The sequence below is a fragment of the Candidatus Paceibacterota bacterium genome (genome assembly GCA_035452965.1).
Taxonomy (GTDB): Bacteria; Verrucomicrobiota; Verrucomicrobiia; order Limisphaerales; family UBA8199; genus UBA8199.
Genome location: DAOTCE010000002.1, coordinates 57,672 through 115,342 on the forward strand (window position 1 = coordinate 57,672; position 57,671 = coordinate 115,342).

The 57,671-nt window shown below is 62.9% G+C and carries 47 protein-coding genes (1 of these 47 only partly in view); 24 read left to right on the forward strand and 23 right to left on the reverse strand.

Features of this window, described 5'->3' with window-relative positions:
* The 4 genes from nadB to P5205_02310 form a co-directional block, all read left to right on the forward strand.
* A protein-coding gene (gene nadB / locus P5205_02295) for an L-aspartate oxidase (GenBank protein HSA09176.1) crosses the window boundary here: on the forward strand, positions 1–821 show its 3' portion. It extends 781 nt beyond the left edge of the window; only the last 821 of its 1,602 coding nucleotides appear in the window; the start codon falls outside the window, past its left edge; it ends in the stop codon at positions 819–821.
* Between the two features lie 3 nt (positions 822–824).
* Complete coding sequence (locus tag P5205_02300) at positions 825–1,493, forward strand: response regulator transcription factor (protein ID HSA09177.1); 669 nt, start codon at positions 825–827, stop codon at positions 1,491–1,493.
* The gene (locus tag P5205_02305) at positions 1,474–2,862 is read left to right on the forward strand and encodes a HAMP domain-containing sensor histidine kinase (GenBank protein HSA09178.1); all 1,389 of its coding nucleotides are present in this window, start codon (positions 1,474–1,476) and stop codon (positions 2,860–2,862) included. The genes P5205_02300 and P5205_02305 overlap by 20 nt, the downstream gene beginning before the upstream one ends.
* 614 nt (positions 2,863–3,476) lie before the next feature.
* Positions 3,477–5,375 carry a hypothetical protein gene (locus P5205_02310; GenBank protein ID HSA09179.1) on the forward strand — a complete coding sequence of 633 codons (1,899 nt, stop codon included), beginning with the start codon at positions 3,477–3,479 and terminating at the stop codon, positions 5,373–5,375.
* Positions 5,376–5,516: 141 nt separating this feature from the next.
* Here P5205_02310 and P5205_02315 read toward each other — a convergent pair whose 3' ends face one another.
* Both P5205_02315 and P5205_02320 read right to left on the reverse strand, forming a co-directional pair.
* Positions 5,517–6,317 (reverse strand): pseudouridine synthase, encoded by an 801-nt coding sequence (locus tag P5205_02315; GenBank protein ID HSA09180.1) that lies wholly within the window; start codon positions 6,315–6,317, stop codon positions 5,517–5,519.
* A gap of 83 nt (positions 6,318–6,400) precedes the next feature.
* Entirely contained in the window at positions 6,401–8,092 is a 1,692-nt protein-coding gene (locus tag P5205_02320; protein ID HSA09181.1) for a peptidylprolyl isomerase, read from the reverse strand.
* A gap of 119 nt (positions 8,093–8,211) precedes the next feature.
* On the opposite strand from P5205_02320, the gene P5205_02325 reads away from it, so the two are divergent.
* Positions 8,212–8,586: a hypothetical protein gene (locus tag P5205_02325; protein HSA09182.1), complete on the forward strand. Its 375-nt coding sequence runs from the start codon at positions 8,212–8,214 to the stop codon at positions 8,584–8,586.
* A gap of 550 nt (positions 8,587–9,136) precedes the next feature.
* On the opposite strand, the gene P5205_02330 is transcribed toward P5205_02325, so the two are convergent.
* Entirely contained in the window at positions 9,137–10,906 is a 1,770-nt protein-coding gene (locus P5205_02330) for a hypothetical protein (protein HSA09183.1), read from the reverse strand.
* Between the two features lie 249 nt (positions 10,907–11,155).
* Between P5205_02330 and P5205_02335 the strand changes: the two genes are divergently transcribed.
* The 5 genes from P5205_02335 to P5205_02355 all read left to right on the forward strand — a co-directional run bounded on the left by P5205_02335 (position 11,156) and on the right by P5205_02355 (position 17,332).
* Complete coding sequence (locus P5205_02335) at positions 11,156–11,323, forward strand: DUF6132 family protein (GenBank protein HSA09184.1); 168 nt, start codon at positions 11,156–11,158, stop codon at positions 11,321–11,323.
* 26 nt (positions 11,324–11,349) lie between these two features.
* A complete protein-coding gene (locus tag P5205_02340) occupies positions 11,350–11,586 on the forward strand; it encodes a DUF2892 domain-containing protein (GenBank protein ID HSA09185.1) in 237 nt (78 codons plus the stop codon).
* The gene (locus P5205_02345) at positions 11,583–12,902 is read left to right on the forward strand and encodes a TolC family protein (protein ID HSA09186.1); all 1,320 of its coding nucleotides are present in this window, start codon (positions 11,583–11,585) and stop codon (positions 12,900–12,902) included. The genes P5205_02340 and P5205_02345 overlap by 4 nt, the downstream gene beginning before the upstream one ends.
* A 107-nt stretch (positions 12,903–13,009) precedes the next feature.
* Positions 13,010–14,014 carry an efflux RND transporter periplasmic adaptor subunit gene (locus P5205_02350; GenBank protein HSA09187.1) on the forward strand — a complete coding sequence of 335 codons (1,005 nt, stop codon included), beginning with the start codon at positions 13,010–13,012 and terminating at the stop codon, positions 14,012–14,014.
* A gap of 9 nt (positions 14,015–14,023) precedes the next feature.
* Entirely contained in the window at positions 14,024–17,332 is a 3,309-nt protein-coding gene (locus P5205_02355; protein ID HSA09188.1) for an efflux RND transporter permease subunit, read from the forward strand.
* A 105-nt stretch (positions 17,333–17,437) separates the two neighbouring features.
* Here P5205_02355 and gatA read toward each other — a convergent pair whose 3' ends face one another.
* From gatA to P5205_02375, 4 genes are all read right to left on the reverse strand, one after another.
* Positions 17,438–18,910, reverse strand: coding sequence for an Asp-tRNA(Asn)/Glu-tRNA(Gln) amidotransferase subunit GatA (gene gatA / locus P5205_02360; protein ID HSA09189.1), 1,473 nt, complete (start codon positions 18,908–18,910; stop codon positions 17,438–17,440).
* Positions 18,911–19,011: 101 nt separating this feature from the next.
* A complete protein-coding gene (locus P5205_02365) occupies positions 19,012–19,569 on the reverse strand; it encodes a hypothetical protein (protein HSA09190.1) in 558 nt (185 codons plus the stop codon).
* On the reverse strand, positions 19,566–20,066 hold the full coding sequence (locus P5205_02370; protein HSA09191.1) for a hypothetical protein: 501 nt from the start codon (positions 20,064–20,066) through the stop codon (positions 19,566–19,568). Before P5205_02370 ends, P5205_02365 begins: the two co-directional genes overlap by 4 nt.
* On the reverse strand, positions 20,063–21,223 hold the full coding sequence (locus tag P5205_02375) for a galactose oxidase (GenBank protein HSA09192.1): 1,161 nt from the start codon (positions 21,221–21,223) through the stop codon (positions 20,063–20,065). Before P5205_02375 ends, P5205_02370 begins: the two co-directional genes overlap by 4 nt.
* A 52-nt stretch (positions 21,224–21,275) precedes the next feature.
* Between P5205_02375 and P5205_02380 the strand changes: the two genes are divergently transcribed.
* Together P5205_02380 and P5205_02385 are read left to right on the forward strand one after the other, a co-directional pair.
* Positions 21,276–22,037: a prepilin-type N-terminal cleavage/methylation domain-containing protein gene (locus P5205_02380; GenBank protein HSA09193.1), complete on the forward strand. Its 762-nt coding sequence runs from the start codon at positions 21,276–21,278 to the stop codon at positions 22,035–22,037.
* Positions 22,038–22,135: 98 nt separating this feature from the next.
* Complete coding sequence (locus P5205_02385) at positions 22,136–23,650, forward strand: transglutaminase domain-containing protein (protein ID HSA09194.1); 1,515 nt, start codon at positions 22,136–22,138, stop codon at positions 23,648–23,650.
* Positions 23,651–24,207: 557 nt separating this feature from the next.
* Here P5205_02385 and P5205_02390 read toward each other — a convergent pair.
* Positions 24,208–25,746: a hypothetical protein gene (locus P5205_02390; protein ID HSA09195.1), complete on the reverse strand. Its 1,539-nt coding sequence runs from the start codon at positions 25,744–25,746 to the stop codon at positions 24,208–24,210.
* A 312-nt stretch (positions 25,747–26,058) separates the two neighbouring features.
* Here P5205_02390 and P5205_02395 point away from each other — a divergent pair, with 312 nt between their 5' ends.
* Positions 26,059–26,238 carry a hypothetical protein gene (locus P5205_02395; protein ID HSA09196.1) on the forward strand — a complete coding sequence of 60 codons (180 nt, stop codon included), beginning with the start codon at positions 26,059–26,061 and terminating at the stop codon, positions 26,236–26,238.
* Between the two features lie 203 nt (positions 26,239–26,441).
* On the opposite strand, the gene P5205_02400 is transcribed toward P5205_02395, so the two are convergent.
* A complete protein-coding gene (locus P5205_02400) occupies positions 26,442–27,419 on the reverse strand; it encodes a formylglycine-generating enzyme family protein (GenBank protein HSA09197.1) in 978 nt (325 codons plus the stop codon).
* Positions 27,420–27,719: 300 nt separating this feature from the next.
* Between P5205_02400 and P5205_02405 the strand changes: the two genes are divergently transcribed.
* Positions 27,720–28,382, forward strand: coding sequence for an urease accessory UreF family protein (locus P5205_02405; protein ID HSA09198.1), 663 nt, complete (start codon positions 27,720–27,722; stop codon positions 28,380–28,382).
* 114 nt (positions 28,383–28,496) lie between these two features.
* Positions 28,497–30,083, forward strand: a complete 1,587-nt coding sequence (locus P5205_02410; protein ID HSA09199.1) for a hypothetical protein — start codon at positions 28,497–28,499, stop codon at positions 30,081–30,083.
* Positions 30,084–30,116: 33 nt separating this feature from the next.
* Here P5205_02410 and P5205_02415 read toward each other — a convergent pair whose 3' ends face one another.
* The 3 genes from P5205_02415 to P5205_02425 are packed head-to-tail and all read right to left on the reverse strand — an operon-like array spanning position 30,117 to position 33,270.
* The gene (locus P5205_02415; protein HSA09200.1) at positions 30,117–31,517 is read right to left on the reverse strand and encodes an amidophosphoribosyltransferase; all 1,401 of its coding nucleotides are present in this window, start codon (positions 31,515–31,517) and stop codon (positions 30,117–30,119) included.
* Between the two features lie 12 nt (positions 31,518–31,529).
* Positions 31,530–32,303 (reverse strand): imidazole glycerol phosphate synthase cyclase subunit, encoded by a 774-nt coding sequence (locus tag P5205_02420; GenBank protein ID HSA09201.1) that lies wholly within the window; start codon positions 32,301–32,303, stop codon positions 31,530–31,532.
* Positions 32,304–32,337: 34 nt separating this feature from the next.
* Positions 32,338–33,270 (reverse strand): ATP-binding protein, encoded by a 933-nt coding sequence (locus P5205_02425; protein ID HSA09202.1) that lies wholly within the window; start codon positions 33,268–33,270, stop codon positions 32,338–32,340.
* A gap of 151 nt (positions 33,271–33,421) precedes the next feature.
* On the opposite strand from P5205_02425, the gene P5205_02430 reads away from it, so the two are divergent.
* A complete protein-coding gene (locus P5205_02430) occupies positions 33,422–34,753 on the forward strand; it encodes a hemolysin family protein (protein ID HSA09203.1) in 1,332 nt (443 codons plus the stop codon).
* A 19-nt stretch (positions 34,754–34,772) separates the two neighbouring features.
* Here the strand turns inward: P5205_02430 and P5205_02435 are convergent, their stop codons facing one another.
* Complete coding sequence (locus P5205_02435; protein HSA09204.1) at positions 34,773–35,228, reverse strand: DUF2721 domain-containing protein; 456 nt, start codon at positions 35,226–35,228, stop codon at positions 34,773–34,775.
* Between the two features lie 109 nt (positions 35,229–35,337).
* On the opposite strand from P5205_02435, the gene P5205_02440 reads away from it, so the two are divergent.
* A complete protein-coding gene (locus tag P5205_02440) occupies positions 35,338–36,558 on the forward strand; it encodes a sialidase family protein (protein ID HSA09205.1) in 1,221 nt (406 codons plus the stop codon).
* Here P5205_02440 and P5205_02445 read toward each other — a convergent pair.
* Positions 36,524–38,671: a YfhO family protein gene (locus tag P5205_02445; GenBank protein ID HSA09206.1), complete on the reverse strand. Its 2,148-nt coding sequence runs from the start codon at positions 38,669–38,671 to the stop codon at positions 36,524–36,526. The genes P5205_02440 and P5205_02445 overlap by 35 nt on opposite strands.
* Positions 38,672–38,851: 180 nt before the next feature.
* On the opposite strand from P5205_02445, the gene P5205_02450 reads away from it, so the two are divergent.
* Positions 38,852–39,616 carry a UvrB/UvrC motif-containing protein gene (locus P5205_02450; GenBank protein HSA09207.1) on the forward strand — a complete coding sequence of 255 codons (765 nt, stop codon included), beginning with the start codon at positions 38,852–38,854 and terminating at the stop codon, positions 39,614–39,616.
* Positions 39,617–39,644: 28 nt separating this feature from the next.
* Here the strand turns inward: P5205_02450 and P5205_02455 are convergent, their stop codons facing one another.
* The 4 genes from P5205_02455 to P5205_02470 all read right to left on the reverse strand — a co-directional run bounded on the left by P5205_02455 (position 39,645) and on the right by P5205_02470 (position 47,239).
* Entirely contained in the window at positions 39,645–41,981 is a 2,337-nt protein-coding gene (locus P5205_02455; protein HSA09208.1) for a PPC domain-containing protein, read from the reverse strand.
* Positions 41,981–43,411, reverse strand: coding sequence for a DUF1501 domain-containing protein (locus tag P5205_02460; GenBank protein ID HSA09209.1), 1,431 nt, complete (start codon positions 43,409–43,411; stop codon positions 41,981–41,983). Before P5205_02460 ends, P5205_02455 begins: the two co-directional genes overlap by 1 nt.
* A gap of 21 nt (positions 43,412–43,432) precedes the next feature.
* Positions 43,433–45,007 (reverse strand): DUF1553 domain-containing protein, encoded by a 1,575-nt coding sequence (locus tag P5205_02465; protein HSA09210.1) that lies wholly within the window; start codon positions 45,005–45,007, stop codon positions 43,433–43,435.
* A gap of 345 nt (positions 45,008–45,352) precedes the next feature.
* Positions 45,353–47,239: a family 14 glycosylhydrolase gene (locus P5205_02470; protein HSA09211.1), complete on the reverse strand. Its 1,887-nt coding sequence runs from the start codon at positions 47,237–47,239 to the stop codon at positions 45,353–45,355.
* Positions 47,240–47,481: 242 nt separating this feature from the next.
* Between P5205_02470 and P5205_02475 the strand changes: the two genes are divergently transcribed.
* From P5205_02475 to P5205_02490, 4 genes are read left to right on the forward strand one after another with little or no spacing between them, the layout of a single operon-like run.
* The gene (locus P5205_02475; GenBank protein HSA09212.1) at positions 47,482–48,528 is read left to right on the forward strand and encodes a Gfo/Idh/MocA family oxidoreductase; all 1,047 of its coding nucleotides are present in this window, start codon (positions 47,482–47,484) and stop codon (positions 48,526–48,528) included.
* Entirely contained in the window at positions 48,518–49,321 is an 804-nt protein-coding gene (locus tag P5205_02480; protein ID HSA09213.1) for a PIG-L family deacetylase, read from the forward strand. The genes P5205_02475 and P5205_02480 overlap by 11 nt, the downstream gene beginning before the upstream one ends.
* Before the next feature lie 39 nt (positions 49,322–49,360).
* Positions 49,361–50,293 carry a glucosamine-6-phosphate isomerase gene (locus P5205_02485; GenBank protein HSA09214.1) on the forward strand — a complete coding sequence of 311 codons (933 nt, stop codon included), beginning with the start codon at positions 49,361–49,363 and terminating at the stop codon, positions 50,291–50,293.
* Entirely contained in the window at positions 50,290–50,955 is a 666-nt protein-coding gene (locus P5205_02490) for a ribonuclease HII (GenBank protein ID HSA09215.1), read from the forward strand. Before P5205_02485 ends, P5205_02490 begins: the two co-directional genes overlap by 4 nt.
* A 2-nt stretch (positions 50,956–50,957) precedes the next feature.
* Here P5205_02490 and P5205_02495 read toward each other — a convergent pair whose 3' ends face one another.
* Positions 50,958–51,872, reverse strand: coding sequence for a class I SAM-dependent methyltransferase (locus tag P5205_02495; GenBank protein HSA09216.1), 915 nt, complete (start codon positions 51,870–51,872; stop codon positions 50,958–50,960).
* Positions 51,873–52,033: 161 nt separating this feature from the next.
* Between P5205_02495 and P5205_02500 the strand changes: the two genes are divergently transcribed.
* Both P5205_02500 and P5205_02505 read left to right on the forward strand, forming a co-directional pair.
* Positions 52,034–52,945 carry a prepilin-type N-terminal cleavage/methylation domain-containing protein gene (locus P5205_02500; GenBank protein ID HSA09217.1) on the forward strand — a complete coding sequence of 304 codons (912 nt, stop codon included), beginning with the start codon at positions 52,034–52,036 and terminating at the stop codon, positions 52,943–52,945.
* Between the two features lie 170 nt (positions 52,946–53,115).
* Positions 53,116–53,544: a YraN family protein gene (locus tag P5205_02505; GenBank protein ID HSA09218.1), complete on the forward strand. Its 429-nt coding sequence runs from the start codon at positions 53,116–53,118 to the stop codon at positions 53,542–53,544.
* Positions 53,545–53,558: 14 nt separating this feature from the next.
* On the opposite strand, the gene P5205_02510 is transcribed toward P5205_02505, so the two are convergent.
* The 4 genes from P5205_02510 to P5205_02525 all read right to left on the reverse strand — a co-directional run bounded on the left by P5205_02510 (position 53,559) and on the right by P5205_02525 (position 57,668).
* Complete coding sequence (locus P5205_02510) at positions 53,559–54,608, reverse strand: tRNA-dihydrouridine synthase family protein (GenBank protein ID HSA09219.1); 1,050 nt, start codon at positions 54,606–54,608, stop codon at positions 53,559–53,561.
* A gap of 3 nt (positions 54,609–54,611) precedes the next feature.
* Positions 54,612–55,439 carry a hypothetical protein gene (locus tag P5205_02515; GenBank protein HSA09220.1) on the reverse strand — a complete coding sequence of 276 codons (828 nt, stop codon included), beginning with the start codon at positions 55,437–55,439 and terminating at the stop codon, positions 54,612–54,614.
* A complete protein-coding gene (locus P5205_02520) occupies positions 55,436–56,650 on the reverse strand; it encodes a DUF1015 family protein (protein HSA09221.1) in 1,215 nt (404 codons plus the stop codon). The genes P5205_02515 and P5205_02520 overlap by 4 nt, the downstream gene beginning before the upstream one ends.
* A gap of 628 nt (positions 56,651–57,278) precedes the next feature.
* Complete coding sequence (locus tag P5205_02525) at positions 57,279–57,668, reverse strand: RbsD/FucU domain-containing protein (GenBank protein HSA09222.1); 390 nt, start codon at positions 57,666–57,668, stop codon at positions 57,279–57,281.
* Positions 57,669–57,671: the final 3 nt, after the last annotated feature.

The window sequence follows — 57,671 nt, forward strand, 5'->3', positions numbered from 1 at the left end:
GCGAAGGCGGTGTGCTCAAGAGCATTGAGGGCGTGGAATTCATGGACAAGGCGCACCCGCTCAAGTCGCTCGCGCCGCGCGACATCGTCGCCCGCGCCATTGACAGCGAGATGAAGAAGAGCGGCGCGGATTACGTCTTGCTCGACATCACCCACAAGCCGGCCCGGTTCCTCATTGACCGATTCCCGAACATCTACCAGACCTGCGTGCGCTACGGCATAGACATTACCAAGGAGCCGATCCCGGTCGTGCCAGCCGCGCATTACCAGTGCGGCGGCGTGCTCACGAACGTGGACGGGGAGACGGAAATCAAGGGGCTTTACGCCGTTGGCGAGGTCGCGTGCACCGGACTGCATGGCGCCAACCGCCTGGCGAGCAATTCGTTGCTCGAAGCGCTGGTGTGCGCGCACCGCGCCGCCCGACGGGCTGTGGCGGACTGCCCCCAGCCCGCCGAGTCGAAGGTACCCCCCTGGCATTCCGGCAACGCTCACAACCCCGATGAGATGGTGGTGGTGTCGCACAATTGGGAGGAAATCCGGCGGCTGATGTGGGATTACGTGGGCATCGTCCGCACGAACAAGCGCTTGCAGCGCGCGCAGAAGCGCATCGCCAACCTGCAGGCTGAAATTCAGGAATACTACTGGGACTTCATCGTCACCAGCGACTTGCTTGAGCTGCGCAACATTGCCACCGTGGCGGAACTGATCGTCGCCAGCGCCCTGCGCCGGCCCGAGAGCCGGGGGCTCAACTACAACCTGGATTTTCCGAATCCCAATCTGGAGTGGGCCCAGCGCGACACGGTTTTGCGGAAAAGCCTTTAGCCTATGCGTGTTCTGGTAGTGGAAGACGACCGGAAGATCGCCTCATTTGTCGTTAAGGGGCTGAAGGAAAGCGGCTACGCGGTGGACCACTCTGCGGACGGCGAAAACGGTTTGATCATGGCGCAAACCATCGCCTACGACGCCGTCGTGGTGGACCTCATGCTGCCCAGGCTCGATGGACTGAGCCTGATCCAACAGCTTCGCGCGCGCGGCAAGCACATGCCCATCCTGATTCTCAGCGCCAAGGCATCCGTGGACGATCGCGTCAAGGGCCTCCAGTCCGGCGGCGATGACTACCTGACCAAGCCGTTCGCGTTCTCGGAGTTGCTGGCCCGCGTCCAGGCCCTTATCCGGCGGGCCACCCAGACGGCGGAGCCCACCCGGTTGGTGGTAGGCGACCTGACGCTGGACCTGCTCACCCGCCAGGTGCAGCGCGACGGGGAGAGCATCGAACTGCAACCGCGCGAGTTCGCGCTGCTCGAATACCTCATGCGCAACTCCAATCGCACGGTCACCAAGACCATGATCCTGGAGCATATCTTCGATTACAGCTTCGATCCGCAAACCAATGTCGTGGACGTGCTCGTGCACCGCCTGCGCAGCAAGGTGGACAAGGGGCGGGCGATGCTTCAGACCATTCGGGGGGTTGGCTATGTCCTTCGGCCTGCTTGACCCGCTGCGCCGCAACGTTGGGGTTCGTCTCAGTCTCCTGTACGCGCTGATCTTCACCCTGAGCAGCGTTGCGCTGCTGGCGCTTGCTTACTACCTGCTGGCGGCCGCGGTCGGCAGCAAGGACCGGGAGGTCTTGGAAGCCCGGCTCAAGGAGGCGGCGGTCGTGTATGAAGCGGGCGGGGTGACTGGCTTGCGCAGCTGGGTCTACAGCCAGCCCGCCGACGTCCAGAACACCTTGTTCGTTCACCTGGTCAATCCGTTCAATAACACCGACCTGGTCATCAGCGCGCCGGCGGCCTGGGTGGGGTTGCGCGACGTGCCCGGCTGGGCCGGCCTCTCAAAGGCGCCCTACCTGCGCATTCCCCAGAACACGGACCGCGACTATACCCTGGGCCAGGTGGAACTCCCGGACGGCCGGGTGCTGCAACTTGGCCGGACAACCAACAGCCGCGCGGCCATCTTGAATCCCATCCGCCGGAGTTTTCTCCTGATCGGCAGCGTAACCGTCTTGCTGGGCTTTCTCGCCGGAGCCTTCTTTGCGAACCGCGCGATGCGGCCCGTCCGCCAGATTGTTGCCACTGCCCGCTCGATCATCCGCACCGGCCAGCTCGACGCGCGCGTCCCGGTCCGCCGGTCCAACGACGAGTTCGACGAGCTGGTACGCCTCTTCAACAGCTTGCTGGACAAGAACCAGGCGCTCATCCGCGCCATGCGCGAGTCGCTCGACAACGTCGCCCACGACCTGCGCACGCCCTTGGCCCGCCTGCGCGGAGTGGCCGAGGACGCTTTGCAGACCGGCGCCGAACCTGGCACCGCCCGCGAAGCTCTCGCGGATTGCCTCGAGGAATCCGAGCGCGTGCTCAGCATGCTCAACACGCTAATGGACATCACCGAGGCCGAGGCCGGCATGATGAAGCTTCAGCGCGAGCGGGTGGACCTCTGCCAACTTGTCCAGGAGGTCGTCGAGTTATATCAATACGTGGCGGAGGAGAAGAAGGTCGCCATCCACACCGACCTGACCGCCCCCTGCACGGCCATGGTAGACCGAATTCGCATGAGGCAGGTCCTTGCCAACCTCCTGGACAACGCCATCAAATACAACTCCGCCGGCGGCAGCGTAACCATCTCCCTGCGCGACGGCACTGACCAAGCGGTGGCGCTCTTCCGCGACACGGGCGCTGGCATCCCCGTCGAGGAGCAGGACAAGATCTGGACGCGCCTCTACCGCGGCGACAAGAGCCGTTCCCAGCGCGGCTTGGGCCTCGGCCTGAGCCTGGTCAAAGCCGTCGTTCAGGCCCACGGCGGCACGGTCACCGTCTCCAGCCAGGCGAATCAGGGGACCGAGTTCATTGTCAACCTGCCCAAGTAGGTTTGTATCCTCTGGGAACCGCGCCGGGCCAAAAGCGCCAGGGGGGCGCTCTCCAAGACGCTAGAGCGCTCGCCACCGATGCCCCCGGAACGGTGAGTCCCCTTAGGAATGCGCTCGTCCTAGCGCCTACTCATACAGGGCCGTGCGAGATTTTCGAACATCATGCTCGATCACTCTCAGTCGCTTCGTGGCCGTAAGCAACATACTTCTTGCACCGGTTTCTCGAGGTTTCTCGAGGTTTCTCGCAAGCACATTGCTACGGTTTTAATTGGGCCGAGCTGGCTGATCCACTCGGGCGTGCCACCCACGACATTCTCCTCTACCTTCAGGTCGGCAAGGATCGGGGGGTCCCTATTGGGAAAGCAGAAATACTTGGGCGGAGCCGCATGGAGACTTACAAGGGGCGTTTATCATCTTACTCAAGATCGGGCATGGGATTTTTGTAATGAGTCAATTATTCTCAGCGACTCTCGGGCAGAACGAGCTTGCAGCAGCACTGTATTTGGATTGGTATGGTTCTCATGATTGTATTGGCATTCGTGATCATGTGTTACGGATGGGGCCGATTGGTTAGCGGAATTTGTTATCGGGACTCGCCTAATTCCCCCGCATACATGACTGCCCTGGGAATGGTTACCCTAAACCTTATTGGGGGGATTCTCAACGGTCTTCGGTTGGCGTTTCCCGTTACCCTGATCGTGCTTTGTGCAACAGGATTTCTTCTCGCCGGTTTTTACATCTTTGGGAGACAGGCAAAGATGGGGACAAGAAGGGTGACCGATGATCTTAAACAGGCGTTTTCCCCGCACAACTTGATCGGCACTTGTGTGCCACTGATTCTGATTCTAGTTCTCTTGGCATTATTCGGACTCCCGTTAATGCCTACAGCAGCATTTAACTATCACGACGACTACCACGTCTATCTGGTGCGCCCGATCCGCATGTTGGCCACTGGCACCGTTGGGGACAATCCGTTCGATCTCCTAGGCCTTGATGGCCTCGGCTCACAATCGTTCTTTCAAGCATTTACTCTGGCTTGCGGGCCTGTTGATTCGGTCAATGCGTTCGATGCGGTTTTTTGCTTCGGGTTAGGTGCCTGGCTGTTGGCTGACTTCGCGCGGACACTGAGAATTCATTGGGGATTGGGTGCTCTGGCCGTCTTGACGTATGCGTTCATCAATCCGCAGTATGTGAATATTTCTCCGCTCTATTCCGGAAGTCTGATGGTTGCCGGACTCGTCATGTCCAGCTGGCTGATGTCTGAATCGATTCCAGTTTCGGGCGCGGAAATCGGATGGCGAAGTTTGTTGCCGATGGCACTGTTCTTGAGCGCTTTAGCCTCATTCAAGACGATCTTGGCGTTCTTTGCGGTGTTCTACTTTGTTGTCTTTTGGGTATTGTCGGCAGTGTCAGGGCTGCATTTGGGCAGAGTCTTGCGGGCCACAGCGCGAACCGGTGTCATGATTCTGTTGGCGGTATCACCCTGGTTGCTGGTATCAGTTCCGGTTCTTATTAAGGCACGGCGGTTAGGCGATGCCTGTCCGGCGAACGCGGATCTGACCGGCGAATTCCCCTCTCTATCCGCGCACGACATAAAGGGACTTTTCACTTTCGACGATATGTACTATGGGGGAAACCAGTGGCATTATAACCTCATTATCCTCGTCATGGCCCTTGCGGCGGCGCTTGCCTGCGTTGTGATTCTCCGACGCCAGGCCAAGTTTAATCCAATCGGATGGGCATGTCTGGGAGCAGTCTCCATGGCAACAGTGCCTGTCTACTTTCTGAACGCCCATCTCTTCGATGTCAAGACTGCACTGAGGTACGCCTGTCCGATCCTAATTGGTGCTTTTCCGGTTGGAATGTTGCTGGCTACACGAGTTTCCAAAGACTTCTGCGATGCCGCTTCCGGCATTAGAGAACGAACTTCCGGCTTGAATGTGCCAACGTTAGCTCTGGTAAGCTTGCAGTTGGTTGTTCTCTTCGTGTTTCTGGTGCCTTGCGTTGCCCGCCTCAATCGGGCGAGCCAGTTCCACACCATTCTCTCATTCGACTTCGATCCAAATTACCTCGATTATAACCGGCGTGCATTGAGCCAGGAAGAGGAGGACCGGATCCGTATGATTCAGGGAAAGATGGATTGTGGAAGAACGATCTTGGCGTGGATTGCACTGCCCATGCACTTGGATTTTACTCGGAACAGGATCCTCACAACCACCGAAGGAGGAATTGTTAACCCGTGGCTGAAATTTCCCGTCGGGGTTGATGAGAATAGCCTTCGCAAATATCTGCAGTCTTGGGGGATTCGTTATGTCCTGTTGGAAGTTGAAGGATACGGCGTGAAAACGGCACGCTTTTTTGAACCAACTTTGTCTTCGCCATTCCCATTGTACCGGAAAATGGCGAAATATAATACCTACCTGCGTCAAGCCCTTTTATCTCTTTCGGAGAAGTGTACAATTGTCCATCAAGATAGTAACTTTGTTGTCTTTGACATCGGTCCCGCAACTTGACCAAGCGCCGATTAGAAACAAAGAGCGTTGCCCCGGCACATAGAGGGTGTTCGATTCCCGGTTGAAGTTTGGGCGCTTCCACGGGGCGACTTTTTCCGCAGAGGGAGGATCGCGGTGTCCCCACTGCCGTCGAACCGCCCGCTAGGCGGGCGCATAGCGCCGCAAGTACTTAACCGCCACGGTCAGGTCTTTCGGCCAGGGGGCGGTTATTGTCAGCGGCTCACCGGTGACGGGATGCGGTAGGGCGAGGCTTTCGGCCTGGACAGCCGAGCGTGACATTAGCGGGCGCTCGGTTTGATCCGGCTTTAGGCGATAGTTCCGCTTCAACCGCGAGAGCAGCAGCGGCCGGCCGCCATACAACGCGTCGCCCACAACCGGCAGCCGAAGATCGCGCAGGTGGACTCGAATCTGGTGCAGCCGGTCGGTCAACGGCTCGCACTGCAGGAGAGCGAAACCGGAGAATCTCTCCCGGACGACAAAGGTCGTTATGGCGCGTTTGCCGCGCCTGGGGTCGGCGCGCATCGTGCCGGGCCGTGTCGGGTGGGGGGCCAACCTGGCTTCGGCCTGGAACCGTGCCTCCGCCGAATCGCCCTGTACGAGTGCCACATACACGCGGGCGGGTTTCTCCGCGCTAAACAGGTTACCCAGAGTTACCAGCACCGGTTTGCTCTTGGCCAGCAGCAGCACACCACTCGTTTCGGCATCCATCCGGTGCGCCGGCAGCAGGAAAGCGCGTCCGGCGGCTACAGCCCAGGGCGCGCCGCGCTTGATGCCCGCGTGCAGCAGCGCCACCAAGCTGGGCCGATCCGGGTCAACACAGTCAGGCGCGGCCGGTAATCCGGTCGGCTTGTCCAGCGCCAGCAAGTGCGCGTCTTCGTAGAGAATTGGGATCTCCCAAAACTCGCGCGTCGTGGGCGAAGAGAGTTTAATGGCGGCACTCATGCGGGACTGGGCTGCCTGAATGATGAATCCGCTGTCTGGAATCCAAGCCGGCAGCAGACCGACGCTTTGGGTTGTCCCCAGGCTTACGATTTTTTGGCGCTTGGCGGCGCCGGGGTCATGGTTGGCGGCTCCTGGCGAGCCAGCGGCGTGTCGCGCAGGCCCTTCTCCGCCTCGCGGCGGAACCAGTCATTGAAGGCCTCATTTTGCCGTCGCTGGCGGACGACGCCGACAAAATCAGGCAGGTTCGCGGTGATCTTAGCCTCGTCCAGCGGCAATTTGGATTTCACGTAAAGGATGACGCCGCCGTCGGGCGTCATCTGGAAATCGCTGACCTTGCCCGGAGAAGTGGAGAAGGCGATATGCTTGAATTGATTCAGATTGAGGTGTCTCTCCACCTCGGGCAACAGCCGCGTGCTGAGCGAGAAGGGGGGCAGGTCCGTCAACTTCAGCTTGGCGGCTGCGGCGATCGCGGCGGGCGTCTTGCCCTGCGCCAGCCCGTTGGTCAGGGTCTGGTAGAAGTCCGCACCCGCCTGGCGCGCCAGGATCAGCGCCTGGCTGTAGCGGTACTCGCTGACCACCTGCGGTCGGATCTGTTCCAGGGGCGGAACTTCGCTCGGGATCTTCTTGTTCAACGCAATCACATACACGGCGTCGGAGCCCTGGATCGGCCCGGCGAATGGGTCATCCGGCGTGCGGGCGAACGCCTTTTGAGCGAAGTCGAGCGCCACTCCCAAGTCGGCCGGCGGATTTTCGCGGTCAAACGGCTCGGTGAGCCCGACAGCCAGACCGTTCTCTTTGGCCATTTTGGACAGGTCTTCCGCTCGCAGCGGGTCCAGGTTGAAAAGTGGATTGGCGAAATCCGCTGCTTTTCGCCGGGCGGCTTGCGCCTCGGCTTGCTTTCGGTTGGCGTCGCGAATCTTGCGCTTCGCCTCATCCAGGGATTGCGCCTCGACCTCGCGCAGGAAGTTGGTCCCGCCATCCCGGTACGCCGCCTCGATTTGCAGGTCCAGGTTGGTCATCCGGGCCAGCTCCGCGTTGGCCTCCGCCAGGAAATTGGTCAGCTCGAATTTGACGTAATTTACCTGCACGCGCTCGGGCAGGCGATACGTCGCCAGCCGATTGGAATAAAACTGCGTTACCGCGTCAGGCAGCACCGTCACGCTGGCGAGGTAGTTGGAGGCGGAGAAGAACACGGCGGCGGCGGCCAGCTCCTCATTCTCGCGCTTGAACAGCTCGCGCGCCTCCTGCGGCGTGACCAGCTTGCCGCTCAAGCCCAACGTGGAGACCAACTCCTGCACGCCCACGTAATGACGCACGAAGCGTTCGAAATCCTCCAGCTTAAAGCCGTTGCTCGGCAGCACCTGTTGCAGAAAAGCCTCGCGCGAGGGAATCACCTTGGCCCGCTGGAGGGCGGCGATCATCCCTTGACCCACTTGGCCGGCCATGTCGCTGCTGACCTGAATGCCGAATTGCTCCAGCTTCTGGATCATCAGCATCCACTGATAAATGTCCCGTTCGAGCTGGCCGCCCCGCTTGGCCTCGTCGTCCGGCCAGCGGCCGGTCAGGCAGAAGGAGCGCAAGAAGACTTCGCTCCGGGCTTTGATGAAATCTTCCTGGCTGATGCGCTCGCCGTTGATCGAGCCAAAGTTGGCGCGGCCCCCGCCCCGGTCGTTCAGGTTCGAGTAGGGCGAGAAGAAGATGACGAAGCTGATAATGGTAAGCGTAATGATGACTATCCAGAGCCATTTCTGATGCTTGCGAATCGTCCCAAACATAATTCTATGTGCGTTAAGAAACGCGCACCCTACCCGGCTTGGCGCCGGGGGGTCAAACGCAAAATCCAGCCCAAAAACCGCCTTTACATGTTTCCCTGGCTCTGCCAGCCTGCGGCGTTATGTTAAATAAATCTCTGCCGCTAATGCTCTTGCCGCTGTTGTTGGCCGGTTGCGCCACCCAGCTCACCAATCTCACGCCCCAGCAGCAGTTTCGCAACGACAACAATCTCTACCCGGTCGAGGTCTCCTTCAACAGCCGCAAGCAGACCATCCGCTGGCAAAGTACCAAAGCCCAAGTCCTGGTCGGCAGGGAGTCCTACGACATGCGGCCCACCCTGCTCATGACCAACCGTTGGGAAGGGCTGATCCCTGTGCCGCCGGGAGCCCAGAGTGTCGAATACCAGTATAAACTCGATTATCAGTATAACCGCATGGGCAAGCCCGGCAACGACAGCGCCCTCTCCCGCAAGTATACACTGCAGATTCTGGACTAGCTCGGAGGCATCCGGAGCTCAAAGTTCCTCCGCTGCGCAAGACACACAACTCCACGTAAGTTAGGCGGCGCGCTGGGCCAGTCGCTCACCGATGCCACAGCCATGGTGGAGTGTCTCTGGATTCTTCGCGGATTCCCGGAAAACCTCGCTGGCGATTCGTCGTCTGGCATTCCCCTGCTTACCTCCAGCACCCCCGCCAAACGGGTGACAGCGCCGTTCCATTGGTCCCACGCGCTGGCGTTGGCTTGCGGATGGCTTGATAGTGCGGCGCTGCCCCGGTGTGTATCCCATGGGGAGCGCTCCCCATGGGATACACACCGGGGCAGCGCCGTGCCGTCACCGTAAACTCAAGCCAGAGGTGCCATGGTCAGAGGGGGCTGGAAAAGGCAGGCAGGCAGCATTACTGTCCAAAATATGGACAGTCTGCGGGTTAGTGATTGGGGGTCCATCCAGTTCTGGCTGAGCTGTCCCGGCTGTGCTGATCACCGTCACCGTTGACACTTCTCGGAAATCCGTGATGAACCGTTGGTTTCGGCGGCGTTGTTGATGTTTAGGGCTTGTGCCTGCTCTTTGCGCCGGCGGGGGATATGTTGGTGGGGAGAGTCGCCCTTGGCGCTGAGCGGTTGCCCTTGATGAGTTCGCTAACGGCCTCCTTCCATTTTCCCTGCCGGGCGAGGGCTTCGCCGAGTAGCAACTGAAGCGGAGGGCTGTTCGGTCTGAGCAGGGCCAGCTTCCGCAAATAGGCCACCAACTGCTCCTTTTCGGCCGGCGTCTGCGCAACATCAATCCAGTCCCTTGCGAGGCTGAGGTGGAGGTCAACATAAAGCGGAATGGTCTCATAGGCCCGACGGTAGATCTTGTTCTGCAGGGCGACGTCCAGGGCGCGGCAGTAGAGGGGTTCGGTGCTTTTCCAGAGCGCCAATTGGTTGGACGTGAGGACCGCGCAGGCCGAAACGAGTGCGGCGGCAGCGGCGGCTACGGGCGCTTTGAGCCAGCCCCAGGTTCTTGCCAGATCGCCCAGGCTCCAGGCTAGAATGATGAAAGGCCCGATGAGCGGGAGGTAGCTGTAACGGTCGGCCCACGATTGCTGGCCGACCTGCACCAAACCTATCGTCGGCACTAGCATGCCGAGAAACCAGAGCCAGCCGACCAGCCAGTAGCGCCGGCGGCGCCCCAGCCAAAGCGCGCCGAGGGAAATGACCGTCAGGAGTCCCGCAGCGGCAACCACCATACCTATGGGCCACCTGCCGGGGTGGGGATAGAGAAACGCCAGTTGGTCCGGCCAGAACATCTTTTGGAGATAGCGGCAATAGGCGATGAGCGCGTTGCCGAGGCGCCACAGGAAGGGCAACTGGCCAGAAGCCGCTACGGCCCCTTCGGCCTTCTGAGCCCAGAGAGTGATCAGGCTTTGCGCGATGGCCAAGAGGAAGAAAGGCATCTTTTCCAGCAGCAGGCCAAACCAGGGCTGCGCGCGGGGAAGCTCAAGCCCTGCCGGAGAAGGACTCCGATTCAGGAAGCGCAAGCGCGGAGTGCGTTGCAAGGGCCAGAAGTCGAGCAGGAGCAGGACAAAGGGCACGGTGACCAGCATGGGTTTGGAGAGCAGGCCGAGGGCGAAGCAGCAGAGCGCGAGCAGATAGAGGATACAGGATGGGCGCAGGGCGGGTGATGCCTGTTCCGTGCCGGTGGATGCAACTCCCTGATCTCTCACTGAGCCGGCAGGGCTTCGGAGTTCGGCGTAACGAGCGTAAGCCAGCAGGGTGAGCATGAAGAACAAGGCGCTGAGGACATCTTTGCGTTCGGAAATCCAGGCGACGGATTCGACATGCAGCGGGTGCAACGCAAACAAGCCGGCGACCAGCGCGCTGCGCCAAATGGCGCCGGTCAGGCGCCGCAAGGCAAGGAAGAGCAGCGTCGCGTTGGCCGCATGCAGAAGCGCATTGACGAGATGAAAGCGGCCGGCACTTAAGCCGAGCAACTGGCAGTCCAGCATGTGGGAGAGCCAGGTGAGGGGATGCCAGTTGCCCGCGTGGGTGGCGCGGAACGCCCACGCGAGCCCCTCGAAGGTCAGGCCGGCTTTAACGTGCGGATTGTCGAGGATGTAGTGTGGGTCGTCGAAGCGAAAGAACTCGAAAGTCCGCGCGGGGAGGAACACCCAGAATGTGCCAAGGAACAGGCCCAGGGTGATCCACCATGCCGGGTGGGAAAAGAAAGCCCGACGGCGGGCGGACGGGGTTGCGCTCGGGGGGACTTTCGCTTTGTCGCCGGGGAAGTTGCGTTGCGCGGGCAATGTGCTGGCGGGCTTGTTTCGTCGTCGCTTCATCGGCTTCGCGGGAAGCAGAACATATTCAAGCCGCAATCCGGTGCAAATGCAACGGCGGATTCGGTGGTGGCTGGAACCGGGGACATGGCTGAGTCGAGTGCCCGGATTGGTCCTGCGGCCCTCTTGGCGGCACGCTTTCCGTTCGGGTTGGATGCCTCCATGGGGGGCTGCTGCGCGCGGACGCCGATTTCATGTAACTTTCTCGCGGCTCGCGACTCGGTATGAAGCGTATTGAAGACAAGACATAGTATGATTCTGCGCATCGTTATCGGAGTGGTCGTGGGGGGCGGACTGGGTTTCGCCTTCTACAAGTTCGTTGGCTGCTCGACCGGCACTTGTCCGTTGACGAGCAATCCGGTCATGAGCACCCTGTACGGCAGTGTGGTCGGAGCGCTGGTCGCCAGCAGTATTCACTGATCCAGGACAACGCGACTCATCTCTGAATGAAAATGGAAATGATCATCCGCCGCGTTGCCGGCACATTCATACTCCTCAGCCTGCTGTTGGCGCACTATCACAGCCCATATTGGCTCTGGTTTACCGCCTTTGTCGGCTTCAACCTGCTCCAATCGTCTTTCACCAGGTTCTGTCCCCTGGAGATCATTCTCAAGAAAGCCGGCGTTGGCTGCTCTTGCTGCGGCCAGGCGGAGAAGGCCGGTGAGCGGTGCGATAACAAGTGACGAAGGCCCGTGGCATTTACGGGCTGGCGCTTTTGTGGCCCCTGGCGGCCCTTGCTGGCGAGCCGTGGACTCTGGAGCGCGCGCTCCAGCAGGCCCTAACGGCTAATCCGGACGCGCGCCTGGCGCAGCAGCGCATCGTAGCCGCGCAGGCGGGTCTGGACCAGGCCAACGCAGCTTTCTGGCCGCGCGTGCAGTTCCAGTCCAGCTACACCGGCAGCGACAATCCCATGCAGGTCTTCGGCAGCATCCTCAACCAGCGCGCCTACAACTACAATTCGCCTCCAGACTTCAATGACTTGCCGACGGTGGACAACCTGAACACCCGGGGCCTGGTCACGGTTCCGCTCTACGCTGGCGGCAAGAACGTCGCCGCGCGCAAGGCGGCCGTCGCAAACACGGAAGCCGCCCGGCAGGACAATGCCGCCGTCCGCAACGCCCTCGGCTTCGAGGTGTCCCGCGCCTTCCACACTGTGCTGAAGACGCGGCAGTTCGTCCGGGCCGCCGAGGCGGCAGTTAGTTCACTCGAAAGCAGCCTGGGCGTCGCCAGGAAGCGCCTCGACGGCGGCACGCTGCTCAAGAGCGGCGTGCTCGACATCGAGGTCCGGCTGTCGCAGGCGCGCGAAGACCTCGTGCGCGCCCGCAACGCAAACGCGCTGGCGATGCGCGCGCTCCGAAATCTCCTGGGCGTTGAGCAGGGCGACTTTGAAATCACCGACACGGCGCCGGCCGTTACTGCGCCGGACTCAGGCGATTTTTCCGGGCGCGCGGAACTGGCCGCCGCCCGCCACCGCGAACGGGCGGCCCAGGAACAGACCCGTGCCGCCAGGGGAGGTTATCTCCCCCGCCTTAGCGCCTTTGGCAGCCTGGATTACGACTACGGCTGGAACTACGACCACGGTGGCGGCAGCTGGACTGCCGGCGCGCTGCTCCAGTGGGACCTCTGGGACGGAAAACTGACCCGCGCCAAGGTCCGGGAGGCCAATGCCAACCTCGAATCCGCCCGCGAGGAACAACGCAAGCTGCGTCTGGCGTTGGACCTCGAAGTCGAGCAAGCCCGCCTCGACCTGAAGGCCGCCGATGAACGGCTTGGCGTAACGGAGCAGGCGATCGCCCAGGCCACAGAAAGCGCCCGCCTCACCCGCGCCCGCTTCGAGCAGGAGCTGGCACTGCCCAAGGATTTGATTGACGCCGAGACCGCGCTGGTCGCCGCTCGCGTGCGCCGCGCTGAAGCCGAGGCCGACCGACAGATCGCCATTGCCGCTCTGCGCAAAGGGCTTGGCCTGCCGCAACTGGAATCGCAAACGGAAGTCAAATGAGAGTCTTCACCCGTCTTTCCCCGCGCTCTGGCAGGGCTCAGAGTGGTCCCGGCAGCAAGGCCGCCATCTCGAAGAGGCCAGCCGCCATGAAACAAGTTCTGCCTCTTATGTTATTAGGCCTTGTAGCGGCCGTTCCCAGCTGCGGGAATAAGTCTGAGCGGCCGGCGGTGGCCGGGCACACCTTGCCGTCGGCCAGCGTTCGGGTGCAAAGGATCGAGAGCGTGAAGCAGCCGGCGGTGGAGGAAGTTGTCGGCACGGTGCAGCCAAAGCTGCGGGCAGCCCTCGAAGCCAAGATCAGCGGCCGCATCACCCGCCTCGCTGTTACACTCGGGCAGGCCGTCAAACAGGGAGACGTGCTGGTGGAGTTGGCCTCGCAGGAGATTCAGGCCAGGCTCGACCAGGCCCAGGCGACGTTGCGGCAGACTGAGCTGGACTTCAACCGCACCGCCAATCTGCGCAAGCAAGACGCCGCTACCCAGGCCGAGTTGGATGCGGCGCAGACGCGCTACCATGTCGCCAAGGCAGCTTTGGCGGAAGCGGAGGCGCTGGCAGGCTACGCGAAGATCATCGCCCCGTTCGACGGTGTGTTGGCCCGCAAGCTTGCCGACGAGGGCGACCTGGCGATGCCGGGCAAGCCGCTGCTCGAGTTGGAAGGTCGCGCGGGCTTGCGCCTGGTGGCCGACGTGCCGAGCGTGCTCGCAGGCCATATAGTGCCCGGGGCCAAAGTCGCCGTGCGTGTGGAGACGCTACCGGATCCCCTCACCGGCACCTTGGCCGAGATCGCGCCGGGGGCTGATCCGGCCTCTCGCACAGTGCTGATGAAGGTGGACCTGCCGGAAACCCGGGGGCTGCGTGCCGGGCTATTTGGAAGGCTCGCGGTGCCGGCTGGCGAGAAGTCGTGCCTTTTTGTGCCGGCTCAGGCGCTGGTCCGGCGGGGCCAGCTTGAAGTCTTGTTTGTTGCCGCGGATGGCAAAGCACAGATGCGATTGGTGCGGAGCGGCAAGCAGGCGGAGCAAGGCATCGAGATTCTGTCCGGCCTGGCCGCCGGCGAAGCGATAGTGGTCGAAGGAGCGGCGACCCTGCGCGACGGTCAGCCGCTTCAAGTCCAATAACCTGGGCCTGTGAGCACAGCAGGGTCCAAACCTGACTCGGTCCACCTGGGGTTCGCGGGGCGCATTGCCCGGGCGTTCATTGATTCCAAGCTGACCCCGTTGTTCGTTGTCACCTCGATTCTCCTGGGCGCGGCGGCCACCTGGCTCCTGCCGCGCGAGGAGGAACCGCAGATCAAGGTGCCGATGATTGACGTGCTGGTCTCGATGCCGGGTTTCAGCGCCAAGGAGGTCGAAGAGCGCGCCACCCGGCCGATGGAGAAGCTGCTCTGGGAAATCCCCGGCGTCGAATACATCTACTCGACCTCGCGTGAGGGTGAGTGCCTGGCGATCGTGCGCTTCCAGGTCGGCGAGGACATTGTGCGCAGCCTGGTTTACCTCAACCAGAAACTGCAGGCCAACTTCGACCGCATCCCCTTCGGCGTCTCCTACCCGCTGATCAAGCCCAGGTCCATTGACGACGTGCCGATCCTGGCGCTGACTTTGCACGGACCGGGGTATGACCACTACACCCTGCGCCGCATCCTGGCCGAAGTGGACGACGCGGTGAAGCAGGTGCCGCTGGTGGCGGAGACAACGCTCATCGGCGGAGATCGCCGGCAACTGCGCGTCCTGCTCGACCCGGCCAGGCTGGCCTCGCGGCAGCTCAGCGCGGCGGAGATCCTGCCACGGCTGCAGGCAGCCAACCGCCAACAACTGGCCGGCTCACTCACAGGCGACAACCGTGAGGTCGTGCTGCAGGCCGGCAGCTTCCTCGCCAGCGCAAAGGACGCCGGCAATGTCGTGGTCGGCGTACACGGCAGCAAGCCCGTCTACCTGCGCGAGGTGGCGGAAATCGTGGACGGGCCCGAGGAGCCCAGCCAATATGTGTTCTTTGGGGCTGGGGCGGCGCCTGGCGAGGGGAACGCGGCTTCCGAACATCCGAAAGCTGGCACATTCGCGGAGGAGCCCGCGGTCACCCTGACCATCGCCAAACGGCCCGGCGCCAATGCGATTTCGGTCGCGCACGATGTGCTCAGGAAAGTTGACGCGCTCAAGGGCCGGGTCATTCCCAACGACGTGCAAGTGGCCATCACCCGTCACTACGGCCAAACGGCGGAGGAGAAGTCCAATGAACTGCTGCTGCACATGGGCATCGCGGTCATTGGCGTGTCCCTGCTCATTCTACTGACGCTCGGCTGGCGGGAGTCCATTGTCGTCGGCATCGCCATTCCTTGTACCTTGGCCCTGACGTTGCTGGTGTTCTACCTCCACGGCTACACGCTCAACCGCATCACGCTCTTCGCGCTGATCTTCTCCATCGGCATTCTGGTGGATGACGCCATCGTCGTGGTCGAGAACATCGTCCGCCATTTCCACCTGCCGCGTAATCAAGGCCGCCCGTGGCCGGCAATCGCGGTCGAGGCGGTGAACGAAGTTGGCAATCCAACAATTCTCGCCACCTTCGCCGTCATCTCAGCCGTGTTGCCCATGGCGTTCGTTGGCGGCTTGATGGGGCCCTACATGCGCCCCATTCCCACCGGTGCAAGCGCCGCCATGTTCTGGTCGCTGGCGATCGCCTTCATCGTCACCCCCTGGGCAGCGATCCGCATCCTGCGCTGGGGCCGTAAGTATTCGCGCCCTGCCGCCGCCTCGCCCGCCGTGGGCGAAGGCGGCCAGCCGCACTCGCATTTCGAGCACGAGGAAGATTTCTTCACCCGGCTTTACCGGCGTTTCATGGGGCCGCTGATTGCCAAGGCCCGCTGGCGGCTGGCTTTTCTAGCGGGGATTGTCGCGCTGCTGCTCGCCGCTATGGCCACGGTCGGGCTTGGCTGGGTGAAGGTGAAGATGCTGCCCTTCGACAATAAGAGCGAATTCCAGATCATCCTGAACATGCCCGAAGGCAGCGCGCTCGAACTGACCGCACAGGCCGCGCGCGAAATCGGCGCCGCCGTGCGGGTTGAACCGGAGGTAACGGATTACCAGGTTTACGCTGGCGTCGCCGCCCCCTTCAACTTCAACGGCCTGGTGCGCCACTACTTCATGCGGCGAGGACCGCACATTGCGGACTTGCAGATCAACCTCGTACCCAAAAGCCAGCGCAAGGCCCAGAGCCACGACATCGCCAAACACGTCCGCCCGCGCGTGGCCGCGATCGCCGCCAAGTACGACGCCCGGGTCGCGGTCGCCGAGGTCCCGCCGGGCCCGCCCGTTCTACAGACGCTCGTGGCGGAAATCTACGGGCCGAGCGAGGCCAGCCGCTTGGCGCTGGCCCGCCAGGTCATCAACATCTTCACCAACACGCCGGGCGTGGTGGATACCGACTGGTATATCGAGTCCGACCAGGCCAAGGCGCGGTTCGTGGTGGACAAGGAGAAGGCCGCCTTGCACGGCATCACCGAGGAAGCCATCGCACAAACCCTGAAGCTGGCGGTCGGCGGCACCGCGGTGGATCTGCTCCACCTGCCGCGCGAAAAAGAGGATCTGCTGATCATCGCGCGCTTGCCCCAATCGCTCCGCACTTCCCCCGAGGATCTGCTTGCGCTGCGCGTCCGCGGTGCCAACACCGCCGGTCCCCTGGTGCCATTGCGGGAGCTGGTCAAGGTGGAGTCCAGCCTCGTGGACAAGAGCCGATACCACAAGAACCTCAAGGCGGTCACCTACGTGATCGGCGACGTGGCCGGCGAGATAGAGAGTCCGGTATATGCGATCCAGCAGATGAACAAGGCCCTCGCGGCTCTCGACACCAGACAGTATGGCGGCAGCGGTGCGCCGCTCAAGGTCTACAACGCCAGCCAGCCCTTTACCGACAACGAGCCTGCCATTAAGTGGGATGGCGAATGGCACATTACGATCGAGGTCTTTCGTGATCTCGGCTCGGCCTTCGCCGCCGTGCTAGTGCTGATCTTCATCCTGATGGTCGGCTGGTTCCGTTCCTTCCTGACTCCGCTGGTCGTCATGGCCGCCATCCCCTTTTCCCTCGTGGGCATTCTCCCCGCCCACGGTCTCATGGGCGCTTTCTTCACCGCCACCTCCATGATCGGCTTCATGGCCGGCGCGGGCATCGTCGTGCGCAACTCCATCATCCTGGTGGACTTCATCGAGCTGCGCCTTGCCGAGGGCATGCCGCTGGACCAGGCGGTCGTGGATTCCGGGGCGGTGCGGTTTCGGCCCATGCTCCTGACGGCGCTGGCGGTTGTGGTTGGTGCCAGCGTGATCCTGGCCGATCCGATCTTCCAGGGCCTGGCTATCGCGTTGATGGCCGGCGAGATTGCTTCGCTGCTCATCAGCCGGACAGCCGTTCCCGTGCTCTACTTCATGGCCAGCCGACGCAAGCTGTAGGCCGGCGAGCCGATCACGCCCGAAGGGAACGGAAGTTCCCCCGCGGCCTGATTATGGTTCAGGCACTTTGGCTCTGAGCGGTAGTTGTTGTATTGGAATGACGGGCTACCCGTTGATCGGGGGCTTCTTTTTGTGCCATTCCGTGCTTTGCTCGTAGGCGTGGCCCAGGCGCAGGATTGTCTCCTCGCCGAACGGCTTGCCCAGAAGCTGCAGGCCGATGGGCAGCCGGGGTTGCGGACCAGTGAAACCGCACGGCACCACCAAGCCGCAGATGCCGGCGAGGTTGCACGAGATGGTGAAGATGTCCATCAGGTACATCTGCAAGGGGTCCTCCGACTTCTCGCCGATCTTGAACGCGGCGGTGGGGGAGGTTGGCGTGAGAATGGCATCCACCTTTTCGAACGCGGTCAGGAAGTCCTGGCGAATCAGCGTCCGCACCTTCTGCGCGCGCAGGTAATAGGCGTCGTAGTAACCGCTGCTCAATACGTAAGTGCCCAGGATGATGCGCCGCTTCACTTCGGCGCCGAAACCGGTCCCGCGCGTGCGGCCATACATCTCAACCGGGTCCGCCCCGTCCACGCGCATCCCGTAGCGGATGCCATCGAAGCGGGCCAGGTTGGCGCTCGCTTCCGCCGTCGCGATGATGTAATAGGTCGCGATCGCGTAGTCTGTGTGCGGCAGCGACACCTCCACCACCTCCGCCCCGAGCTTGGTAAACTGCTCCACCGCCGCCTCGATCGCCCGCTTCACTGCCGGGTCCAGCCCCCCAATCATGTATTCCTTCGCCAACCCCAGCTTCAGACCCTTGATGCTGCCTGCCAGGCCCGCCGTGTAATCCGCCACCGGCTGCGGCACGGACGACGAGTCTCGCGGGTCGTGCCCGCCAATGACACTCAGCACCGTCGCCGCGTCCCGCACCTGCTTGTTGAAACAACCAATCTGGTCCAGCGACGAAGCATACGCCACCAGCCCATAGCGCGACACGCGCCCATACGAGGGCTTGAGCCCAACGCAACCGCACAGCGAGGCCGGCTGCCTGATCGAGCCCCCGGTGTCCGAGCCCAGCGCCGCCACGCATTCGTCCGCCGCCACCGCCGCTGCCGAGCCTCCCGAAGAGCCGCCCGGGATGCGCGAGGTGTCCCACGGATTGCACGTGACCTGGAACGCCGAGTTCTCGGTCGAGCTGCCCATCGCGAACTCATCCATGTTCAGCCGCCCGAATACCACCGCCCCGGCGGCTTTGAGCTTCTCGATTACCGTTGCGTCGTAGGGCGAAACGAAGCCCTTGAGAATCTGCGAACCGCAGTTGAGCGGCTGTCCCTTTACCGCGATGACGTCCTTGACGGCGATCGGCACGCCCAGCAAAGGCCGCTGCGCGTGAGTCTGGCCCGCGGCCAGGGCCGCATCGGCGGCATCGGCTTGCGCCAGCGCATCCGCCGCGTCGTAGCTGATAAACGCGCGGATTTGTCCGTCCACGCGCGCAATGCGGTCCAGGCAAGCCTGTGTGGCCGCTCGTGCCGAGACTTCACGCCGCGCCAGCTTTGTAGCCAATTCCGAGATAGTAAGTTGGTTCAACATTAAACGCTCGCCGCCTGCATCCCAGCCGCCGAACTGCGCAATATAGTGGGGCAGCCGTCCCGCCTGTCAATGATTCGGCAGCCGGAAGGCAGCTGCTCCCGTCATTCAGCGATTTTGTCGTCCGGGTGATTGCTGCGGCGGTAACGGTCCGGCTTTACTCCTTCTGGACACCAGTCGGTGCGCAGCCTGACATCCTGCGAGCCAGCCAGTTTGCCCGGCTCGCTGGCTGGGGTATGGTCCGTCGAGCTCCGGATTTCCCACCAGCATTGGCCGCAATGATTGTGCTCGTGATCCACCGCAAACCCGGCCTGCTTGATCATCGGGCCGATCCACCCCATGCAATGGTCGCAGTAATCGTGATAAGCGGCCAAGCCATTGCGAATCAGGAAGCCCTTGGAAGGACACTCATGCATATCAATCCGGAACACCTCCGCGCCAGCCGTGGTATGGCAGCCTGCACCCTCATGTTCCAGCGTGTGCCCCCAATACTCCGCCATGCCGGCAAAACCTCGCGCCTGAATCAGCGCCGCCGCGTGGCGCTGCGAATCGCGGTGGATAGCCTCATCCCAGAACCGCCTCAGCAGCGCTTCGCCCGCTTGCCGGCGCAGCCATTCGAACGTCCAGTCGTAATGCCCGCAGAAGTCGTAGACGCCGATCATGCCGCCTCCTTGATCCTGGCCATGTCTTGCGGCGGCAGCCCGGGACCACGCTGCAGGAAAGTCTGCCGGCAGGCGCCATTGCCGCCTTCAATCCGGACCGTCAGGCCCGCCGGGGCGGCCATGGCTTCAGACACGTAGTAGCAATGCTCGCAAAAACAGGGCACGATGCTGCGGCTGTGCGCGCGCAGGTGTTTGAAGGCGGGGCAGACTCGCACGTCGAGGCGCACTTGCTCGGAACCCGGTTCCACTTGAACGTTTGCTCCAGGCTCCGCGGTGAAGAATGCGCGCCAGTAATCTGCCACCGCCCGCAACCCTCCGCGTTTCCAGGCTGCGCTAACCGGCGCATAGTGTCTTGCGCCCAACTCCTGCCAATAGCGGCGCAGCCCTTCGCGGCCGAGTTCCTTCTCGATGAACCGGAAGGTGGCGTTGATGGCAAAGTAGAAGTCGCCGGCGCCGACCGGCTTCGAATCGGTGAACGGCAGGACGTCGCGGCTCATCTTTTGCCGGCTGCCGCGGGGCGGTGCGTCGCGCGGCTGGCACTGAAGCTCCACACGTCCGGCGTGCGCACTCCGGGCCGAATCTCCCCATTGGGGATTACATACCTGCCGTGCCAGAGCACCGCCGGGACCGTCACCTGGGTGCGAGGCGCTTCGCCTGCCTTCGCCCAGTTGTTGCTCGCTGTGTGGTAGGCCAGCACATCTTTGGCAAAGCCCGGGTGCTGGTCCAGCGGCTGGAAGCCGAGCTTTGTGCCATCATCGCCCGAAATGACCAGGATGCGCTCTCCCTGCAAGACCGGCGCCGGGGATGGCGCCGCCACCGCAGGCCGTGGAATGTCTGCAAGTCGTTTCCAGCCCGAGCTGGGACGATAGCTGTAGGCGTCCGTCAGGTAACTCCGCACCGGTTTGCCTTCCGCATCTCCGGAAAGGCTGGCGCCGCTGATAAGATAAAAATCCCCACCCGCCACCGCCGCCACCGACAGCATCCGCCCCGGGCCGGGCCACGGTTTCAGCTCACGCCATGCCGGCGCGGCCGCCGCCAGATCCAACGCCCAAAATGTCCGCAGAGTATTGGTGGAATTGGGTTCCTCAATGCCGCCTGCAACATAGAGAACGTTGCCCAGCAACGCACCGCAACCGTTGGCCATCGGTCGCGGCAGGGGTGGCAGCATTTCCGTTTTGAGCCCCCCCCGGGCGAGCCGCAGCAGGTACACATCGCGGTAATGGCGTTCAAGGTCGCTTCCACCCGCGCAAAGGACTCCGCCTGGAGCGGTCACCGACACCCCATATCCCATTGGTCGAATCAGTTTCCCGGCCTCTTTCCACATACCCTGCGGTTTGGATAGTGCATAGACAGTGTCATACCAGCGCTTCCTACCCCCCGCCCAGGGCGGCGCCTCCGGGAAGTTCGCTCCGCCAGCCACGAGCAGCGTGCGGCCGCTCAGGCCCGCGTAAGGCGAGCCCAGACCGGCGGGATTCGGCATTGGAGGCAGCTTCTCCCAGCGCAAGTTGGTGACGGCGAGTTCCGCCGCAGAGCCGACATTCGCTGCCAGCAGGCAGTCGAGGACCAACGCTTGAGTTCGCCTGGACATGAACACGGTATTCGTTTTGCCCAGTGTTACATGGAAATCCGCCAGGGTGCCAGTACGAGAATGCATACCCGACAATTTGCATCGCCACCGTCGTTTGTGGTGGCTATGGTCTTGCCGCATGAACAGCCCGGTGTCGCGCGTCTGGCACTTGAACGGGAAGGGGCGCTGGGGATTTACCCTGATCGAGCTGCTGGTGGTGATTGCGATCATCGCCATTCTGGCCGCCCTGCTGTTGCCGGCGCTGGCCAAAGCCAAGGAGCGCGCCAAGCGCACCGTGTGCCTCAACAATGTGAAGCAGCTTACGCTCGCCGGCATCATGTATGCCGACGACAAGGGCGGCGCTTTTCCTGAAGACGGAGAGCAGGACCCTCACTGGATTGGCCCTGATTTCCGGAACACGATCACCAATGCCTACCGCGTCCAACGTAACCAATTCTACTGCCCGCACAATGCGGGCTGGAACCGCGACACCTTCTGGTATTACCAGAGCGGCGTCAGGACCACGGACCCGGCGGTGGTGGGCTATCTCTATTGGCCGGGCGAACCTGACTTTAACGCCTCGCCCTCTTTTTATCCCAACGGCGCGGCCATATGGGGCCAGCGCCCCATCTTCGCCGCCAAGACCACCGACCGCGCCTATTACCCGCTGCTGTGGACCGACATCAACCGCAAGTATCTGAATTCGTGGGGCCGGCCGGGAGATCCCAATCCTCTGACGATCGGCGTCAACCATTTCAACCGGGCCGGCAACAGCCCCGAGGGCTCGAACGAAGGCTACCTCGACGGCCACGCCGAGTGGGTCAAGGGCCTGTTCTTCAACCAAACGCCCAAAATGAGTTACGCCAGCCTGCAATTCTACTTCTATGCCGGCAGGCCTTGAATGACATCAGCCCCGGCCGGCCCAATTCCTTGACCCTGAACCGGCCCGTTGCATACTGGCGGCGGCGACGAACATTAATGAGCCAGACCAGCACTGATATGAAAGCAATTGCCCTTCTTCCCGCCTGCTTGATCCTCATCGTGGCAGCGCCGTTCCTCACGGCCCTGGCCGCCGAGGCGCCCGCTGCCTCCACTGCCTTTACCTCGCGGGACCCGGTGGTGCTCAAGGCCCTCGCCCTGGTGAAGGCTGGCAAATTCCACCGGGCCGAGACGTTATTGAGCGCGGCCGACAGTCGGGCCGATGCCGAGGCCCTGCGCGCCCGGCAGGAAACCAGCGAGATCATCCGCCGCACGCGCATCGAATACTCCCTCGATGCCGCCGGTCTCCTCGCCAAGATCAGGAGGTCTATCCCCGACGCCACCGCCCGGGACGTCGAGCGCTGGGCGAAGGCCAGCGCCGCCCGCTACCGCATGATTGACGGCAAGAAACTTTACTTTCGCCGGGAGCCGCAGAACATCTTCCTCTTCTGCGACGAAGCCAAAGACCGCCGCGCCAAGGCCGGCAACGCACCGCGGGAGTCTAATTGGAAGCTGACCGATCACCTCAAAGCCATCGTAGATGAAGCCGAGCGGACTGGCCAGGTCGAGGTCCGCCCCATTCGCCACCGCCTCACCTTCACGCTCACGCTCCGGCCCAACACGCCCGGCGTCAAAGCCGGCTCGCGGTTGCGCGTGTGGCTGCCTTACCCGCAGGAGTATCGCCAGCAGCGCGACGTGAAGCTCATCAGCACTTCACCCGAGCCCACGCTGATCGCCCCCAGTGCGGTGGACGGCAATCCCGTCGGCGGCGCTCCACAGCGCACCATATACTTCGAGCAGCAGGTTGCCGATCCCACGAAACCAATCCAGTTCAAGGAAGTCTTCGACTACAACTCCTACGCCTACTACCCCAAGCTGGATGAAGCAAAGGCGCAGCCGCTGCCGCCCGACTGGAATGGCGCCTGCCTGGGCGAGCGCCCGCCGCACATCGTGTTTGCCCCGGCGTTGCGCCGGCAAGCCGCCAGCATCATCGGACGGGAGACCAACCCGCTGGCCAAGGCGCGCAGGATCTTCCGCTGGGTCAGCGCCAACATCAAGTGGAACGCGGAGGACGAATATGGCATCATTCCCTCCTTCGCCACCAAAGGCATTACCGCCGGCCGGGGCGATTGCGGCGTGCAGGCGACTGTCTTCATAACGCTTTGCCGCATCGCGGGCGTACCGGCCCGCTGGCAGAGCGGTTTGGAAACCAAGCCCGGCGCCTCCTGGGGCATGCACGACTGGGCGGAATTCTACATCGCCCCTTGGGGTTGGCTGCCCGCCGACGTCTCGTACGGCGTGCAGAAATCCGAGGACCCCCGCATCGCCGACTTCTACTGCGGCCATCAGGATAGCTACCGGACCATCTTCAACCTTGATTGGGGCCGCGACTTCGTTCCCCCCAAGCAATCCTTGCGCTCGGAGCCGGCCGACCTGCAGCGCGGCGAGGTTGAGGTGGACGGCCAGAACCTCTACTTCGACCAGTGGGATTACGATATCAAGGCCGACCTCGACCCCGGCCCAAGCCCCAGGTGAGGCCAGGCACATGCCCCCGGGGCAGTAATCGCCCATTTACACGCCGCTTTCCGGTTGTGGGGCTGCTTTCCAAGGCGGATTAGCAGCACAAAGGACCGCAATCCTTCATTATAACCCCCTATTCCTGGACCCAATAGCCGCCCCGGTGTGACAACGCTGTGACACCCGTTATGTCCCGGTGTGGTTCCCATGGGGCCCGACCCCCATGGGAACCACACCGGGGCCCCGCCGGATTGTCACCGTCTCATTGCCGTATTTGGCTTGGGCGTGAAGTGCCTCAGGCCTGGGGGATGGGCGGAGCCGATAGTTGGGGCGGCAGGTGATGGTTTTGACCGGAAACACCCGGCTTGCGGCGCAGGTCTTGAGCCCAAGTGCCCGGTGAGACGATTCTAACCGATGCTGGCCAGGTTGGATTCCGGGCTGTGGGCCGGCAATACGTCAGGGAATTTGCGATTTCACGCACAAACGTCCCGCTAATGTCCTGGACTTATCGTTGCTGCTCCAACCACGGTCAGTTGGTCTCAGCCCATCAATGGTTGATCTGCGCCCTTCCGGGATTACGGGGACTGGACGGCCCGGTAGAAGCGCGCCGGCAAGCTCCCGGCCTCCGTATCGGTGTAGGTCAGCCCATTGGTCGGCATGGTGTTGGTGAAAACGGGCGACCAGTCCGGTGAGATCGCGGAGAGATTGCCAGCCGCCTCGATCACCAGCGCGACGGGCTGGAGATTGTCCACCAGCATCTCGAAGCCACCAGCGGTCGGTCTGGATTGGGTGAGCAACAGCGGGAAGGAGTATTTCACGGTGGCAAAGGAGCCGGGCGGGCTTCCGCTGCTGGTTGAGTATCCCGTGACGATGACGTCGCCGTTCCCATCAACCGCCATCCCTGCGGGGTAGTCGCTGCTGTTGCCCGGCCCGTTGTAGCGGTTGGTCCAAAGCGGCGCGCCGGCGCTCGAATAACCAATCGTCGTGTAGTCATAGGAGGTTCCGGAGCCCATGGAATAGCCTGTCACGATCACGTTGTTGTTCTCATCCACCGCCACTGCTTGCGCACAGTCATTGGTGCTCCCGGGACTGCTATAGCGGTTGGTCCAAAGCGGCACGCCCGCGCTCGAGTATTTGATCGTCGCGTAGTTGGTGGAAAGCGCAGGGCCGGAAGCCCCCGTCACGATCACATTGTTGCTGGCGTCCACGGCCAAGGCCCGGGGGTAGTCATCTCCATTTCCGGGCCCGTTGTAGTAATTGGTCCAGAGAGGCACACCCGCGCTGGAATACTTGATCGTCGCGTAATCATACGAGCTTCCACCGCCCCCGGAATACGCCATCACGATTACGTTGTTGCTGCCGTCCACCGCTACGGCCATCGCATCCTGGGCGTCGTCTAGCCGCGGGTCGTAGTTGCGTCCGCAGCGGTTGGTCCAGAGCGGCGTGCCGGCGCTGGAATACTTGATCGTCGCGAATCCAGGGGAGCCATACAAAAATCCCGTCACGATCACATTGTTGCTACCGTCCGCCACAACACCCGTCGCCAATCCATCAGAGGCCGGTAGCCCGAAAAGATTGGTCCAGATCGGCACCCCCACGCTCGAATACTTAACCGTCGTGTAATCGTATGTGCAGATCACGTTGTTGCTGCCGTCCACGGCCACCGCGTTGGCAATCCCATAACCTCCAAACAGATCGACGCCGTAACGGTTAGTCCACAGTGGAACGCCGGAACTCGAATACTTGACCGTCCAGCCGGCTGCGCCGCCATACCACTCTTGCGAATACCCCGTGACGATCGCGCTGTCGTCGGCGTCCACTGCCATAGCGGTGGGGTAACTGGTCCATTCCCCCTCGTTTTGATTGTAGCGGTTGGTCCAGAGTGGCACGCCCACGCTCGAATATTTGATTGTCGCGGCTCCAAAGAGCCATCCCAAAGCTTCAGCCACGATCACGTTGTTGCTGCCATCCACCGCGACAGTAGGGCGGCCATAACCCCCATAGTAGCGTTGGACCCACGCCTGGACGGCGGTCTCGGCTCGGGTGAGGTCCGGGAGAATGAGTAATAATACCAGCGGTAAAAACAAAGGGGGCCTGGGGAAAGTTATCTGCATTTGATCGTCCTTTCAGTTGGGTTGTGGTTAATCGATAGATATACTGGAACCTGCCAGGGGTAGGAACGAGCAGTGCGGCCTGAACATCCCTATGTTCATAAAGCCGACCCTACGCATTCTCTCCAGCTCCGGGAAGTGTGCGTTTAGGCGCACACCTTCGCGCAAGCCGCACAGGTATCAGCGCGGGGCAGGCGTCCATGCCTGCCCCAATTTGCCAAACAACCTGGAGCGGCTCCAATGCCGGCGGGGATTTGTAATGGCCCGCCTTCAGGCGGTGGACTATGGTCTCTGGCAGCGTTAACCCGGATAACTATGAAAGCCAAACTGACCTATACCGAGGCCAAAGAGGACGAATGGCCCATCTGCCCTCATTGCAGGAAGGAACTGCGGGAGTTCAAGTTCAAGCGGCGGGGCTGGCTAACGAGCATTACGGCCTTCTGGTGTCCCCACTGCCGCTGTTTGCTGAGCGCCTCCACCACGTTCAACGGATAGCAGGAATTTGCTTTTTCACGGGCCGCGCATACGCAGCGCTGCGCGAGTGAGCCACGGATTAGGATTCTTCCCCCGCTTGCCGTAGCGCCCGGCATCCAACACCTGTTTGAACCTGGACGCGACTTCCTGGCGGATCGGCTTGAACTGCTCCTTTTGCGCGCCGGTCAGTTTTGTTGAAACGCGGGTTCGGTCGGCGGTTGGATTTACGACTGAGCCGGAGCAAGAACAACCCGGAACCCGATGTAGTCGTACGAGCGGTACGGAGCCAGGCTGTAGCGCGACGCCGACCGGCAGAACCGGCCCCAGTAGTCCCAACTGCCGCCGCGGAACACGCGGCCCGAGCCCGAGGGCGGACCTTGCGGATCAATGGCATTCCCTTCAGGGTATGATCCAAACCAATCCTGGCACCACTCATGCACATTCCCGTGCAGGTCATGCAACCCCCACGCATTCGGCAGGTAGCTGCCTGCCGTCGTTGTGCGAGCCAGCCACGGAATCGCGGGGTTGGGAATATGGATGTCTCCGCTGGCGGCGTCGTATTCGTACCTGGTCTGGAAGTTCGCCATTCCGCCATGAATCGCGCTCCCGAAATGGAAGGCGTTCGTTGTTTCCGCCCGGCACGCGTATTCCCACTCGGCCTCGCTCGGCAGACGATACACCCAGTTGGCAGGCACTCGCCCCGCTGCTTGCTCGCGGCTCGTCAACAACCCGCAGTAGTTTGTTGCGTCGTTCCAACTCACCTGCTCCACCGGCCGGCTCAAGTCCGGGTCAATCGGGTTCCCATGAAAGTCCTGCGTGGTAAAGCGGCTTGGATTGCTCCCGATCAACTCCAGGTAATCTCCTTGCGTCACCTCGTGCTTGCCCATGTAAAACCCCTTCGTCAGTGTCACGGTGTGCTGGAGTTCATTCGCAAGTCTGAGCACCTCGTTGGTAGGGCTGCCCATGACAAACGAGCCGGGCGCAATCCACACCATGCCCGTTTGGGGAACCACGTTCGTCGGCAGTTGCTGGGAAAATGCCCGGTAGAAGCGCAGGGCGGTGAAGGCTCCCGTTTCCACCACCGGACCGGGGCTGTTGGACAGCACCGTCAGGTTGGTCAGGAACTGCCAGGCGCTCGCGGGTGAAAGGCCGGTGCGGTATTGAATCGTGCAGGCGCTGCCGGGATCGCCAGTGATGCTCATTCTCACGCATCCATTGGACACTTGCCCACTCAGCACCGGTGGCGATTGGGCGGGAAGGCGTGAAGCCGCAAGCAAAAGCACAGCACAGAATGCAAAAAGAGGCCGGCCACGCTTTGAGCAGGGTAACGTCATATTCTACTGGCACTGAACCGCAGGTTACCATTATGCGCCTCCACCCGGGGGATTGCAAGAGCCTGCCGGAGCCGCTTTTCCTGCTGGCCTTGGCCCCGTCGGCGGGTCAACTTAAGGGCGATATGGCGAGCATCCAGATCCGTTGGACCGGACTTGCCGACCTGCAGCATGGTCACGCAAACACAACTGGCGCTGAACGACGCGGCCGAGTGGCTGGGCGACTGGCATCCGCTGGCCGACCAGCTTGGCTCCGCCAACGGGCTCGTCACGCTCAGCTCGGTGTCCGCCACCCTGCGCCTGGCGCCGGTGCATAACCTGACCGCGCTCCGGCATTTCCTGCGGGAATACCAGACGCACATTCTCCTTCCCTTCGAGCTTCCGGCCATCCAATGCGCCCACGGCCACGCGTCCCGTCACGAGGTGCGCGAGCTGGTCGAGTTTGACGGCCGCCTCGGCGGGGAACCTCTCCTCCGCCACTTCGCCCTGGCCAGCCACCGCGTTGGGCAATTCGAATTGCGCAAGCTCCGGCCCCTGCGCGACGAGCGCGTCGTGCAACGCTACCTGCGGGCGGTCGAGAGCGGCCGGGCCCGCGGGTGGCACACCCTGGTTTACGGCCTCACACTCTCAGTCTATTCGCTCCCATTGCGGCAAGGGCTGCTCGGCTACGCGCACCAGATCATCCGCGGCTTCATTCACTCCGCCGCCCGCAGCCTGGCCTTGTCCGAACACCAATGCCGCGCCTTGTTCGATGCCCTTTGCCTCCCTCTCCCCGGCGCGGTCGAGATGCTGCTGTCGCAGCCGGCCTCCGCGCAGCCCAGGCGCGGATCATAAGCACATCGTCGCCAGGGGCTGCAGCGCTGGCAGGATGCGCCCGTGCGGCTCTTGCCGCAATATTTGGGCTCGCGGGGACGCCCGCGCTCCTCCTTAATGGGGATACTTGATTGCATGAATAGCTACTTCAGCGTCGGCGACTGGGTCATCATCCTCCTCTATCTGCTGGGCATCATCGCCCTCGGCCTCTGGTTCGGCAAAGACCAGCACAACACGCGCGACTACTTCCTCGGCAGCAAGAACGTCCCCTGGTGGGGCATAGGACTGTCCATCGTTGCCGCCGAAACCAGCGCGCTGACGATCATCGGGGTGCCGGCGATGGCCTACGGCGGCAACATTGCCTTCATCCAGATGATCATTGGCTACGTCATCGCCCGCATCATCCTGGCCATCGTCCTGGTGCCCCATTACTTCAAAGGTGAGATCTACTCGCCCTACCAGCTGTTTGCCAACACCTTTGGGCCCTCGGCCCGCCAGACCGCCGGCGGCTTCTTCCTCATCAGCGAAACGCTGGCCGCCGGCGTGCGCGTCTATGTCGCCAGCATTCCCGTGAAACTGATGCTCGGCGACAAGGTCCTCGGGTTCGGCACCGGCGATCCCATCCTCGGCGCCATCCTGCTATTCGTGATCCTCTCCCTGCTTTACACTTACGTCGGTGGTGTCAAGGCCGTGATCTGGACTGATGCCGTGCAATTCGCCCTGTTCCTGCTCGGCGGCGTTTTCGCCCTCTGCTACATCCCCACGCTGGTGGACGGCGGCGTCGGCGCGGTATTCTCCAGGGCCGCTGAGGCGGGCAAGCTCCACTGGCTCAACGCCACACCCCCGGCCGGGGCCTCCCTCATCCAATTCCTGTTGGACAAGCCCTTCAACATCTGGATGGGCGTCATCGGCGGCACGGTGATGGTGCTATCCTCCCACGGCGCGGAACAGTTAATCGTCCAACGAGTGCTGGCCTGCAAAACCGTCGCCGACGGCCGCAAAGCCCTCGTCTTGAGCGCCGTCATTATCTTCCCCCTCTTCCTCATCTTCCTGCTGGTCGGCGCGATGCTCTGGGTCTTCTACCAGGGCCATCCCTTCCAGATCCCGCTTCCCGAAACCCGGCCCGGCTCCGGCATCGCCGCCAACGACTTCATCTTCCCCATCTTTATGATGACAGAAGTGCCCCACCTGCTGAAGGGGTTCCTGATTGTCGCCATTCTCTCCGCCGCCATGTGCTCGGTCAGCTCGGCGCTTACTTCCCTGGCTTCAGTCTCCACGATGGACTTTGTCAAACACGTCCTGCCCAATCGCAGCGAGGGCTTCTTCCTGCGTTTCAGCAAGATTTCCACCGTCGTGTGGGCCGTTGCCTTGATCATCGTGGCTTCTCTGAGCCGCCAGGTGCCCTTTGTTTTGAACGCTGCGTTTGCCCTGCGCGGCCTGACCAGCGGCGCGCTGCTTGGCGGTCTGGCGCTCGCCGTCTTCTGGAAAAGAGGCCGCGGCATCCCCGTGATCGCCGGCATGGCGGTGTCCCTGGCGGTGATGACCGCCATCCAGATTCTGCCCAAGCTCGATTGCGCCAGAGGCCTCTGGATGAAGACCGTCGGCACCGAAATCTTCTGGCCCTGGTACACACTCATCGGCTCCGTGATCACCCTCGCGACCGCCTGGCTGGTGCGCAGGTTGCTGCCCGAACCGAACTCCTCGGTGACGCCGGCCGCCTAGCGCCAGGTTCTCACCCCGTGCGGGCGCCGCTGGCTACTCTCTGCCGTGCCAGCAGTAGGTGCAGAGTTTTTCCCTGGGCAGGCCGATGGATGTAACCAGATCGTCGAGCTGCTGGTACTGGAGGGTGGTCAAGCCCAGCCGATGGCGTATGCGTTCTACCATGGCGCGGTGTTTCTCCGAGTCGGGCTGGACATACTCCGGCGGCGGCGGACCATCCTGTCCCTCCATCTCGCGGATCGCGCGCCGGGCGGCCAGGTCGAGCTCCGATTTGGACCGGGAGAAGTTGAGGAACTTGCAGCCGAACACTAGCGGCGGACAGGCCGGCCGCATATGGACTTCCTTCGCCCCGCAATCGAAGATCCGCCGGACGGTGTCGGTAAGCTGGGTGCCGCGCACGATCGAATCTTCGCAGAACAACATGCGCTGGCCGTGGATCAGTTCCTTGATCGGGATGATCTTCATGCGCGCCACCAGGTCGCGCGTGGACTGGTCCTGGGGTATGAAGCTGCGCGACCAGGTGGGGGTGTACTTCACAAACGGCCGGCGAAACGGCACACCTCGCTGGTGGGCGTAGCCCATCGCGTGGCCTGTGCCGGAATCAGGAATGCCCGCGACGACGTCCACGGGCACAGTGTCCCGCCTGGCCAGCGCCGCGCCGCAGCGGTAACGGCAATCCTCCGTGTTGATGCCCTCAAAGGTGGACGCCGGATAGCCGTAGTAAACCCAAAGGAACGCGCAGATCTGGCAGTAGGTGCCCGGCAGGGCAACCGGTTCGATGCCCTCCGGCGTCAGCCGGACAATTTCCCCCGGCCCAAGCTCGCGCACAGTTTCGTAACCCAAGTTGGGGAACGCGCAGGATTCCAGCGTGGCCGCATAGGCGCCGGCTTTGCGGCCGAGGATCATGGGGGTCCGGCCCAATTTGTCGCGGGCGGCGTAGACGCCCCCGTCGGTCAGCAACAGCAGGGAACAGGAGCCGGCGATAGCCTCCTGGGCGATCTGGATGCCCTCGGCGAAGGTTGCGCCCTGGTTGATGTATAGCGCTACCAGTTCGGTCGGATTGACTTCAGCGCCGCTCATCTCCGAGAAATGCGCCGAGCGCAGGCCGAAGGCCTTCTTCACCAATTCGGCCAGGTTCGCAATGCGCCCGACCGTGACGATCGCGTAGTTGCCCAGGTGCGAGCCGATGATCAGCGGCTGGTCCTCCGTGTCGCTGATCACGCCGATGCCCATCCGCCCCTTCAGCTTGTGGACGTCGTGCTCGAACTTGGAACGGAACTGGGCGTTGCTGATGTCGTGGATGAACCGTGTGCAGCCTGTGCCGTGATGCACGGCCATGCCCCCGCGGCGGGTGCCCAGATGTGAATGGTAGTCGGTTCCGTAGAACAGGTCGTTTACGCAGTCGTCCTTCGAAACCACGCCGAAATAGCCACCCATATTAAATCTGTGTCAGTTGGTAGTTGTAATTACGCTCACCCCGCAGCTCTGCAGGTATTGCTTCAGCTCGGGAATGCGAATGAGGCCAAAGTGGAAAACTGACGCCGCGAGCAGCACCGTTGCCCCCGCTTCAGCGGCGTCGCGGAAGTGCTCCATGGCTCCTGCGCCGCCCGAAGCGACGACCTCCGCCTGAGTGGCCGAAGCAATCTTGCGGATCAAGGGCAGATCGAAGCCGGTGCGGGCGCCATCGGTCGCCTTGCTGGTCGGCAGAATGCAGCGCACGCCATAACCGGCCACCTGGCGAGCCCATTCCAACGCGTCTGCGCCGGTGGCGGTGCGGCCTCCGTCCACGAACACCTCGTAACCCGAGGGCAGCGACGGATTGCGGTCCACGTCAATTGCTACAGTGACCTTCTCCACCCCCAGTTCGCGGATCATCTCCGCGATGATCTTGGGATTGCGGAACGCCGCGCTGCTGGTGGACACCTTGTTGGCTCCCGCCTCGATGACGGCACAAGCCGACGCCACATCCTTGATACCTCCGCCTACCGTGAAGGGAATGGTTGCCACGGCCGCCACGCGCTTGACGACTTCCAGCATGGTGCCGCGGTTTTCGACGGTGGCGGTTATGTCCAGCATGGCCAGTTCATCGGCGCCCGCCGCGCAGTAGGCCCAGGCGCAGCCGACTGGGTCCCCCGCGTCCTGAATATCAACGAAATGCACGCCTTTGACCACCCGCCCATGTTGCATGTCCAGACACGGCATGATACGGATTTTCGGTTTCATACGATTAGCTTCGGCGGTTTAGTTCTGTCCCCGCTCAGATATATTCCACCGTGGCGGGGGGCTTGGGCGTCAGATCGTAAACGCAACGGTTGACACCCGGGATAGCGGTGATGCGGCGGCTGAGGCGGTGCAGAGTCGGCCACGACAATTCCCGCACGGCAGCCTTGCGCGCATCCACACTGTCAATGCAGCGCACTACGATGATCTGGCCAAACTCGCGTTTGCCGTGGCGGATGCCGGTGGCGCAATCCTGGAGCAACACCGCCAGGTACTGGAATGCGCCGGAACTCTGGAGTTCCTCCTCCACGATCGCCGTGGCCTTGCGCACAGTGGCCAGTCGCTCGCGGGTCACCTCGCCCACGATGCGGGTCGCGAGGGCGGGGCCGGGGAACGGGATGCGCTTCGTGATGCTTTGGGGCAGGCCCAGCAAGGCGGCCACGCGCCGCACACCGTCCTTTCGCAGCGTGGCCAGGGGTTCGAGGACTTTGTAGCCGTAAGTCTTTTGCGGGTCTATGCCGATCTGCGCCAGGATGTTGTGCTGGCGCTTGATGCCGGCCACGGTTTCCTCGATGTCAGTCAGGATGGTGCCATGGAGCAGAAAGGTCGCCTTCGATTGTTTGACCGCCTTGGCAAAGACATCCCGGTAGAAGGTGTTCGTGATTGCCTGGCGCTTCTCTTCGGGGTCGGTCAACCCCTTGAGCGCCCGGAGGAACTGGCTGCGCGCGTCCACCAGTTTCACGGGGATGCCCATGTGCTGAAAGATCTTCACGACGCGCTGCGGTTCCCCTTCGCGCATGATCGCGTTGTCCACGAGAATGGTTTTCAACTGCTTGCCCAGCGCCTTGTGCGCCAGGACGGTGACCGCCGAGCTGTCCACCCCGCCGCTGAGGGCGTTGATGGCAATCCCGCCGCCCACTTCGCGCCGGATGGCGGCCACTTGTTCTGCGATGAATGTCTTGTAGTTCATAGATGCTCTGTGCTCGCTAATGTCCGCAATGCTGCATTTGCGCGCGGGAGGCTATCCGGATTTTCCACAAAGGGGAGCAGAAAGTGATCATGGCGGAAGCCAGACCATTTTCAGGCGTGAAGGGGAAGGAAATGGCGGCTATTGTATAGCCATGAAGCAGGTCCTGGTTGAGATGGTAGTCGTCTTGCTGTTGCTCGGGGTCAACGGCGTGTTCGCCATGACGGAGATTGCGGTGGTCACCGCCCGGAAGGGCCGGCTCCGCCAGTTGGCCAAAGGCGGCCACGCGCGCGCCCAATTGGCGCTTGCCTTGGCGGAGTCCCCGAACCGATTTCTCTCGACCGTGCAAATCGGGATAACGCTGGTTGGCATCCTGGCGGGCGCGTTCAGCGGCGCCACCATTGCCGAGGAACTCGCCTTGGCGCTGGCGGCTGTGCCCGGCTTGGGCCCCTACAGCGACGTGATCGCTTTGGGTGTCGTGGTGCTGGTGATTAGTTATCTCTCGCTGGTGCTGGGTGAACTCGTGCCCAAACGCATCGGCCTGGGCAATCCGGAAAGAATCTCCATGCTGGTCGCCGGGCCGATGCAGGCATTGTCGGTGGTTGCCGGCCCCCTGGTGAGGTCCCTCAGCCTTTCCACGGACGGCCTGCTGCGGCTGCTGGCCATCAAGCCGCAGAAGGAGGCCACGGTGAGCGAGGATGAGGTCAAAGTGCTCATGCAAGAAGGGCTGCGGGCGGGCGCGTTCCAGAAAGTGGAAAGCGACATCGTCGCCAGCGTGCTCGATCTTGACCGCTTGATGGTGCGCGACATCATGACGCCCCGCCCCAAAGTCATCTGGTTGAATCGCGACGACCCGCACGAAACGGTTTGGCACAAGATCGTTGTGAGCGGCCACTCTTTCTTCCCGGTTTATGAAGGCAATCGCGACCGCGTTGTGGGGGTGGTTTCCGTGAAAGCGGTTTACGCGAACCTGGCGGCGGGGGTGGGCGTGAACCTCAGAGACTTGATGGTGCCGCCGCTGGTTGTGCCGGCGACGCAGAACGTGCTGCAACTGGTGGAGACCTTCAAGAGGAGCGGCAAGCACCTGGCGCTGGCGGCCGATGAATTCGGCGGCATCGTGGGTCTGGTGACCCTCAACGACGTGATGGAGGCCATAGTAGGGGATTTCCCCTCTCAGGATGAGCGGGCCAAGCCGGCGGTCACGCGGCGGCCGGACGGCTCGTGGCTGATTGACGGCATGATTGAAATTGCGCGCGTGGAGCAGGCGCTGCCGGGCTTCGTGGCCGAGGACCCCTCAAACAAGGAGTATCAGACGCTCGCCGGATACATCGTGAAACGCCTGGGTCGCCTGCCCCGGGAAGGTGAGACGTTCGAGGCGCACGGCTACGTTTTCGAGGTGTTGGATATGGACCAGCATCGCGTGGACAAGGTGCTCGTGGTGCCCTTGCGGCCACCGGCCGGCAGCCGAACCCTCCCTGCCGCTTAAGTGGCCGGAGCCCTGGCCGCTAATCCTGTGCGTGCCGATGCCCCAACTCCAGTTTCAGCGCGCCGAGCGACAGGTTCATGTCCCGGAGAAACGCCACCAGCGAGCCGCTTAATGCCAGCAGGCACGCGATGAACAGCAAGCTGATCAGCAGCCCCAAGTCCAACCGCAGCAGCGCCGTCAGAAACAGCACAATAATCAGCACTGACGCCAGCAGCACGCTCACCCCCGATAACAGGATGGAAAGCCGCGCGAGCCGCGCCCGGCGATAGAGAATTTGAATTTGTCCCTCCAGCCGCTCCCGGTCCGCACCCGCCAGTTCCCGCAACTCGCGCATCAGCAGCCGGGAGCGGTCAATCGTCCGCCCGTAGCGGTTGGTGAGCGTAAGCAACAACAGGCCGACGCCCGAGATCAGGATGACCGGGCCGATGGCCACTTGCAGCACAGGAATCAGCTCATGCAGTGGTGTCGAAGGCATATCCAGGCCAAAGTTAACGCCGCCCTCCTGCGACGCAACCCCATTTCCCTCTGCGGGATTTGCGCCGCTACCCCTTGCCAACGGTTCGCCTGCCTGCTCTCATAGCCGCATGCAAGTAGTACGTTCCAACCCGCCTCGCAGCACCGCCAATCCGCGGCGATTCAAGAATGCGAGCAGCCTTCGCCGCAAGGCCGGAATCGTTCTGGCAGCGGCCTTTGTGGGAGGCATGCTGCTTCCGCGTGCCGTGTGCGGGGCGCCGGCGATCGAGAACCGCGTCGTGCTCGACATCGAAGCGTCCAAAGACAATCCTCGCAACTCGGAAGGCGCCTTCATCACCCTCAAGTCCGGCCGCATCCTCTTCCTCTACACCCAGTTCTATGGCGGCGGCGCGGACGAAAGCCCGGCCCGGATTGTTTCAGTTTGCTCCGACGACGCCGGCCGAACCTGGAACCGCGACCCCCGCGTGGTGGTAGAAAACACCGGGCGCGAGAATGTGATGAGCGTTTCGCTGCTGCGCCTCGCGAGCGGCAGAATTGCGCTGTTCTACCTCATCAAGAACAGCCTGCACGATTGCCGGCCCTGGATGCAGATTTCCACCGACGAGGCCCAAAGCTGGTCCGCGCCCAGGCTGGTAGTCGATGCGCCCGGCTACTTTGTGCTCAATAACGACCGGGTCATCCAGCTTGGCACGGGCCGGCTCATCGCGCCTGTGGCGTTCCATCGCACGCGGCGGTCCGACCCGCGGGACCACCGTACTTGGGACTCCCGCGCGATCGCCCTTTGGTATCTGTCGGACGACGAGGGAATGACCTGGCGCGAGGCGAGCGATTGGTGGGTGCTGCCGCTCCCCAGCCGTACCGGCTTGCAGGAGCCGGGCGTGGTTGAACTGCCCGGCGGCCACTTGTTCACCTGGGCGCGGACGGACCAGGGCGCGCAATGGGGCTGCGTCTCGACCAATGCCGGCTGGTCGTGGCCGCCGCCCGCCGCCACCGCCCTGAAGTCGCCGATCTCTCCCGCCAGCCTGAAGCGCTTGCCCGGCTCGGACGACTTGCTGGCCGTGTTCAACGACCATTCCGGCGCCTTTCCGTTCCCGGAGGGCAAACGCACGCCGCTGGTCGCCGCGATCTCCTCCGATGGCGGCCGGACCTGGCCCGTGCGAAAGCTTCTGGAAGACGACCCGAAGGGCATGTACTGCTACACGGCGATTCATTTTGCGGGGGATGCGGTGCTGCTGGGCTACTTCGACTTCCGGGGCATTGATTCCAAGTCCGCCAACCGGCTCCGCATCCGGCTCCTCAGCCTTGATTGGCTGCGCGCCGCCACGAAGTAACCCTGACCTTCTCTCGCGAAGCGGTTGTTGGGCAAGGCGCCGCTGCCTCTTTTGGCCCGGCCAGAATCAGCAGCAGCATTCCGGCGCAGGCTATCGAGATCAGCAACCCGGGCAGCAAGTAATTCTGGTGGAAATAAACCCGGACCAGGTGTCGCCCCGCAGGCACGGGGACGGCCCTCATCCAGTGGTTGGCGGGTACGCAGGCCCGGGTTTGCCCGTCAATTTCCGCCCGCCAGCCAGGGTACCAAGCTTCACTCAGCACCAGCAGGCCATTCGTTTTGGCTTCCACTTCAACCAGCAGCCAGTTCGGCTCAAAACGGCGGATGGTTGCTGCCGCCCCAGGCAGGCTGCTGTGAGGGGCCAGAGGATCTGACAAGGGCTTCTCCAGCAAGGCGCTCTTGTGAATATCATGCCCCTGCACGAGACGTTTCAGAACGCCACCCGCCTCATCCACTACCTCCGTCGCATAGACTACATACGCCCGCGGGGCCGCGTTGGATGCAAACTGCAGCGTCCATTCGCTCGTGTCCACTCCCGCCACCAGTCCCAAGTCGGGATATGGGAACGGGCCGCGATCGTACACCTCCCCGGCGAGCGAGTTGTTATCGAAGTCAGGCGGCTGAATCCCAAGCGTTGAGTGTAGGTATTCCCAAGGACGCCGCAGGAACAAGGAGCAGTTTGCGTCGAATGTGCTGTAGCGATACACCATGGCGTAGTTCGCCGGGACCAGTGCCCAGGGCACGCACACCCGCGGCGGCGGCTGCGCCGGTTCCAGTAAGCCCGCCTCGCGCAATTGCGCTGCCAGAACCCGCTGAAACGAATGGTCCGGTCGCACTTTGAAGATAACGGTGTAGTTGCAGGCCTGCTTGATGATCCACGTGCCATAGACCAGGCTAAGCCCCTGCAATAAAACCGCCCCGACCAAGACAGGCGAAACCGGGGTGCCGAACTTGCGTCTCCACAGGGCCCGGAGACGGGGGTGCGGCCGGCTGAGCCAAATCCCGGCGGCACAGATCAACGCTAGCACCGCCAGCACAGCCTCGCGCGGATGTATCCTAAACCCACTGAAGCCGGGCAGCCACTTGTAGAACAGTGGAAAGAACGGCGTGTTGTCGCCCAGCGCCAGCAGTAAGGCAACGATGACCACTGCTAGCAGGCCGCGCACGCTGTGCTCGCGCAACCGGCACAATCCTGCCAGCCCGAATACCAATGCAATTGGACCGAAGTAAAGGGTTGTCTCCCAAGTAACCCACTCGCGGCCCCCCCAGATTCCGAGAGGACTAAGTAGGCTTTCAAACTCAGCCCACTCGAGCTTAAAGTAATTTGCAAACGCCGGCGACGCCCTATACCGGTTGCCCTGCTTCGCCAGCTCGAGGAAGGGCAGCAGCACCATGGCCACCAGCCCTGTGCACCAGATACCCGCCGCTCCCAGTTGGCCAAGGCTCCGCACGGCGTCCAGCAGCGCCTGGCCCAACGGCAGCCGCACCGCCCGGCCGAGAATGAATACCCCCTGGCCAATTCCCGTGAACCAGAACACCTGCGGGTGACCGCATAGAAACTGCAGCGCCAGCAACAGGGCGTGCCACCCGATTCGCTCGCACCGCCAAGGTCCTTCCGTCCGCAAAGCACAATAAAACAACGCTGGGACATAGCAAAGTGCCCAGCAATAGTGCACCTGCCCCGTCATCCACCGCGCGGTCAAGGAGCAGCTCCCCAGATAACAGGCCGCCATGAAATAGCTCTGCCAGCGCCCCACCTGGAGCGCCCCTCCCAGCGCCCTCATGCCGAACACACCCAGTGCGCAGTGCAGCCAGACCAGCAGAAAGCTCCCGAGTCCCTGCCCCAGGCAAATCAGATAGACAGGCGGATAGAAGACCAGCATCTGTGTGTCTGCCAGGTATGGCCGCCCCAGACCGATGTAAGGGTTCCATAACGGCAACCGCCCTTCCTGCACGGCCTCCCTCAGAAACTGCAGGTTCGGCCCCAGAAACTGCACGTAGTCCCAGCTCTCCACCAGCTTGGTGCCGGCAAAGCACAGGACGGCGGCAAACAGCCCAATGGCGGCCACCACCAGCAGGTCCTCCCGCCGGGCCCGAATTGCTTCGCCTGACATACCGCCAGCCAACCACTCGCTGTTGCCACCGTCAAGTCGTTATACACCTTCACCGCTCTGTTGGCTCTCCCCTAACCAGGAGCTGGCAGATCTCCTGACGCAATCACGCGGGGCTCCCTCATTCCTGCAGCAAGATTCCGTTGAATGTCGCTTCAATTAGTTCATACTAGATCAAGCAACATGAGCGATTCCGTTGATCTGCGCCGAATCCTGACGGGCTGGCCGTTCGACCCGGAAAACGACGCGCGCATCGTGCGCGGCGACGACGGGCGGGAGATTCTTCAGGTGCGCACGCCGCTGGGGATCGAGCAATACGAGCTGGATGACCGGCCTGACGGCCTCCGCCCGCACGGGATGGAATCCGCGCTGGAGTACCACCTGCATCGGCTTAACCAGGCCAAGTTCGCCGGGCGCGAAGACCAGTTCGCGCTCAGCCCGCAGGAGTGCGGCGAGCTTTTTCACGAAGGGACGCTCTACTACTTCCGCTACGTGCGGCTGTTTCAGCTCAAGGACTGGGCGCGCACCATCCGCGACACCGCGCGCAACCTCCGCGCGTTTGATTTCCTGCACCGCTACGCCCGGCGCGAGGAGGACCAGCAATTCATGGAAAAGTGGCGCCCCTACATCCTGCGGGTCAACGCCAGCGCCGCCGTCATGCAGACCATGGAAAAGGGCGCCTACGACCAAGCGCTGAAGATCGCCCGGGACGCCATCCAAAAGATCGAAGGGCTTGCGGAGATTGAGGACGAGACCTTCACCTTCGAGCGGGAGCGCTCCCTCATGGCATTGCGCGAGCTGGAGTCGCAAATACAGAAGAACCGCCCCCTGTCCGAGCTGGAGCAGTTGGAGCATCAACTGCGCCGCGCGATTGACCGGCAGGAATTCGAGCGCGCCGCCCAGTTGCGCGACCGCATCCGCGTGCTCCGGCAGCAGCACATCTGCTGAGCCCTGGGGGGCGCCGTCCGCCCCGCGCTCAGTTCTCGTTAAGCGCCTGGGTAATCTCGAACGGGATGGCGGGCAGGGTGCCGACAGCGGCGCGTGGCGCGGGTGCCTTCTTCTTGTTCTTGGTCGATGCGGAGGGCGCCTGGCCCGGGAGAATATTGACGATCAGGTTGCCCTTTTGACCGGGCTTGGCTTTGGCGGCATCGCTGCACAACTCGAGCACCGTGACTTCGCTTCCGGGCGATACCCTCCCGAGCGTGATCCCTTCCGGGGGCTCGTTCAGCTCCAGCCGGAATCGGTTCGCGAAGCCTCCGGCCGGCGCCGAAATGCGCACGCGGGCGGTTCCGCCAGCGGGAATCTTCACCGGGGTGGGGCTGAGGACTTTGAGCGGCGCTCGGTTCATGAAGCGCCCGGCTATGGTGACGGCGAATTCGTGGGCGGGCACCAGATGCCGGTAGGCGAACGCCTGCATCATGTCTTCGGCGGGCACGGCGGAGTGGACGAGCGGGCGACCGCGGACAAAGGCCCGGCCTTCCAGCACGAGGTGGATCGGGGCGTCAGTTGGGGTCGGCGGCGGCTGGAGTGTGAGACGCACCTGGTCCTGATTCGCCGGGATCCTGGCGCCGTTTAACTTGAAGCCCGGGGGGGCGTCCGGCAGGGAGAGCGTGATCTCATTAGTGAAGCCGTCCCGGCGGAGAGCATAGACGGTCAGGGGCGTGGAGGCGCCGCCGCGCACGCTCAGGCTGGAGGGAACGACGCGCAGGGCGAAGTCGGGCCGGGGCGCGCTGAGGCGCAGGCGATAGGCATGCTCAGGCCCAGCCTGGCGCTGCGCGTCGCCGAGGTGGATATAGTAGGTCCCGTCGGCAGGCAACGTGGCGGTGAGGTAAGCGTCCGCGTAATGCGTGTCCAGGCCGGCCCCTTTGTCCTCGTGGTCGTCATTGAAGGCGAGTTGCTTGCCGCCGGCATCGGTGAGCTTGAGCGCGGAGTCCAGCGGGGAATCCAGGCGGCGGGCATAAACCTCCGCCACAATAGCATCCCCGGCATGGCCGGTGAAGCGGAACACATCCCACTCCCCCGACTGCTCTATGCGGCCGTTGACGATGATGGGGAGGGTGACCGGCTGGGCGGTGGCGGCCGAATTGTTCGGTTCCTGTTCGATGCGTTCGGGAAGGTTGTCCACCGCGAACGGCAGGTTGTTGATTATTTTGTCGTCCTTGCCCGCGTGCAGCGGATAGATGCCCGGTTCGCCGTTAGTCAGGGTGAGGCTGGTTGTGGGGAGGTTCCAGCCCTTGAGTTCGACGGTGGTCCGGGCATCAGCCGACCCGCCGAGCGGGAAGACACTGGTGAGGTAGGGCAGCTCGCCTGCGGCGATGCGATAGACGAAATCTTCGCGGCCGCGGTAAATGGAGTCCCGGATCTCGACCACGTATTCGCCGTCGCTGGGTATTTCATAGTGAAAGACGGGGTCGGGATGGAACAGATAGTGATCGGCGTGCGTCAATTCCCGGCCCTTGGAGTCGTAGAGCGCCAGGGCCGCCTGGAACCAGCCGGGCACAGCATCGGGCAAGTAGGGGATCAGCTCGCGCGCGGTGGCGGCGACGACCAGTTGCAGGCCCTTGCGCGCCTGGAACCGGTAGCGGTCCACGCCCCCGGGCAGGACCTGGCCGTTGATGATTGCCGGTAAGGTGATGGTCATCTCGAAGGGCGCGACCGCCTTCTGCTCATTATTGAAACGCAATTGCCTGAAGGAGGCCTCGTCGGGGACGGTCATGGTCTGGCGCTTGGTGAACTCGGGCAGTTGGCCGACCCAGAAACGGAGCGGGCTTGACAGCCCAGTCGGCGTGGCGAGCCTCAGTTCCCGTTCGCCCGGTTCGGCGTCGTCGGTCAGTGTGACGCGGAAGGTGGCGGTTTCGGCGATTGCGGGATTCGGGTTTCGCTTGGGGGCAAAGAGGAACATCCTCCGCCGGAGATCCGCGGCCATCTTCTCATCCGCGGCAGTCCAGACAACATTGGTGCCGCTGGGCGAACCGCCTCTGCCGCCGCGCTTCCGGCTGTTGCGAGCGGCAGCCAGCCGTTTTTGCTGCAACTCGCGCAGCTTGTCGCGCCCATCGTTGAACTCTTTCTGTGTCATAGGACGCGAGAACTCGACGAAAACGGCCCGCACCCCACCGCCCGAAATATAGGCGCTGGTGGCGTCCCGGAGATACTGACCGCCGACGGCGATTTGAAAGGTAGCGCCCTGCCGGCCGCCGGCGGGAAAGACGTAGCCGATGCGCGGGCCGGTAGGCTGGGCGCGGACCCAAGGGGCAAGCGCGAGAAACACCACCAGCGCGGCGCAGAGTTGCGGAATTGGGCGACTCTGGGCCATTACATGATCTCCCTCAGGCGGCCCCCCGAGGGCACATCGTCGGTGGCGGCGGGGGTGAGACGCGCCGTGAGTCCCTGCGGGTGGGGCAGCTTGGCGTCCGGATCAATGCCCAGCAACTGATACATGCTGCCGATGACGTCGCACGGATAGACAGGGCGATCCTTGACGGTTTCTCCCTTGGCGTCGGAGGCCCCGACCACCTGGCCGCCTTTAAAACCGCCGCCGGCCAGCACCGCGGAAAAGACCTTGCCATAGTGGCCGCGTCCGCCGTTCCAGGGCGGTTCCCACTGGATTTTGGGTGTGCGGCCAAATTCGCCGCTCCACCAGACAATGGTGCTGTCGAGCAGACCGCGCTCGGACAGTTCCTGCAGCAACGCGGCCATGCCTCGGTCCATCTGCGGCAGTCTTTGGCGCAAGGTTTGGAAGATCCCCTTGTGCATGTCCCAGCCGCTGTAGTTGATGGTGACGTAGGGAACGCCGCGCTCGACCAGGCGCCGCGCCATCAGGCAGGACTGCCCGAACGTGGTGCGCCCATAGTTGTCCCGGACCGCGTCCTTCTCCTGCGACAGGTCGAACACCTTGCCCGCGTCGCCCAGGATCAGGTCGTAGGCCTCTTTCTCGCACTGCGCGGAGGTCGCCAGTTGCGCATCGCCGGGCAAGGCGTGCTCCAGCGTGTTCAGCCGGCGGAGCAATTCGCGCCGGTCCTGCTGCCGCTTGTCGGAGATGCCGGGGGCGACCACGCCTTCGACCGCGAAGCGCGCTTGTGCCGGATCGCCGCCGGTGGCAAAAGGCTTGTAGCGCGCTCCCAGGAAGCCGGCCTCGGAAAAACGCCCTTGCAATTGGGTCAGCACGATGTAGGGCGGTATCAGGCCTTTGTAGCCCGCATCGCGGCCCTTGAAGAACGAGACCACCGCACCGACCGACGGATACACCACCCGGCCGCCGGGCGGCCAGCCGGTCTGGACCATATAGGCGGCGGTTTCATGGCTGTTGATGCCGTGGGTCATGCTGCGGATGATGGAGTACTTGTCGGCATGTTTCGCCAGTAGCGGCAGCAGTTCGTTGATCCGGATGCCGGGCACGCTGGTCTCGATCGGGTTAGTGAACTGGCCGCAGTAATCGTTGCCAGCCTCCGGTTTCGGGTCGAAGGTGTCGAGGTGCGAGGGGCCGCCCCAAATCCAAATCTGGATGACGGCTTTGGCTTTGCCCTTCGTGGCGGGTGCGGTGGCGGATTCGACCGCTGGCGATTTGGCCTGGGCCGCTTGCAGTGCGCGCGCACTCAGACAGTTGGTGAGCAGCAAACCCGCGGCGCCCGCGAGCGTGCGTTGGACCGCTTCGCGCCGGGACATGGATGCCTGGGCTTGGGCCGGGTTATGGCCGCCCGGCGGGGAATTGGACGGCTCAGCATGGTGAGGCTGCGACTTGTTCATGTGTTGCTCCATTGCGTTGTGTCAGTGCCGGTAGAGAAACTCCGCGCTGTTGATCAACGACCAGACCAGGTCCACCGCGGCTTCACGACGGGAGAGTTTGCCGGACTGGAAGTAGTCTTCGGCAATCTTCAACTCCGTCTCGGTCGGGAAGCGCGAAAGGATGCCGAGGTACATGCCGGTGGCGATTTCGCGCGGGCCGTTGCTGGCCACTGTGAGGTTCTTGATCATGGGGCTCGCCTCGATCTTGCGCTGCATCTGGCTGGAATTGAGCAGATGCAGGCGCTGCTCGGCGGTGGGGCGGTTGTTGCGCTCGGCGACCAGGCCAGTGTCGCGGGACGAACGGCCGAACATCTCGAGGAAGCTGCTGGTAATGCTGCCGTCCGCCAGCGTAATCGAGCGGACGTTTGCCGGGATATAGGTAAACGGCTCGGGGATGGCGCTGGAATAGTTTTCGGTGCCGCCGGTGATCTTGTTCAGGGCGTCAATCAGCACCTCCGCGTCGAGCCGGCGCAGGGGATAATGCGCGAAGTCGGCGTCTGGCTCGGCCGTGGCGGCCTTGGGAATGGCAGAGAGCTGGTAAGTCTTCGAGTTGAGAATCAACCTGTAGAATGGCTTCAGGTCATAATGGCCGGCAATCAGCTCGCGCTCCAGCAACGCCAGCAGTTCGGGATTCGAGGGCGGGTTATCGGGGCGGATGTCATCCGGTTCCTGGATGATGCCCCGCCCCAGCAGCCAGGCCCAGACGCGGTTGGCGATGTTCCGCGTGAACCAGAGATTCTTCGGGTCAATAAGCCAGTTCGCAAATACCTCGCGCGGATCCTGGTCGGGCGACAGGCGCGCGGGGGTGCCGTCCGGGAAGACGGGCGCTGCCATCGGCACGGCGTTGGTCTTGCCGGGATCGAATAAGATGATCTCCTCCTTCCACTCGGCGGTGTCTTTGTAGCCGACCTTTGCGAAGAAGGCCGCCATGCCCGCCAGGCGATCCCTCGGCCACTTGTCCACCCGCGCGCCCATAAAGGTCAGCGCGACAGTTTGCGCGATGCCCTCCGGCTGGCGGTTCTGCATGGCGCGGTAGAAGTTCACCGGCGGCACGCGGAAGTTGCTTCCGCTGGCGGTGAGCATCTGCCGAACCATCTGGTCGTAGGGGACATTGTCCTTGAGGCAGGTGCGAACCCAGCGGTGATACGCCTGGGCGGCGTTGGGCCAGAGGTTGATGGGGAACTCGGCTTTGATGCGCAGCACGTCGCTCCAGCGCATCGCCCAGTAGTCGGCAAACTCGTTCCGCTCCAGCAGCCGGTCAATCAGCGCGCGCCGCTTGCCCGACGACCGGTCCAGGATGAACTCCCTGGCCTCGTATCCGCTTGGCAGCGTGCCAATGATGTCCAGGTAGGCGCGCCGGACAAACACACCGTCCGAGCAAATGGCTGCCGGCTGGACATTGCGCTGCTCCAAGCGCGCAAACACGACGTCGTCAATGGCATTCCGCGCCACCAAGTCCGCCTTGGCATCGTAGGGATTGGGCGCCGCGGCCGGGGCCGCGACCCCGCCGGGGACCGCCAGGACCAGGAAGGCCAGAAGCGACGCGGTCTTCGTCATAGTTTTCAGTTTCGCAGATAGGCTAACGCCGCACGAGCACAAATGTGCTTGATCCAACAGACGTTCCATGACCGGCGGGGGTTACGCCGGAAGGCGTGAGCGCGGGCGGCCGGCCTGGCGAACTCACCCTCGGGTGTGGCGGCAGGTGCGCACTTTCCGTCTGTTCGCCAAGGCAAGTGCGGAGGATTCCTCACTCCTTTCGACATGGGGCATATGGTTGGAGACATACTGGCGGCATACACGAGCCAATGGTGAGACTGGAGAGCGGATGGGCTGGAAACCGCTGGGGTAACGAAGGTCTTCTCGCTGTTTCAAACCAGGTGGCGGCCGGCTGTGGCGTTGGGATCAGTCACTGGGCTTGAGCGGGTGATTACTCCAGATGGTATAGGGGGCGATGGCAAACGTTTTGCCGTCGAGTGTGGTCTCGACGGATTTGGCGCCGGAGTTGAATGCAAACACCTGGCTACCGCGGCGGCAGACCCAAAGACCGTCGAGCTGGCCGTCCACGCCTTTGCGGCCGGCAAGCTGGGCTGACAATTCCCTTAGCCAGGCGCGGTCCTTGGCGAGCGGGGCGACACGTTTGAGTTGTTCGGCGCCGGGCCAGGGCGTGCCTTCCACGTTCATAACTGGATCGTGGCCCGCTGCGATGACCTTTCCCCCGGCGCGCCGGTAGGCGTCAATCTTGTCGAGGATGGGTTGGTCAACGATGTCGGCTTGGAAGATGACCAGCGCCGTGTAACGGTTAGTGGTGAGCGCGCCGTCGGCGATGAGGAGTTCATCAAGAACATCGAAATCGCACAGGTCGCGGAGCGGGTATGCCGCCTGGATGGTGGGTTCGAGGTTCCCGCCGAGGCGATAGAGCGTCGTCGCGCAGTAAACGGCGATTTCCGTCTCGCCGGGTTTCCCTGTGAACAGGTGGATGTATTTGCGGATATCCGGCGCGTGCGTCGCGAACTGGTAGCTGAAAAGCTGGCTCGCGCCGGAGGCGGCATCCGAGAACATCCGCCGCACAAAGCCCGTCTGGTCCAGGTCGCCGGCGGGCTCGGTGCATTCCTTGACGCCGTAGAACTGGTAGGCGGTCCCCATCCATTTGTCGCCGAAGACCGCGCCCCGGCAGTCGGCGGGCTGGAGCACGATCCGGTAGGGCTGCGCCATTTTCGCGTAGCCGGGACAGTAGGTGCCCCAGGCAATCGGGTTGACGCCGCCCGCATTGCCGCCGGGTTTCAGCCGCACTTTCCCGGGTGGGTAGTAGTTCAGCACCGTGCGGACGGACTGTTCGGCAAAGTCAATGATCGCCTGGTGATACCAGGCGATGAAGTCGAGCCAGCGTCGCCTGGCGGCGGCGGTGGGGAAAGCTGCCGGCGTGGGCTTGAACTTCTCATCGGCAAGCTCCGGGGGCACGCGCACGTCATCGAAGGAACGATAGTCGCCGCCCCAGGCCGCGTTGAGCCGGGCGATCTCCCTGTAACGCCGCTTCATGGCGATTTGAAAAGCCTGCACCCCATATGTGTCGCCGCACCAGTAACCCTCATGGCAATGGCCCATCTTCACCCAGTCCGGGACGAGCAGCGGATAGTTGCCCTCGCCGTAGGGCCCGAGGATGCACGCATAGACATCGTCAATCCGGTCGCCGAAATGGTCGCGCAGATTGCGGTAGAAGTGGTCATACCATTCGATCGTGCGGGGGTCATAGATCGAGAGGTAGTTGGCCTCCTGGCCGTGTTCGAGGCAGCGCATCAATGCGCGTTTCTCTTTCTGCTGATCGCGCAGCCAGACCGGCGGGAAGTGCACCCAGTCATACACCACATACTTTAGCCCGGCCTTGTGCAGGGCCTGCTCGACCGCGTCATGCTGCCGCCAGTCCCAGCGGCCGGGTTCGCGCTCCACGGCACCCCAGGCGATGTAGTCCTCGTTGGCCACCAACCCGAGGTGCTTAAGTTGGACCTGCGTTTCTACCGAAGGCGGCGGTTCGAGGACGTCGGGCCGCGGGAAGGCGCCGATGGGCGAAGCCTGGATGAAGCTAACGGAGAGGTTGCCGCTGGAGATGTTCCATGGCCGCCCGTCGAATGGGGTGTTGGTTTGGGCGGTGGCGGGAGGGCTCGAACACACCAGGGACAACAGGATCCACCCGAGGCGCCTGGCTGCGTGTCTAAAGTGTCGGAAACTGACGCGCCTGCGGGCCAGATGCCAGCCCTCCTGCTTAATGAGCCCGATCGCGTTGCGAATTTCCACACCCCGATGCTATCCGGAGAGGGCGATCCGTCAACACGCAGAGGCTCCGACGCCTCGCAGTTCAGTCCAGCGCGTCGTCTGATCCTTCTCCATCCGTCCAAAAGGAGAGCAAGATGCCCGAGCGCCTTCATGCATACGCGCTGGGCCCTCGCACGTTCTCGCACGTTGTGTTTGACAAAGTGGCGGAAAGGTAGTGCCATGCCGGCTAGCGTCTCGGCGCAACTGAATTCTGCTCCTGATCCATGAAGAAGTATAACGTCGGCATCGTTGGTTACGGCTGGGTGGCAACGGCGCACATCCCCGCCATCAACGCCACCACCCTTGGCCAGGTCACCGCCGTCTGCTCCTCGCGCAAGTTGGAAGCGGCGGCGATCAGCGCCCAGTATGGCAGCCCGATCAGCGTCTATAACGACCTGGACGACATGCTGGCCGATCCCGACATCCATGTCGTTTCGTTGTGCGGCTTTCCCACGCAGCGGCTGGACCAGGTCCGGCGCGCCGCCCGGGCCGGCAAGCACCTCATCCTGGAAAAGCCCCTCTGTCTCTCGCTCAAGGAACTGCGCGCGATGCAGAAAGCCGTGCGGCAGGCCAGGGTCAAGACCTGCGTCTGCTTCGAGTGCCGCTACGCCAGCCAATTCCAGGTCACCAAGACTATCCTGGACCGCGGTCTGTTGGGACACGTGCACTACGGGGAGGTGGACTACTACCACGGCATCGGTCCCTGGTATGCCCAGTTCCGGTGGTGCCGGTACAAGGACGAGGGCGGCAGCTCGCTGCTCGAAGCCGGCTGCCACGCCATGGACGCCCTGCTGTTGTGTCTGGGCAGCGAGGTTGTCGAAGTCATGAGCTACGGCAGCAAGTCAAGGAACAAGCTGTTCGCGCCGTACGAATACCCCAGCACGACCGTGACTATTCTCAAGTTCAAGAACGGGGCCGTGGGCAAGTGCACCTCTTCGATTGACTGCCTGCAGCCGTACTATTTCCACACGCACCTGGTTGGCAGCAAAGGCAGTTTGCTCGACAACAAGTTTCACTCGTCCGACCTCGGCACCAACAAGGCGGCGTGGAGCGCCCTGGCGGTGAAGCCGGTGGATTCGGGCGACGTTTCCGATCACCCTTACCAGGCGCAGTTTGACGCCTTTTTCAACGCGCTGGCGCAGGGAAGGGAAATGCCGCTGACCAGCATGGACGACGCGGTCCTCACCCACGAAGCGGTCTTCGCCGCCGACCGTTCGGCGGAGCTGGGGCGGCCGGTGAAAATGACGGAGGTGAACCAGTATGCGAAGTAAAGTCGCCATTGCCATCGGGGCGCACCCGGACGACATCGAGTTTTACATGGCCGGCACGCTGCTGCTGCTCAAGCAGGCGGGCTATGAGACTCACTACCTGACCGTTGCCAACGGCAACTGCGGCAGCGCCGAGTACAACAGCGTGATGCTCCGCTCCATCCGCAACACCGAAGCCCGCGCGGCCGCCAAGATTCTCGGGGCGCACTTTCACCCGAGCTTCACGAACGACCTGGAAATCCTTTACAGCGTGGAGCAACTCCGCGCGCTGGCGGGCGTCATTCGCGAAGTCAAGCCGGGGATCGTGTTGACCCATTCGCCGCAGGACTACATGGAGGACCACATGAACACCTCGCGACTGGTGGTCTCGGCGGTATTCGCGCGCGGCATGCCGAACTTCAGAACGGTGCCGCCGCGCCCGACAGCGGATTACGATGCGACCATTTATCATGCGTTGCCGTACGGCTTTTGCGACCAGTTGCGGCGCCGCATTATTCCCGGCGCTTTCGTGAACACCACGGCCACCCACAAGACCCAGCTCCAGGCGCTCGCGGCGCATAAGAGCCAGCAGAACTGGCTGGATGTCAGCCAGGGCATGAACTCCTACCTGCTGGCCGTGGAAGACATGGCGCGGGCAGTCGGGCGCCTGTCGAAGCAATTCAAGTATGCCGAGGGCTGGCGGCGGCACTTGCATCGCGGCTTCTGCGGACCGGACGCCGACCCGCTGGCGGCGGCTTTGGGGAAGAACTACCTGGTGAATAGAGCTTACGAACGGCTCTGTCAGAAAGGCTACTGAATAAACCTTCGTGATTGGCAACTAAGACCACTCTGACTTATGGCACGCAAACTCAGTTCTATCGCCCCCGACTGGTGGGATTACACCACGCTCGACGCCGACATCATCCGCGACGCGGCCGCGCTTACGCCCGAGAAGATGCTCAAGCTGTCCCGGCCCGGCTTCAAGGTCGTGCTCTACGACACGATCGAGGAGTTTTACCTGGCCGAGGCGCTCGAATACATCACCGCCTGGAGGCAATCCTCGGCCGACAACCCGGTGGGCATCTGCGGGCCCATCGGCCCAACCGAGCAACTGCCGCTGGTGGCGCGCCTGGTCAATGACCTGAACCTAAACGTTCGTTCCGCCCATTTCTGGGGCATGGACGAATGGTTCCTCAACGGCAAGGAAACGCCGCCCACGCATCCGCTCTCGTTCGAGAAAGCCGACCGCGAGCTTTGTTTCAGCCGCGTTCGCAAGGACCTGGTGATGCCGGACGCGAACCTGCATTTCCCGAAAGGCAACACCGCCGCCTACCGCAAGAGCTGGGCTGCCGGCGTCCGCTGCGCCGTCATGCAGGGAGGCCAGGGTGACGTGAAGCACTGGGCCTTCAACGATCCGCCGCGCCGGGCGGGCAAGTTCAAAGACCAGCCGCCAGCGCCGGCGGACTACCGCAAGCTGGCCACGCGCGTGGTGGACCTGCATCCGCTGACCATCGCCCAGAACGCGCGCACCTCCGGCGGCGGGAACATCTCACTGGTGCCCACCCAGGCCATTTCGGTCGGGCCGGTCGAAACCTGGCAGGCGGAGAAAGTCTCCATCTGGCACGCCGGCAACCATGACAACCCCTTCGGCCAGCGGCTCACCTGCCTGATGATCGCCAAGAAACTGCCGGATGCCGCCGTGCCGATGTCGCTGCTTGCCGATCATCCAAACGTGCAGTTCAACTATTACCGCAAGGGCATCGGCACGTGTGACGTCGAGATGCATTGAACGCAAAGGTCTGGAACCGGCTCTCCCACGAGCGCGAGCTGTGGCGAAAGGGCTTCAAGCTCGTTGCCGGCGTGGATGAAGCGGGCCGCGGCCCGCTCGCCGGTCCGGTGTTTGCCGCCGCCGTCGTGCTTCCCTGCAGCTGGGCCGAGGCGGGCCTGGACAGCCGGCTCCGCGGGCTTAATGACTCCAAGCAACTGAGCGAAACGCAACGCGAGGATTACTACGCCATCCTGACCTCGCACCCGGAAATCCGCCACGCTATCGCGAGCGCGGAAGTGGAGCTGATTGACAGGATCAACATTCTCCAGGCGACACATCGCGCGATGAACCAGGCGCTCGCGCAACTGCAGCCGCCGCCCGAGCATGTGCTGGTGGACGGCCGGCCGGTCAAGTCCATGCCTCTCCCGCACACGGCACTGGTGAAGGGAGACGCGCGCAGTTACTCCATCGCCGGCGCGAGCATCCTGGCGAAGGTGACGCGCGACCGCCTCATGCGCGAGATGGACCAGCTTTACCCCGGCTACGGTTTTGCCGAGCACAAGGGTTACGGCACACCGCAACACCTGGCCGCCATCCGGGCACTTGGCCCCTGCCCGATTCATCGCCGCAGCTTTGCTCCCTTTCGTCCCGTGACGACACCGCTGGAGTTGTTTTCGACCTGAAGTCAGGCCTTCTTGCGCAGCACGGCCACCACGTTGTCCGCGAGGTGCAGCGCCGCCAGCGCCTTCTCCGTGACCTCGTAAAGAGCTCGCACCGGGCGCAGGAGCGGATTTTGTTTGCAGGCGGTGGTGCGCTGCAGGAGCTGGGCGCGCTCCGTGTTCGACACTTCCCTGCCCCCGCCGCGCCAGTCCTGCCAGAGCACCAGCGGGTTGAAGTGAGTGGAATGGAACTGGAGGACCGAGAAACGAGGCTCCACCAGCCTTGTGAGTGTCGCCCTGGTGAAATAGTTGAGGTGCTGGGGGTAGACGTAGCGGTAGCGCGCCCCGAGCAGCCGCGCCGCCAGTGACTTCATGTTCGGCACCAGCACGAAGCAAAGGCCACCCGGCTTGAGTAGTTGCTCGGCCTTCGCGAGGAATCGTGCCGGCTCGAGCAGGTGCTCCAGAACGGCCCAGAAGGTTACGGCGTCGAACCGCCTTTCGCCAAAGTCGTGCTCCAGGAAATTGCCGCGCACGACGCCCACGCCGCGTTTCTCGGCGTAGTCCAGGGGCGGGCCGCTCACGTCTGTGCCGAGCACCCGGTAACAGCCCGGGAACCGCTGGTTCAACTGGAACAGGAAGGCACCGGTCGAGCATCCCACATCCAGCACCGCGCCGGCCGGGCAGTGCTTGCGGAAGAGTCGCAGCTCCCGCTGGAAGCGCACGGGGGCGTAGTCGCTTTCGAGCTTGGCCGGGGAGAGGTAATACTCCGCGCCGGCCTCATCGTAGTACTGTCCGGAGGCGAATTCGGCCGGCACGGGATTGGCGTAGATCATGGCGCACCGGCGGCAGCGGAGGAGGCGAAGCTCGCCCTTGTGCACAAAGGCCGCGGCGTCGTCATGGCCGCACACGGGGCAGACTCGGGTTGCGGGGGCCAGGGTCATGGGACGGTCTGGTTTGTCTTCCGCACGCGGCAGTTATAGATGGGGGCCAAGTCGCAATCAAAGCAATCCTCTGCGGCGTTGCGTGGGGTCAATAACTGTCGCTGAAATTGTCGAGTACATCTTGACTGTCACGCCGCTTGCGGTAATATTCACTGCGGCTTATGGGACCAGCCCAGACTTTAAGGTTTTGGTCGAGAGGCCAGTGCGAGCGGCGCTTTGACGAGCGTCCGCCAAAGGGGGCTTTCACGCTGATCGAGCTGCTGGTGGTGATCGCAATCATTGCGGTTCTGGCGGCGCTGCTGCTGCCGGCCCTGAGCAAGGCCAAGGAACGGGCGCTGCGCACCGCTTGCGCGAATGACCTCCGGCAGATCGGCCTGGGCGTCAACATGTATGCCAGCGACAGCAATGACTACGTGCCCTATGTCCTTTGGAGCGCGGGCAATCCGGGGCGGACGCTGGACCCCTGTTTCGTCACCCCCGGCACCGGGAAGGTGTATGCCGGGTATTACGGTATGGGCCTGTTATGGCGCACCAAGGCCGTCCCCAACGCGAAGGTGTTCTACTGCCCGGGCCAGGGCCGGCAGAACCAGATGTACACCTACGAGTATTACACGCAAGTGTCAAGCTGGCCGTCCATGCCGACTACGGATCCCAGTGGCAGCGTGGGCCGGGTGCGCATTTGCTACAGCTACCTTCCTCAACGCAAGGATCTGGTGCCGAGCGGGACATTCGTCGGCCTGCCCTGGATAACTGTCAGCCCCAGCAACCGCGACTACGTTATCGCCGAGTTTGGGGCGGAGAGGGCCAATGGGACCACTGAAGTTGCCGGCCCGCACAAGATCACCACGCTCGATCCCATGAGGAGCATCTCGACCGATATTGTGCAGTCGTTCGACGCTATGCCGCACAAGGACGGAGGGTTGTCCGGTCTTAACGCGCTCTTTACGGATGGGCACGTTAAATGGCAGAGCGCCAAGAGAAACCCCCGGGCCTTCGATCCCGCACTCTGGGCTGCGGGGTTTAACACTCAGGAGCTTCCTTTTCGCCTGATCGCGAGTCTCTGGATGCCTTAGCCGGCACGGCTCGACGCGGGGAGCGCCGGTCGCAAAGGATCCTTCTCTCATCCCTTCCGCTCGTTCCTGAGCAGCGTCAGGGACCAGCGGGCGCATTTGGTTTGTCTTCCGCTCGGGCTCGATATAGAAAGGTCCCGGCTGCGAGCAACGCAACCGCTATCCGGCATCGCATGAACCTGGCTGCGCGCATCAAATCCTTGTGGAACAGGAACGAGAAGCCGCCGCACTTGCGGCGCGGCGAACTGGGGGAGCGCGCGGCCAGGAAGCAGCTCCAGCGCCAGGGCCTTAAATTCCTCACCGCCAACTACCGCACCCCGCGGGGCGAGATTGACCTGATTATGCGGGAGGGGGATTGCCTGGTCTTCATCGAGGTGAAGGCCCGCTCGTCGGAGGAATGGGCGCGGCCCGCCGCGGCGGTGGATCAAAAGCGGCGCGGACGGCTGACGCGGGCCGCGCTGGATTACCTGCGCCTGTTGAAAAACCCGCGGGTCAAGGTTCGCTTCGACATTGTGGAGGTGCTCCTGCGGGACGGCAATGTGCGCGAGGTGCGCCACCTGCCGAACGCCTTCGCGATGGAGCGGCCATATCGGTACGGGTGAGAAGGCTACGAGGCTTAGAGTTGTTCGCCCGCCATCAGGTCGCGTTCCTTGAGCGCCAGGGGGAACGGCTCCAGCGGCATCGGGCGGTCGTGGTCGAGGAACTCCTCGCAGACGCGGAATAGTCCGGCGGTGGTCGTGACGCGGCGGACCTGGTGCAGGAATTGGCCGGTCGGCTCCACCCCCACGCCGAGGTAGTTGAGGTATTTCTTCATCTTCTGCACCTGCGCGGACTCGCGCGCGGCGGGTGAGCAGACCGCTTCGTAGAGCGCGCGCACATAGGCCAGCACATCGGTGCCGCGCGGGAGGAAGACCGGCTCGCCGCGCTGGTGCTCCCGGATCTGCCGGAACAGCCAGGGGTTGCGGATGGCCCCACGGCCGATCATCAAGCCGCGGGCGCCGGTGAGCTTGAGCACCTCAGCGGCCTTTTGGGCGGAATAGATGTTCCCGTTGGCGAGGACCGGGCACGGCACCTCGGCAACCGCGCGGGCGATGAACTCGTAATGCACTTTGCTCCGATACATCTCTCTCACCGTTCGGGCGTGCACGGTGAGCAGGCCGAGCGAGCGGCTCGCGAAGCACCGCAGCAGCGCCGGGAAGACCTCTGCGGAATCGAAACCAAGGCGGGTCTTGACGGTGAGCGGGACGGTGAGAGCGTCGCGCAGGGCGCCGAGGATGGCATCCACGCGCGCGGGATCGCGCAGGAGGCCGCCGCCCGCGCCTTTGCGATAGACGACTGGCGCGGGACAGCCGAGGTTGAAATCCACCGCCGACACCCCGTGGTGCTGCAGTTCGTGGGCGGTGCGCACCAGGGCGGGGATGTCGTTGCCGATCATCTGCGGGACGACCGGTCTGCCGGTGGGATTGGCCGTGATGGATTTGAGGACGTGCTTGTTCAGCCGGGAAGTGGCATAGACCCGGAAGTACTCCGTGAAGTAGATGTCCGCGCCGCCGAAGCCGGCCATGAGCCGCAGGAACGGAAGGTCGGTAACGCCTTGCATTGGGGCGAGCGCCAGGATGAGCGTGTCGCCCGCCAGGAGGCTTTGGAACTGAAAACGCGAGGACACCAGTCAATAGGGCTCCATCTCAAAGACAATCGAGTCCGGGGTAACTCGGTTCGAGGAGACCTGCACGTGGACCGGTTTGGAGCGCAGATGCCGAGCGGGCAATTCAAGCCTCAACATGCAAGGGCCGTCGGACGCGTTGAAGCGCATCCATTGGAGTTTGATTCTGCTACCGGTCTCGCTTCCCCATTCGCGATGCAGTGTGTAGGGGCCTTCGTATTCAGAGACTTCCGTGCCATCCGGAAACCGGATCTTGCCTGTCAAGGCTGGCAGCCCCAGCTTCGAGCGTTCGGCTCTTTGTGCCAGGAGTTGCTTCTGTCTCTCCAGAAAACCAGCCCACCCTGCTCCTCGAATGAGTCGTGTGCTTCCGTCCACAAATGCGACTTCATGGCCGCCCCCTTTCAGGCGTCCGCCATTGTGTCCCAAACCGACCTTGTCCCACAGAATGGCAATCTCCGGATCGTCTGCTTGCGTCAAGCCTTCCACATAGTGCCAGCCACACGAGTCGGGGCCCAACTTGCCTTCCCCGGCCAGTGTTGCTTTTACCACCTCAAGCGGAACTGTCTTGCCGCTCAGCCAGTAGGCATCAATGTAGTTGCTAAAGAGGAGGCTGAGGGATGCCTCCGGAGTGCCGCCGCCGGCAGGGAAGTGACCGCCGTGGTCCTCTGCGTAGGTGACCAAAGCTAAGCCGACACCCTTGATGCAGCAATGGCTCATGCCGTAGGGGTAGTTCCAACTCCAGTAAAGGAACAGGCACCCACCCAGGCCTGCCAAGGCGACCGCTGTTCCCGCAAGCACCTTCGGCCACCTGCGGTGCTTCGGCTCGGCGTTCATAACATGTGACAGAACATGGCGTCACGGAGCTTGGGCTCGAACCAGGTGCTCTTGGGGGGCATGATGCCGCCGGCGTCGGCGATGGCCATTAGGTCCTCGATGCTGGTGGGAAACATGGAGAAAGCGCAGGCGTATTCGCCGGTCTTGACGAGCTTCTCCAATTCCGCCGTGCCGCGGATGCCGCCGACGAAGTTGACGCGCTTGCTGGTGCGCGGGTCGGCAATGCCGAAGATCGGTTCGAGGACGTGCTTCTGGAGGAGGGTGACGTCGAGCCGCTCGATCGGGTCCGCCGCCGCAGAGAAGCCGGGGAGGAAGCTCAAGTGGTGCCATTGACCGGCGAGGTAGAGGCCAAGCGCGTGTTTGTGTGCCGGGCTGGCGGCGCCGGGGCGCTTGAGGGCGAAGACGGCGGCGAGTTGCTCGAGCAACCGGGCGGGGGAAAGGCCGTTCAAGTCCTTTAGCACACGGTTGTAAGGGAGAATCCGCATCTGGTTATGCGGGAAGATGACGCTGAGGAAGAACGCGCTATGGCCGGCGCCTTTGCGGGTGCGATAGGCGCGCGCGGCGGCGGCGCAGCGATGGTGGCCGTCGGCAATGTAGAGGCAGGGCATCCGGCCAAACTCGGCCTCGACGAACTGGGTTCGCGCGGCATCGGCAATGACCCAGGCGGTGTGGCGCACGCCGTCGGCGGCGGTAAAGTCAACAGCCGGCGGCTGGGCGGTTTGCCCGGCGACGAGGGCGTCCATGCCTGGAGTCGCGCGATAGACGAGGAACACCGGCCCGGTTTGGGATTCGAGCGCCTCGATGTGGCGCAGCCGGTCGTCCTCCTTGTCCGGCCGGGTGAGCTCGTGCTTTTTGATTACGTTTTGGAGGTAGTCTTCGCAACTGGCGGCGGCGACCAGGCCGGTCTGGCTGTGCGCGCCCATGACCTGGCGGTAGAGGTAGAAATGCGGTCGCTGATCCTGCGCCAGCGCGCCGTCGGCAATCAGGCGCCGGAAGTTTTCTTTGCCCTTGGCATACACTTCCGGGGCGTAAAGGTCCGTCGCGGGTGGCAGGTCAATTTCCGGTTTGCTGACATGAAGAAAGCTGAGGGGGTTGCCGGCGGCGACCTGGCGCGCCTCGTCGGTGGACATGACGTCGTAGGGCAGTTCGCAGATGCGCGCAGCCAGGTCAGGCTTCGGTCGTAACGCGGCGAAGGGTTTGATGACAGCCATGAGTGGGGCGGAAGATACCGCCGCCTGCGCCGGCGCGCACGCCGAAAGTCGTTCTTCGCGGTTTCGGCAGCGATTTGTGGGCTTTCGCACAGGTTCGATCCAGGTCGCTTTGGGTTCGTTGCCGGATGGTTTATCTGCCGTCAACGGGTGCGGTCATTGGGGCTTGAATTGGTCCGGCGGGCGCCGATTTTGCGCAACTCACTGTGGCTGTTGCACTTGTGACGAATCCGGCTTCCGGCGTCTGCCGCGGATACCCCGGGGATGTCAAGGCTGTATCCACGGTGTGGAGACGGTGTGGATACGGCGTGTATATGGTGAGACTCCCTTGTGCGCTGCAAGCTGCTCCCCGGCAGCGACCATTCCAGTCGGTTCGACTCCCGCTGGGGCTCTGATTTCACGGACGCCGCGCTCCCGGCGAATTCTCCGGACGGCTTCCTGTGTGCCCGAAAACAGTGGATTTCCCGGAAGATCGGGCACTGACGGGGGTGGGCAGGATATGGGGTGAACACCCCATAGCGGGGTTTATGGGGTTATGTTAGATAAAGGGCGAAACGACTATGACTCGGAATAGGAGGCGAGTCATGTGGCACTACGCGGAGCGGCCCTGAAAAGGGCCGCTCATTTTTATTCAGCCGGAGATTACCACCATGTTGGCGTACTGGACAGTGTCCCCGGTCCGGATCAGGCCGATGGCGCCGGGCACTCGTTTCTTGAACTGAATGTGCGGTTCGTAGGCGGTTGGGATGCCCTGCAGGCCACGGGCAAACAAGGCGCGCGTGGCCGGGGTGTTCTCCCGGAGGAATTCGCGCGCCATGAACGCCTGGGCGGCGCTGAAGTTGGGCCGGAGCGCGGCCAGAACCTGCAGGACGGTCGGGATGTCATCCGCGAGGGAAATGTCCACCGTCTCAAGGTCCGGCCAGAAGGGGAAGCCGCGGTCGGCGATGACCAGCGCATTGGTGTGGCGCACGCGCGCCAGGAGCGAGAGGATTTGGGGGTTGAGAATGCCGGTTTTGAGCATGTT

Bases quoted from the DNA above. Each gene is read 5' to 3' on its own strand.
- P5205_02300 (HSA09177.1), top strand. From the start codon at position 825: ATGCGTGTTCTGGTAGTGGAAGACGACCGGAAGATCGCCTCATTTGTC.
- P5205_02305 (HSA09178.1), top strand. From the start codon at position 1,474: ATGTCCTTCGGCCTGCTTGACCCGCTGCGCCGCAACGTTGGGGTTCGT.
- P5205_02310 (HSA09179.1), top strand. From the start codon at position 3,477: ATGACTGCCCTGGGAATGGTTACCCTAAACCTTATTGGGGGGATTCTC.
- P5205_02315 (HSA09180.1), bottom strand. From the start codon at position 6,317: ATGAGTGCCGCCATTAAACTCTCTTCGCCCACGACGCGCGAGTTTTGG.
- P5205_02320 (HSA09181.1), bottom strand. From the start codon at position 8,092: ATGTTTGGGACGATTCGCAAGCATCAGAAATGGCTCTGGATAGTCATC.
- P5205_02325 (HSA09182.1), top strand. From the start codon at position 8,212: ATGTTAAATAAATCTCTGCCGCTAATGCTCTTGCCGCTGTTGTTGGCC.
- P5205_02330 (HSA09183.1), bottom strand. From the start codon at position 10,906: ATGAAGCGACGACGAAACAAGCCCGCCAGCACATTGCCCGCGCAACGC.
- P5205_02335 (HSA09184.1), top strand. From the start codon at position 11,156: ATGATTCTGCGCATCGTTATCGGAGTGGTCGTGGGGGGCGGACTGGGT.
- P5205_02340 (HSA09185.1), top strand. From the start codon at position 11,350: ATGAAAATGGAAATGATCATCCGCCGCGTTGCCGGCACATTCATACTC.
- P5205_02350 (HSA09187.1), top strand. From the start codon at position 13,010: ATGTTATTAGGCCTTGTAGCGGCCGTTCCCAGCTGCGGGAATAAGTCT.
- gatA (HSA09189.1), bottom strand. From the start codon at position 18,910: ATGTTGAACCAACTTACTATCTCGGAATTGGCTACAAAGCTGGCGCGG.
- P5205_02365 (HSA09190.1), bottom strand. From the start codon at position 19,569: ATGATCGGCGTCTACGACTTCTGCGGGCATTACGACTGGACGTTCGAA.
- P5205_02370 (HSA09191.1), bottom strand. From the start codon at position 20,066: ATGAGCCGCGACGTCCTGCCGTTCACCGATTCGAAGCCGGTCGGCGCC.
- P5205_02375 (HSA09192.1), bottom strand. From the start codon at position 21,223: ATGCATTCTCGTACTGGCACCCTGGCGGATTTCCATGTAACACTGGGC.
- P5205_02380 (HSA09193.1), top strand. From the start codon at position 21,276: ATGAACAGCCCGGTGTCGCGCGTCTGGCACTTGAACGGGAAGGGGCGC.
- P5205_02385 (HSA09194.1), top strand. From the start codon at position 22,136: ATGAAAGCAATTGCCCTTCTTCCCGCCTGCTTGATCCTCATCGTGGCA.
- P5205_02390 (HSA09195.1), bottom strand. From the start codon at position 25,746: ATGCAGATAACTTTCCCCAGGCCCCCTTTGTTTTTACCGCTGGTATTA.
- P5205_02395 (HSA09196.1), top strand. From the start codon at position 26,059: ATGAAAGCCAAACTGACCTATACCGAGGCCAAAGAGGACGAATGGCCC.
- P5205_02400 (HSA09197.1), bottom strand. From the start codon at position 27,419: ATGAGCATCACTGGCGATCCCGGCAGCGCCTGCACGATTCAATACCGC.
- P5205_02405 (HSA09198.1), top strand. From the start codon at position 27,720: ATGGTCACGCAAACACAACTGGCGCTGAACGACGCGGCCGAGTGGCTG.
- P5205_02410 (HSA09199.1), top strand. From the start codon at position 28,497: ATGAATAGCTACTTCAGCGTCGGCGACTGGGTCATCATCCTCCTCTAT.
- P5205_02415 (HSA09200.1), bottom strand. From the start codon at position 31,517: ATGGGTGGCTATTTCGGCGTGGTTTCGAAGGACGACTGCGTAAACGAC.
- P5205_02420 (HSA09201.1), bottom strand. From the start codon at position 32,303: ATGAAACCGAAAATCCGTATCATGCCGTGTCTGGACATGCAACATGGG.
- P5205_02425 (HSA09202.1), bottom strand. From the start codon at position 33,270: ATGAACTACAAGACATTCATCGCAGAACAAGTGGCCGCCATCCGGCGC.
- P5205_02430 (HSA09203.1), top strand. From the start codon at position 33,422: ATGAAGCAGGTCCTGGTTGAGATGGTAGTCGTCTTGCTGTTGCTCGGG.
- P5205_02435 (HSA09204.1), bottom strand. From the start codon at position 35,228: ATGCCTTCGACACCACTGCATGAGCTGATTCCTGTGCTGCAAGTGGCC.
- P5205_02440 (HSA09205.1), top strand. From the start codon at position 35,338: ATGCAAGTAGTACGTTCCAACCCGCCTCGCAGCACCGCCAATCCGCGG.
- P5205_02445 (HSA09206.1), bottom strand. From the start codon at position 38,671: ATGTCAGGCGAAGCAATTCGGGCCCGGCGGGAGGACCTGCTGGTGGTG.
- P5205_02450 (HSA09207.1), top strand. From the start codon at position 38,852: ATGAGCGATTCCGTTGATCTGCGCCGAATCCTGACGGGCTGGCCGTTC.
- P5205_02455 (HSA09208.1), bottom strand. From the start codon at position 41,981: ATGGCCCAGAGTCGCCCAATTCCGCAACTCTGCGCCGCGCTGGTGGTG.
- P5205_02460 (HSA09209.1), bottom strand. From the start codon at position 43,411: ATGAACAAGTCGCAGCCTCACCATGCTGAGCCGTCCAATTCCCCGCCG.
- P5205_02465 (HSA09210.1), bottom strand. From the start codon at position 45,007: ATGACGAAGACCGCGTCGCTTCTGGCCTTCCTGGTCCTGGCGGTCCCC.
- P5205_02475 (HSA09212.1), top strand. From the start codon at position 47,482: ATGAAGAAGTATAACGTCGGCATCGTTGGTTACGGCTGGGTGGCAACG.
- P5205_02480 (HSA09213.1), top strand. From the start codon at position 48,518: ATGCGAAGTAAAGTCGCCATTGCCATCGGGGCGCACCCGGACGACATC.
- P5205_02485 (HSA09214.1), top strand. From the start codon at position 49,361: ATGGCACGCAAACTCAGTTCTATCGCCCCCGACTGGTGGGATTACACC.
- P5205_02495 (HSA09216.1), bottom strand. From the start codon at position 51,872: ATGACCCTGGCCCCCGCAACCCGAGTCTGCCCCGTGTGCGGCCATGAC.
- P5205_02500 (HSA09217.1), top strand. From the start codon at position 52,034: ATGGGACCAGCCCAGACTTTAAGGTTTTGGTCGAGAGGCCAGTGCGAG.
- P5205_02505 (HSA09218.1), top strand. From the start codon at position 53,116: ATGAACCTGGCTGCGCGCATCAAATCCTTGTGGAACAGGAACGAGAAG.
- P5205_02515 (HSA09220.1), bottom strand. From the start codon at position 55,439: ATGAACGCCGAGCCGAAGCACCGCAGGTGGCCGAAGGTGCTTGCGGGA.
- P5205_02520 (HSA09221.1), bottom strand. From the start codon at position 56,650: ATGGCTGTCATCAAACCCTTCGCCGCGTTACGACCGAAGCCTGACCTG.
- P5205_02525 (HSA09222.1), bottom strand. From the start codon at position 57,668: ATGCTCAAAACCGGCATTCTCAACCCCCAAATCCTCTCGCTCCTGGCG.